Genomic DNA, 57,671 nt, shown 5'->3' on the forward strand with positions numbered 1-57,671 from the left:
AAAGACAACTGGATTATTGGTTCGATCGTTTAGAAATTCAGGGCTGGTGGAATAAAAAAATTCAGGAACTTTCTAAAGGAATGGCGCAAAAAATCCAATTTGTAGTTTGTGTTTTGCATAAGCCAAAATTGCTAATTTTTGATGAGCCATTTTCTGGTTTTGATCCTGTTAATGCAAACATTATCAAGGATGAGATTCTGGCATTAAAAGAACAAGGCTCAACTATTATTTTTTCTACACACCGAATGGAAAGTGTCGAAGAGCTTTGTGATCATATTGCATTGATTCATAAATCAAATAAACTGATTGAAGGAAAAGTAAGCGATGTAAAACGCCAATTTAAAACCAATAGTTTTGAAGTTGGAATTTTGACAAGTAATGTTGAAGGATTAATGTATGATATTACACAAAAGTTTACGGTTTCTCCTGCTAGTTTTAAATCCTTAAATGATGATTTGAAATTGAATATTCAAATTGGAGATGCAGCACCAAATGAATTACTAAATGTACTGACGCAACGAGGACAAGTGACGCATTTCGTTGAAAAAATACCAAGTGTAAACGATATTTTTATTCAAACCGTTACTGAAAACAAAATTTAAAAATTCCAATATAGAAATTCCAAATTCCAAACTTATAAATTGGAATTTGGAATTTAAAATTTGAAAATTAATTATTTATGAGTATCATCTCGTTGATTATAAAAAGAGAATTTATTGCCAAAGTCCGTAATAAATCTTTTGTTGTCATGACTTTTTTAAGTCCGCTTTTGTTTGTGGCTATCGCCGTTTTTATTGGCTACTTAAGCTCAATGAAAGCAGAAACAAAGCGTATTGCCATTCATGATGAAACAGGGCTTTTTGTAACCGATTTTTTAAAAGAAAATAAAAAAGGGGCGGAATTTAAGTACTATGACTTATCTAAAATTGAAGTTAAAGATTTAAAAGACAGTATTACAAAAGAAAATTTCAGCGGACTAATTGTTATTCCAAAAGCAAATTCGGCTAAAGATTTAGAAAGTAAAATCGACTTTATTTCAAATAACAGCCCGAGTATTTCTTTTGTAGAAAATACACAGGATATTATTGGAGCAAAAATTACAAAGCTAAATCTTGAGGAGGCAAAGTTGGATACTTTGGCTATTCAGAAAGCACAGTCAGCGGTTAATATTCATTTGGTGAAAGCTTCAGGCGAAGAAAGTCTGAAAGGCTTAAATGAAATCAAAATTGCAATTGGTGGTGCATTTGGTTATTTAATTATGATGTTTATTATCATTTATGGTAACATGGTAATGCGAAGCGTAATTGAGGAAAAAACGAATAGAATTATCGAAATCATTATTTCATCTGTAAAACCATTTCAGTTAATGATTGGTAAAATTGTAGGAACTTCGTTAGCAGGAATTTTACAATTTATGATTTGGGCTATTATTGGTTTGGGATTAATGTTTGCAGCTTCGGCTTTTTTTGGAGTAAATGTAGGTCCTACGGCCAGGATTTCGCCAGAACTAATGCAATCTGCACAACACGAACTTTCGGGATCGGCTCAAATGTATATTGCAGAATTATGGAATCTGCCAATTGCCAGTATTATTATTGGTTTTGTAGTGTATTTTATTGGAGGCTATTTTCTCTATAGTTCATTTTATGCAGCAATTGGTGCAGCAGTAGATAATCAAACCGATTCACAACAGTTTTTGTTGCCTATTATTATGCCGCTTATTCTAAGTGTCTATATCGGTTTTTTTACAGTTGTAAATGACCCGCACGGAACAGTTGCTGTTGCATTTTCAATGATTCCGTTAACTTCCCCAATTGTAATGCTAATGCGTATTCCGTTTGGTGTACCTTGGTGGCAAATCGCAATTTCGGTATCATTATTGTTTGCTACATTTTTCCTTGTCGTTTGGTTCGCTGCAAAAATTTACCGCGTAGGTATTTTAATGTACGGAAAAAAACCAACCTGGAAGGAGTTATATAAGTGGCTTAAATATTAATTTTTTTTAAGTTGCTAAGATTCTAAGGTACTGAGATGCTAAGTTTTTTTTAGCTTCTTGTAGAAAAACCTCAGAACCTTAGTAACTTAGAACCTCAGAACCTTAAAAAAAATGAGTAAAATACTAATTATTGAAGACGAAGCAGCGATTAGAAGAGTTTTGGTGAAAATATTATCAGAAGAAAATGATTCGTATCAGGTTGATGAAGCTGAAGATGGAGTTGCCGGACTTGAAAAAATAAAAAACAACGACTATGATTTGGTTTTGTGCGATATCAAAATGCCAAAAATGGACGGTGTTGAGGTTTTAGAAGAAGCAAAAAAGATAAAGCCCGAAATTCCTATGGTGATGATTTCCGGTCATGGCGACATGGAAACGGCAATTCACACCATGCGTTTAGGTGCTTTTGATTATATTTCAAAACCGCCAGATTTGAATCGTTTGTTAAATACGGTTCGAAATGCTTTGGATAAGAAACAATTAGTAGTTGAGAACAAAATTTTAAAGAAAAAAGTCAGTAAGAACTACGAAATGATAGGCGACAGCGATTCTATTAATCACATTAAAGTGATGATTGATAAAGTGGCTCCAACCGAAGCGAGAGTTTTGATTACAGGACCAAACGGGACGGGAAAAGAATTGGTAGCACATCAATTGCATGAAAAAAGTGAACGTTCCGGTTTTCCTTTAATAGAAGTAAACTGTGCGGCGATTCCGAGTGAATTGATCGAAAGTGAATTATTCGGACACGTAAAAGGTGCATTTACATCGGCAGTTAAAGATCGTGCCGGAAAGTTTGAAGCGGCCGACAAAGGAACTATTTTTCTGGATGAAATTGGTGATATGAGTCTTTCGGCACAAGCCAAGGTTTTGCGTGCTTTGCAAGAAAGTATGATTACCAGAGTGGGGGCAGATAAAGATATTAAAGTGGATGTTCGTGTTGTGGCGGCAACCAATAAAGATTTAAAAACAGAAATTGCAGAAGGCCGTTTTCGTGAGGATTTATATCATCGTCTGGCTGTAATTTTAATTAAAGTTCCGCCATTAAATGAAAGACGTGATGATATTCCGGCTTTGATTTTGCATTTTGCACAAAAAATAGCTTTAGAACAAGGAAATGCAGTTAAAGTATTTTCGACACAAGCTATAAAATTATTGCAGGAATACGATTGGACAGGAAATATTCGTGAGCTTAGAAATGTGATTGAAAGACTGATCATTTTAGGAGGAAGTGAAATTTCTGAGGGAGACGTAAAGATGTTCGCAAGCAAGTAGATGCTTCGCGCAATAGGCTATAAGCTTTAGGCTTTATGCTATTAAAATTATAAATAATTTTTGCTTGTAGTCTACGGCTAACAGCTTAAAGCACAAAAAAATGAAACTAAAAAAAATAAACGAAAAATTACAGGACGCTTTAATTGAAAATGGTTTAACGGAAGCAAATGTTTTGCAGATGGAAACTTTTTCTACCATAAAAAGTGGTGCCGATTGTATGATTATTTCGCCAAAAGGGAGTGGAAAAACAACTACGATTGTATTGAATGTAATTCAACAATTGGCAGGACAAACAGAAGAGTCTCCACGTGCATTGATTATTGTAGAAGATAAAGCTAAGGTCTTGGAAATGGAAGAGCTTTTTGAGAAGTATGGAAAATATACTAATCTTGAAGTTTATGGTGTGCATGATAAAGGCGATATGGATTATGATAAAAATTATGTTTCTACAGGAATTGATGTTTTAATTGGAACGCCAGCAAAACTGAGCGATATGTTTTCTACAGCTGGTTACAATGTAAACCGTCTTAAAATGTTTATCCTTGATGATGCAGATCCTATTTTGAAACTGCGTCATGAAACCAAGATTATGCGTATATCTAACAGTATTGCAAAAACACAACGAATTATTTTTGCTGAAACATTGACAGAGAGGATTGATATCTTGGCAGAAAAAATGCTTCTGGAACCTTATTTCTTTGATATGGATGAAGAAGGAGAAGAAGAACTTGATGAAGAGGAAGACGACGTTGAGGAGGAATAAAATAGTTCTAGTTTAACGTTTTTTACTAAAAACCGAAACTGTGAATAAAAGGTAAATAATACTATATGGAGATTTTTAAAACAGTTAAATTCTTGGTAATGGCACTTTTGTGTTTTTTTCTGATTATTTATGTTTTAATGATTTCTTATGTTTATTTCAATCAGGTTGAATTAGTTTTTCATAGTTCAAGATTGCCGAAAGATTATAAGTTTGATTATCAGCAAAAATTTGAAGAACTAAATATCAAATCATTTGACGGAACCGTTCTTAATGGATTGTTATTTAAAGCTGAAAATTCTAAAGGACTGGTTTTTTATCTTCATGGAAATGCAGGAACACTTGAAACCTGGGGCAAAATTGCAAAAGTATACACTTCTTTAGGATATGATATTTTTATTTTAGATTACAGAAGTTTCGGGAAAAGCGAAGGTGAAATCGAAAATGAAGAACAATTGTCAAAAGATATTTCGATTGTTTATAAATCAATGTCTAAAAGATATCCGGAAAGTAAAATCATAATTGCCGGATATTCTATTGGCTCTGGATTTGCGGTTAAATTAGCCTTAGACAATAAACCAAAAGCGTTACTGTTACAGGCTCCTTATTATAATTTTTTAGAGCTGTCAGGTTCAAGAGTGCCGATGTTTCCGGACTTTATGAAAAAGTTTAGTTTAGAAACCAATAAATATCTTCCAGAAGTAAAAGTTCCAATTTATATTTTTCACGGAACTGCAGATCAATTAATTCCTTTTGAGAATTCAATACGGTTAAAAAAGCTTTTGAAATCGAATGTTGTTTTTTATCCACTAAAAAATCAGGAACATATTGGAATAAATGAAAATGAAGATTTTCAAAATCAGTTAAAAACAATATTAAATAAATAAAAAGAAGAAGTCATGGGATTAATGAAGGTGTTTTCAGGAAGCGAAGTTTTAGCAATTGCCTTACAGGAAAGATTAGAAGAGGCTGGAGTAGAGACAGTAAAAAAAGATAATATTCAGTCTGCAAGATTAGGTGGTTTTGGCAGTACAGATTTAGCAGTTGAGGTTTTTATTCAGGAAACAGAATTTGCAAAAGCAAATCCGGTTATCGAGAATTTCAGAATGAGTATTTAAAAATAAAAAACGCTCAATTTACAGTTACGGTTTGCAGTTTTATACTGAATGCCAGGACTGCGACAGAAAACGTAGAAAATATGCAGTATAAAATGTTAGTACTCGACATGGATGATACCCTGTTGACGGACGACCACAAAATATCAGATTTAAATAAAAAAGTACTTCTTGAAGCACAGGCAAAAGGAATTTATGTCGTTTTGGCTTCCGGTAGACCAACTTCTGCCATGACAGCTTATGCTAAGGAATTAGAATTAGATTTGAATGACTCCTATATGATTTCTTTTAATGGAGCGATTGTAAGCAGCGTAAAAGATGATGTTGTTTTATTTGAGCAAAAACTGACTGTAGAGCAGATTCATGATCTATATGATTATAGTATCAGGAAAAACACCCACATTATAACTTATCTGGATGATGAGATTATAAGCGAAACAGATTCGGAATTTATCGAAATCGAGAAAGAAATTACCGGAATGGCACATCTTAAAGTTGCCAGTTTTAAAGATACTATAAACAGACCAACGGTAAAATGTATATTGCTGGAAGAACCCTCTTATCTGAAGCAATTAGAAAGTGATTTAAAGGCAACAATGCCACATTTGAGTGTTTCAATGTCAAAGCCCTTCTTCTTGGAAGTAGCTCAAAACGGAATAGATAAAGCAGCTAGTTTGAGATTTTTGGCTCAAAAACTAAATATTCTTCAGGAAGAAATTATTGCGGTTGGAAATGCCGGAAACGATTTAACAATGATTGAATATGCCGGTTTAGGAGTTTGGGTTGATAATGTTACACCAGAATTACGTGATAAAGCAGATTTAATAGTAGCTTCAAATAACTATGACGGAGTTGCCGAAGTGGTGCAAAAATATTTATTAAACTAAAATTTTATGAAAGAACCAATTGAAACAAATCGCTTGATATTGCGTGAAGTACTTTCTACTGACGTTGAAGGAATGTTTGAATTGGATTCAAACCCGAATGTTCATATCTATATCGGAAAAAAACCTGTAGTAGATATTGAAGAAAGCAGAAATTATATTGTAAATCTTCAGCAACAATATAAAGATCATGGAACAGGAAGATGGGCTGTGGTTTTAAAAGAAACGAATGAGTTTATTGGGTGGTCAGGAATAAAATTTATTACTGATGAGATCAACAATCATAAAGACTTTTACGAAATAGGGTATCGCTTTATTGAAAAACACTGGGGCAAGGGCTATGCAACAGAAGCCGGAAAGGCTTTTATTGATTATGCTTTTAATGTAATGAAAGTGGAAGCTTTGTATGCTTACGCTGATGAAGGAAATGATAACTCAAGAAAAATCCTGGAGAAATTGGGTTTACAATATGTAAACACTTTTGAACATGAAGAAGAAATGGAAGTTTGGTATAAACTAAAAAATCCAAACGTGTAGAATCTAAGAAATGTGTTCCAAATCTTTGTAAACTTATCTCATTTGAAATTTGCAAAGATTTGGAAAACAGCTCGTAGTTTTTTAATACTTAAATTTAATTTTAGGTATTGGTATTATTTTTTAGCTACAGAAACGAAATATTTGTTTCCATCACCCATTGTTAATTTTACTCTTTCATCGCAAAGATCGATTGCAAAATTTGCACTTTCATAACAGCTGCAAGTTGTGTTTTTGTCTTTAGACATCTCAGTTTTACAGTTGTTGTTTTTAAAAGTTGCTAACTGAGGAGTGTATAAACTAACTAAATCTGTAGAAGCCGTTACTAACGAAATAATACTTGCCGAATTATTATTTGTAATTCTGTATACAATTCTGTCAGTATAGTTTACTTCGTTTACAGTTACTTTACGGATATAAGTGTAAGCAGTAGATTCTGCACCTGGTTCTTTTACTTCAAATTTAAAACCAACTGCACGTATAGCAATATCAAATTGTGATTGCGAATTTAAGCTCGCCCAGTTTGTTAAAGTACTAATAGATGGAAAAGGATTAGTTGCCGGAGCGGCAGTTTGCGCCTGTGAGCAGAAAGCGGTTAAGAACATTAGGCAGATTGCGGGTAGAAATAATTTCATTTGGAGTTTATATTTTTAATTTTTTGCCTACAATTATGGGTTTCGGCTTGCCCATCTTTTATTATAACAAAGCAACAACATAACGAGGGAAATTCAAAATTGTTGTGGCTATTTTGTTAGTAAAAATGCATATTTTTTTATTATTATTTTTTCAATCTTAAAATTAGATGCTACCAAAAGTCTAATTCAGGATTAAATGTAAGAAAATTTCAGTTTAAATCATAAAAAAATGTATTTAATCGATGAAATGTGTTTTTTATCGATATTTTGTCATTTTATTCTTATCGAATTGATTTCAGTAAATTTGGATGAAAAAATCGGGGATTAAAAATAAATACGATTTTCAGCCTGTTTTTGCTTTTGAAAATTAAGTTAATAGGGCAAATTGTTGAAACGAAGTGGCTTATTGATTTTCTTTTACAAATATTGTTTGTAAATTTGCACCCTTAAATTTTTTGACAACGATTTCATTAATTTAAGACAATTATGGAAAATAGAAAAAAAGTTGCCTTTTATACGCTTGGCTGCAAACTGAACTTTTCAGAAACCTCTACAATCGCGCGAAATTTCAATGACGAAGGTTTTGATCGCGTAGATTTTGAAGAAGTAGCCGATATTTATGTTATTAATACCTGTTCTGTAACAGATAATGCTGATAAACAATTTAAGCAGGTTGTAAAAAAGGCGATGAAACTCAACGATAAAGCTTTTGTTGCTGCTGTTGGATGTTATGCGCAATTAAAACCAGAAGAATTGGCAGCTGTTGATGGTGTTGATTTGGTTTTGGGAGCTACAGAAAAATTTAAAATCACAGATTATATTCACGATTTAAGCAAAAACGACATGGGTGAAGTTCATTCATGCGAAATTGCCGAAGCTGATTTCTATGTTGGAAGTTATTCCATCGGAGACAGAACACGTGCATTCCTGAAAGTGCAGGACGGATGTGATTATAAATGTACTTATTGTACAATTCCGTTGGCAAGAGGAATTTCCAGAAGTGATGCTTTAGAAAATGTACTTAAAAATGCTAAAGACATTTCGGCTCAGAATATCAGAGAAATTGTTTTAACCGGAGTTAATATTGGCGATTACGGAAAAGGTGAATTCGGAAATAAAAAACATGAGCACACTTTTCTTGACTTAGTTCAGGCGTTAGACCAGGTAGAAGGAATTGAGCGTTTAAGAATTTCTTCGATAGAACCAAATTTATTGAAAAATGAAACCATAGAGTTTGTTTCTACAAGCCGCACTTTTGTACCGCATTTTCATATTCCGTTACAATCCGGAAGTAATGATATATTAAAATTAATGAAACGTCGTTACTTGCGGGAAGTTTACACCGATCGTGTAAATAAAATTCGTGAAGTCATGCCTCATGCCTGTATTGGTGTAGATGTAATTGTTGGTTTTCCCGGAGAAACAGATGAGCACTTTTTAGAAACCTATCATTTCTTAAACGAAATGGACATTTCTTATTTGCATGTATTCACCTATTCAGAAAGAGATAATACAGAAGCAGTTGATATGGATGGAGTGGTTCCGGCAAATGTGAGAGCAAAACGCAGTAAAATGCTACGCGGATTATCAGTAAAAAAACGTCGTGCATTTTATGAAAGCCAATTAGGAACCAACAGAACGGTTCTTTTTGAAAGCGAAAATAAAGAAGGATACATTCACGGATTTACAGAAAATTACGTAAAAGTAAAAACACCATGGAATCCGGAATTGGTAAATACACTACAGGAAATCAATTTGACAAAAATCGATGAAGATGGAAGCGTTCGTTTGGAGTTTTTGAACAAATTGACAGAAGCATAAACGTAAAGTTTATCATTCTTCGGAATGATAAAAAAAACAAAAATCCCTTTGCAATAAAGGGATTTTTTGTTTTTATATAACTATTTCAGATTCTCAGCAATCACAAGTTTCAAAGAATTGATATAATCGGTATCAAATTCAATAACTCTTATTTTTTCAGGATTAAAACTTAGTTCTCCGCCAAACTGGCCACGTATATCGATAAAATCCAGAGTTAGCTCTTCATTATTCAGCTCTATTAATTTTCCTAAATAAGCAGATTTAGATGATTTTTTTGCAATTTGAAAAATGCCATACTTTTCAGAGATGAAATTTATAATCGAAGTCAAATCTTTGATGGGTATGATATCTTCAGAATTAATTTTTAGGCCTTTTAGCCGGATTACCTTTTCTGTAAAAGCCAGATCATGATCCCGATTTACTGCTTCGATATTTTTGTTTCTCAAAATGACAAAGCCATCCAAAATAAAATCAACCGGATTATTTCGTAACAAAATCCAATCGTCAGAATAATCAATTAAAAATCCGCTGTAGATTTCTTTTTTATCCGTAAATTCTATTTCGACTAATTGTCTTAAATATTGTTCCATCATAATTGTTTTTAAATTCTAATAATCAAATTCCAATAATCAAATTCCAAATTCCAATTGCTTTGAGATTGGAATTTGGAATTTGATTATTGGAATTTACTTTTTTAAGGATTAGTAGACCAGATACTGCTGTTTTTTACAAAAACTCTTCGGTTTAATTTTAACTGCGAAACGATTAGTTCAGCCATATCTTCAGACTGCATTACTTTTTCAGGATTTCCATCTGTTAAATTTAAATCTTTTGCCATGTCTGTAGCGACAGTACTTGGAGTTAAAGCAGTAACACGAATGTTGTGTTTTCTCATTTCCTGCATCAGAGAATCGGTTAAACCTAAAACAGCAAATTTAGAGGCGCTGTAGGCGCTTGTTAAAGCATTTCCGTTTAATCCTGCAGTTGAGGAAATATTAATAATATCTCCTGTTTGTCTTTCGATCATGTTTGGGATAATGGCACGGGTTGTATAGTATGTTCCCATTAAATTCACCTGAATAATTCTTTCCCAGGCTTCCGGCTCCAATTCTAAGAATTTTCCAAAAGAAGCAATTCCGGCACTATTAATTAAAATATCGATATGTTTGAATTCTGCCAAAGCTTTTTCTGCCGCAGCATTTATGGAGTTAATATCAGATACATCAGCAGCAATAGCCAAAGCTTTTACACCAAGATTTGAAGCTTCATCTGCCAGTTGTTCAATATCTTTTTGAGTTCTGGATACTAAAATAAGGTTAACTCCTTCTTTTGCAAGGGCAATTGCAATAGCTTTTCCTATACCTTTTCCAGCGCCAGTAATAAAGGCGTTTTTATTTTTTAAATCGGTCATGACTTTGTTTTTAGAAATGCAAAAAGCATCATTTTAATTCTTACAAAAATAAGCTTTTGTAAACTAAAATGATGCTTTCAAATGTTTTCTTAATCTAAGTTTAACAACTTTTTGTTATTCTTTCAGAACCATATCAATGCACATTACGGCTCCTAAAATTAATTGTCTCAATGGACTTTCCGGCGCAATAGTTTCTTCAATTTGAAGTACATAATTATCAGCGCTTGTAAAAAGTTCTTTACCCATTCCTGCCCATTTTTTACTTACCTGAGCCAATTGTTTATTTTCGTGCGAAAATTTAAAATCCCAGCCAGTCCATTTTCCTTGTAATGTTGCAACAGGCTTTTCGTTTTTATCCAGAATTTCAAACTTTCCTCCAATAGAAAAGAATTTTTGTTTGAAAGTTCCAATTAGCCTGTCTTTTTCATCCAGAACTTCAACTGTCGATCTGAATATTGCGATTCCTCTTTTTACAGTTATTAATTTTTCTCCGGATGCGGTAGTGATTTCAACATTAAACGGAGTTGCTCTTTTATATTCTGTGAAGCGTAACATTTTGGTAAAAAATCCCAAGTTGTTTTCACGGCAATTCATAATTATTTGATTGGTTTCCGGATTGTAAATATCATAGTTGTTTGACGCTTTAAACATTCCGACATGTTCTTTTACTAAAAATAGATTTTGGCTTAAAATTGGATTCATCCGAGTATATAAATTAGGTTTTTGAATAAAGCCCAAATGTAAAAAAATATTTATTAATTTTAAGGCGCAAAAACTTTAGAATAGCAGTGATTGAGTTATTTTTTAAGCGTAATAACTATAACACCATTTATACTTTTTTCTCCATAAGCCAATTTGGCTTCGTTTCCTTTTAAAACTTTCATTTCTTTAATGTCATTTGGATTGATTTTAGAAAGTTGTTTTGAATTTGTTATTTTTCCATCGATTATATATAAAGGTTCGTTTGCAGAAGATCTTGACGGGGCGCAAATTATGAATTGCTTAGTTGTAGTTTGTTGTTGGATTGTATCTTTTGAAATTGGTTTTTCCTGTGCTATTGACACGAAACCTATATGCATAGTAAGGACTAATGAAATAAGTTTTACACTCTTCATATTAATAAGTTTTAAGATTTAGTTTTGGATTTAACTATATCAAAGTTTTGGAACTTTGATATCGTTTTGCAGACTATTTTTTTAGTGCCGGTTTTCCTGTTTTTGTAGTAATAATAACGACTCCTTTTTTTCCTTTTTCGCCATATTTAGAAGTGGCTTCCAAATCCTGAAGTATCGTGATCGTTTTAATTTCCTGTTCGTTTAAAGGCGCATAAGGACTTGTTGGATTTTTGCCAAATAAATCATTTTCAGAATAATAAATGCCGTCAATAATGTATAAAGGTTCATCTAAGATTACCAGAGAATCTACATTTTCCGGCTGAACATTCGATAGTTCTGCCTGCATCATTTTATCTCGCTTAACATCATCACTATGTGCCATTGCGTTTCCGTTAAGTACAACTAAAGGACTGCTTTTTTTTGCTTTTTGTGATGCTGAAGCAGCATAAGCAACTTTTGCGGACTCTCTTTCTGGATAACCTGAATATCCCATTTGTGGAGAAACTTCTTTTTTTGAAAGTATTTTGTCGCTTTCTTCTTCAACGGGTTCATCTTTAGCTGGTTCAACCGGAGCTGCAATTTCGGCGCTAACGGGTGCATAAGATTCTGTTTGCATATTTAGTGCTGGTTCCTGAATTGCTACACTTTCTTTGTTTTTTGTATGATTGTCTAAAATTTTAACTGCTTCTTCATCAGAAACAATTCCAGATTCAGCTGAAGGGACACTGTTTTTTTGATCTAAAACCGGTTGTGTAGATTTTTCTTTTTCAGTTTCTTGAAGAACTACTTTTTCAGTTTCTGTTGCAACCATTTTGTCTGATTTTAAGAATTGAGAGCCTAAAGAAATTATTAATAAAAGAGAAGCTGCAACGGCAATTTTTTTCCATAATGCAATGGTTTTTTTATCTTCTTTTTTATCGAGTTTTTGTTCTACGCGCGACCAGACTTGTTCCATTCCCGGAAAATCCTTTGGAGCTACATTTTCTGCCGCTTCTTTAAATTTGTCGAATATTTTATCTTGATTGTTCATGACTATTTTGCTTTTTGATAATACAATTTATTAACCAGTTCTTTTAGTTTGGTCTTGGCGGCATTTAATTGTGATTTTGATGTGCCTTCAGAAATATTAAGCATTGCTGCTATTTCTTTGTGTCCAAAACCTTCAATAACAAAAAGGTTAAAAACCGTTTTGCATCCATCCGGAATATGGTTTAATAAATTGAGTAAATCTTCTTCTTCCAGTGCGCTCATTTCCTCTGTAAAAGGCTGCGAAAGCACTTTTACATCATCAAGATACATGTTGAAATTGGTGCTTTTTCTAATAGTTGCTAAACAATGATTTACAGTAATTTTTCTGGCCCAGGCCTCAAAAGCTTTTTCTTCTTTGAGCTGATCCAGTTTTGTAAATATGGTATAGAAAGCATCAGCAAGAGCTTCTTCAATCTCTTCCTCTTTCTTGAGGTATCGTTTGCAAACGCGATACAATTTTGGAGCCATGTGCTCATAAACCTGACGCTGCGCATCGCGGTTCATTTTTTTGCAGTTAGAAATTAGCGTTTCGTTTATCACAATATTGGTCTTTAATTATAAAGAGAGCGAAAAAGATAAAAAGGTTGGGACGGGGGTAAATTTTTTTTTTAGGTTCACAGGTACAAAGGGGCAAAGTTACAAAGGTTTTATGGTAGAGACGCACTGCGGTGCGTCTCTACATTATTATTGTAATCGAAAGCCTTTGTGAAACTTTGCGATAAAATTATAACATAACGCTACGCAAGGTCAAAGTAATGTATCTTATTTAACTGGCAAAGTCAATTTAAAAATCTTCGTTTCTAGAATCTCCGTGTCATTGTCCTCGCAAAGTAAAAATTCAATATTGTTGTTTTCTTTTTTATAGAAAGTCAAGCCTTCGAATTTATTGGTTGAGGTAATTTTTTGCGTAAAATCTATTTTCATCGTTTTAAGGTCGATTCTTCCTATGAAACTTCCCAGGATTTCGCCGTCATCATAAGTTGATTTGGTGTTTTCGGTTGTAGAAAGAAAATAAATTTTATCTTCAACTAAAATCGCGTCCGTAAAACTGGAACGAATACCTTTTATTTTTGGAAGTTTATAATTGGTTGCAACCAATGCAAATTCTTCTCCTAAACTTTTGGCATGGATAGTAAAAATGGTGTTTTTATTTGAAATCCCATTTCCGCGATTGAATAAATACCAGTTTTCGCCATCGAAAATAGCGCCTTCCAGATTGAAATCTTCCGGTTTTATTTCGCCAAAACTTTGCATTAAACCATACAAATCGACCAAATTGTTTTTTTGTAAAATGTTTTTATTCTTCAAATCAAATTCGATCATTTTATTTCGATTTTCGGTCGAACCGGAACCAAAAACATAAAGCGTGTCATTATGATGCGTAATAGATTCAAAATCGGGTTTTAATTTTTTTGGAATGTTTTGCGTCGGATTATCAATTAAAGCGTGTTGATTTAATTGCTTGTTCTGAATATTGTATTCGTACAGAAATCCGCTGTTGTCGCCAATAATGTAAAGTGCGTTATTATTATAAAATAATCCTGATGCCGAACCGATTCCGATGATTTGAAATAATATTTCTAAGGTGAATTTTTCCATGAATGTTTTATTTTGTACTCTTTGTTATCTTGACTTTATCTTTTTAAATGTATTATTTTTTTCTGCTTCTGAGACTGTTTTTTCGAGAATATCCATAATTAGGTTGCTTTTTAATCTATTATTATGCTTATAATTAATGTTTACAATTCCGTCATCATTTTGTTCCTTCATCTGAAAAGAGTTGAATTCTTTTTTAATCATTGAGCCTTTAATAATCATTTTGAAATTTTGAACCGGAGAATGATCAATTAATAAAGCACATTTTACTTCTTTAAAATTTTTATATGGAAAATATTCAAATTGCTTAAATTTTTCCTTTTTTATGATGTTTTGATTAGAAAAGTAAATCTCCCAAAAATCATCTTGTAGAATATTAACTTCTGAATATTCCGAACAGGTACTAATTTTTGTTAGATAAGTTTTTTTGTTTCTTTTCCAAAAAATATAAATGGATTGATTTCTTTGATTATCATCACAAATTTCATTGCTATTGGAGTCAAAAAGCATTCTACAACCAACACAATAACTTTCATAAATGCAAATTGTATCTATTTTTTGGCTTTGAAGTTTTTTAATGTAGTTTGAAACTAAACTGTCAATTTTAATTTCGGAATTACTTTGTGCATTTCCTATAAATGTTACACAAAAGAGAAATGAAAATATAATTCTTTTCGTCATTATTGATTTTGAAATATTGAATAAGTTCTTTTAAAAATGATACCCTAGCCCTGATAGCAATGAAAATACTTTATAAAGAAATTGCGTTTTTTCCTGACAGAACAAGGCACCACCAGAAGCTCTTGGTGTGTTTTAGAAAAATACAATTTATTGAAAAAGTATTGCAATGAATAGCGGGAATATGCTTCGTAAAATTACTACATTTATAATTCAAAATTTGAAAAATATGAAATCAATAGACCCGAAAGATTTTAAAGTAGTAGATAAAATTAAGTTAAGTAAGATTCCAACTTTACTCAATATCGATGCCGACGACGATGAAAAAGAAGAAAAACTGGATAAGGTTCAGGCAAAATTGAGTGATTTGCAGGATGTGATGTATGCACACAATAAATATGGAGTTTTAATTTGTCTTCAGGGAATGGATACTTCGGGAAAAGACAGTTTGATTAGGGAAGTTTTTAAAGAATTTAATCCGCGTGGGGTTGTGGTGCACAGTTTTAAAACACCAAATTCAACTGAGCTGGAACATGATTATTTATGGAGACATTATATTGCGTTGCCGGAAAAAGGAAAGTTTGCAATTTTTAACAGAACACATTATGAAAACGTTTTGGTGACGCGTGTTCATCCTGAATATATTTTGGCAGAGAATTTACCGGATATAAAATCGATAGATGATATTACATCAGAGTTTTGGGAAAACAGAATTAAACAAATTAATAATTTCGAAAAACATATTGCTCAAAACGGGACAATTGTAATGAAGTTTTTTCTGCATTTGAGTAAAGAAGAACAACGCCAGCGTTTATTACGCCGTTTAGAAGAAGAAAAACATCACTGGAAATTTTCTCCGGGTGATTTAAAAGAACGTGAACATTGGGATGAATATCAAAAATATTATGAAGAAGCGATAAACGAAACTTCAAAAGAACATGCGCCCTGGTATGTCGTTCCTGCCGATGATAAAGAAATGGCCCGTTATATTGTAGCCAAAATTATCTGGGAAGAAATGCAAAAGCATACCGATATAAAGGAACCGGAACTTGATGATAAAATAAAAGCCAATTTTGAGGTCTATAAACAGCAATTAAAAAAGGAGTCTTAAAGTAAGACTCTTTTTTTTGCTCCAATGTTAATGTAAGTTTATGAGTATTTTGTATTACTAATTTATTGTTAATTTTTTTGTGCTTAATGAAGTAATTGTGCTAAAAGTCTTGTTTTTTTGATAATATCCAAGTCATTTTAAGTTAAAGTGATAGCGTTTACTTTGTCAAAAAAATAAAAACCAATATTTAGCTACATGAAACGAGTTATTTTACCTTTAATTATGCTGGGTTCGTTAATTACATCTTGTAATAACGACTCAAAAGACGACGCTGTAACCACGAGCGTTGTGTTAAAAGATCAATCTGTTACCCCAAGTTTACTAAAAGCGAAACCAGGTTTCGAAAATTTGAAAATTTATTCTCTTTTTAGTTCAGATGACGTTTTTATTGAAACTCCAAAGTTTGTTTTTGGAGGATCTGCAGATGGTTCAGGTTTGTTAAAAAATGCTGATGGTACGTTTACTTTTTTGGTTAACAATGAAGATAACTTTGCTGTTTCGAGAATTACATTTGACAAAACATTTAAGCCTACAAAAGGAGAATATTTGTTAAACTCAAGCGGAGGAACCTGGAGATTATGCGGTGCTACAATGGCAACACAAGCAGAACATGGTTTTGGACCGGTTTATTTAACATGTGGAGAATCTGGTGAAGAATCTCGTACGCATGCTTTAGATCCTTATGCAAGCGCTGGCGGAGCATCTGTATCTAAAGAATTATCTGGATTTGGACGTTTAAGTGCTGAGAACGCATTGCCATTACGTTCTACTGCTTACAAAGGAAAAACAGTAGTAGTAATTGGTGATGATGATTCAGGAACTTATGGAGGTCAGGTTTTTATGTATGTATCTAATACTATAGGTGATTTAACCGGAGGTTCTTTATACATGCTAAAAAGAAATGATGACAACCAAAGAGAAAAAGATATGGAAGTAAGTAAAACTTATCCGGTATCTTTTGTAAAAATTGATAACCATACTACACTTACAGGAGCTCAGATTAATGCTGCGGTAAATACGCTGAAAGCAATTAAGTTTGGTCGTGTTGAGGATTTGGATTACCGTAAAGGAGGAAACGCTGCAGATCGTGAATTGTATTTTAACGTAACTGGACAAAATACTACAGGTACAAATGCAGATGGTTCAAGAACTAAATATGGTAGAGTTTACAGATTAAATCTTGATGCTGCTGACCCATTAAAAGGAACTTTAGAAGTTGTTCTTGACGGTGATAACCGTAGCGGAATTGCAGGTAAATTCCAGAATCCGGATAACATTTGTGTAACTAAAAATTACGTTTATGTTGAGGAAGATGCTAACGGTTACGGAGACGAAACTCATGATGCTTATATTTATCAATATAATATCGCTACAAAAGATTTGAAAGTTGTAGTAGAACTAGATCACCGTCGTACAGCAGCTGACGCGGCAAAATATAACGTAGGTGGTATGTCTAAATTTGGTGACTGGGAGTATGGTGCTTTAATAGATGTATCTGATCAATTAGGTATTGATGATACTTTTATGCTAAGTGTTCAGCCACATAGCTGGACTGGCGACAAGTATTTAAGTCCGGACGGAGGTACAAATCGTCCTAAAGAAAATCAGGCAAGTCAAATTTTAGTTCTAAAAGGTTTACCAAGATAAAATTTTAAGTCCTTATAAAACAGTTATCCACTATTTCAATTTGAGGTAGTGGTTTCTGTTTTTCTAAACATTCCTCTTTTAATCGTTATTACATCATGAAAAAAATATACTGTTTGTTGTTTTTGATAGTTTTTGTTGCCTGTCAGAAAAAAAGCAAACATCAGGAAGTAAATGAATTGTTTCAGGCAGATATTACTTCATTAATTGAAAAAGTTGCCAAATTAAAATATTCGGTGCAGGAAGATTCAACCGAATCCCAAATTCAGAAACAATTTTTGGAAGCACATAAAAATTACAAAAAGGTCGAAATGATCAGTGAATATTATTCGCCTTCAGTTTCTAAATCTATTAACGGACCCGCAATACCGGAGTTTGAAGAAAATGATAAAGTAACTGTTGCGCCGGAAGGATTTCAGGTTATTGAAGAACTGGTTTTTCCGAAGTATGACAAAAAAAATAAAAAAGAATTAATTCAGGAACTGGGAGTTTTATCGGCAAATTTAATTCGATTAGAAAAAGTTTCAAACACAAATGAATTAACCGATGCTCATGTTTTTGACGCCATGAGACTGGAAGTTTACAGAATTATTACTTTAGGAATCACCGGTTTTGATTCGCCGGTTGTACTCAACTCTCTTCCCGAAGCATTGACATCTTTAGAAAGTATCGAAAAATATTATCATGTTTATCTTAAAGATCAATCTGTATCTAATGCTAAGCAAGTAGTTCAGCTTTTAGAAAATGGGAAAAAGTACTTAAAATCGAATACCAATTTTAATGCTTTTGATCGCGCTTATTTTATTAAAGAAATTTTAAATCCGTTAAGTAAAGGACTTTTTAAAACACAATCAGAATTAGGAATTCCTTTAATGAAAGAGCAAAGAGGCTTAAAAGTTACAGCACAAACTTTATTTGACCAGGATGCTTTTGATCCTGAAGCTTTCTCCGGTTTTCCGGATTACAAAACAACACCAGAAAAAATTGCTCTGGGTAAAAAGTTATTCAATGATCCTGTTTTATCAGGAAACAATACGCGTTCGTGCGCTTCGTGCCATCATGAAGACAAGGCTTTTACAGATGGTCTGGAGAGAGCAGTTGCACTAGACGGAAAATCAATGATTCAGCGGAATACACCAACGCTTACTAATATTGCTTTTCAACGTGTGTTTTTTGCAGATTCAAGAGTGAGTTATCTAGAAGATCAGGCGGTTGCAGTTATTAAAAACGAAAACGAAATGCATGGATCTCTGGAGAAATCAGCTTTGGCAATTCAGAAAAATGCAGCATATGTAAAAGAATTTCAGAAAGCTTTTCCAAAAGGAGAAATAAACGAATTTGCAATCAAAAATGCTTTGGCATCTTATATACGTTCGTTAAGTCAATACGATTCTAAATTTGACCGCTTTATGCAAAATAAAACCACATTTACTGTCGATGAAAAAGCAGGGTTTAATTTATTTGCCGGAAAAGGAAAATGTGCCACCTGCCATTTTATTCCGCTTACCAATGGAACAGTTCCGCCAAATTTTGACAGATCAGAAAGCGAAATTCTGGGTGTTCCGGATAAAAATAAAAAACTGGATGGAGATCTGGGGAAATTTGTGATTACACAAGCAGCCATTCATAAACATTCGTTTAAAACGCCAACAATTAGGAACATTGAACTTACAGCTCCATATATGCATAATGGCGTTTATAAAACTTTAGAAGAAGTTATCGATTTCTATAATGAAGGTGGAGGTTTAGGCAAAGGATTTGATGTTCCGAACCAAACTTTACCGGAAGACAAATTGAATTTATCAGATCTCGAGAAAAAACAGCTTATTGCTTTTATGAAAACTTTGACGGATAAGAAGTATTCGGAGAAAAGAGAATAGAATAAAGAGAATAGAATAAAGAGAATAGAATAAAGAGAATAGAATAAAGAGGATAGAGTAAAGAGGATAGAGTAAAGAAATTTAGCTTTGTGGTTTGATTTTACTGCAAAGCACGCAAAGATTTTTATTTTTAAGATTTTATAAAAACGCAAAGTTCGCAAAGCTATTTCTACACAAAGCTTTGCGAATTTTGTATTTTTTGAACAGTTGGAAACGTCGCGCACTTTGCGAAAACTTTGTGTTCTTTGCAGTTAAATTTTCCACTTACAGATTTCTAAAAATTAATTCGTGCTAATTTGTGAAATTCGTGGCTAACAAAAAAAAATCCGTTGGTCAAAATAATAATGTAGTTCATCAAACTAATTTTAATAGCGGTTTTTGTTTGTGCTCCTTTGCATCAAATTAATAAAAACTATTATCATGAACATGTACAAATTAGTATTGTTGACTACAATTTTCTTATTAGGATTAATTTCTTCTAAAATTAATGCTCAATCTCCGCTTCCAATTCATTTGGGAATAAAAGGAGGTTCTAATTATTCTGAATTGCCAGTTTCAGAAGGTTTCAGCTCAGAATATGCGGCTGGCTATTTTGGGGGGGTAATGGCTCGATTTGATTTTAAACGATTCTATATTCAGAATGAAATTCTGTACAGCGAGAAATCTTCTAAGATTGAAAAGACTACTACAGCAGCATCTAAAAATGCAAAATGGAAAAGTATCGATGTACCTTTGGTTATTGGTTATAAAGTGGTTGATTTTTCTACATTAAATGTTCGGGTTTTTGCCGGAGGAGTTTATTCGTATGTTCTGGATGAAAACTTTTCATCATTGAATCAGTTAAAAAATGCCTACAACACATTTGACAAATCTAATATTGGATATCAGGTTGGGGCAGGTGTTGAGTTTTGGAAGTTTACTGTTGATTTTACTTATCAAGGCGGATTAAATAATGTGAGTAAAAATTTTAATTCTAAACCAAACTCGTTTAACATTGGTGTTGGATATTTTTTCCTGTAACGCTATATTTTATTCATTTATCCTATATGCAGCAAAGAATCTTTTTGGTTCTTTGCTGTTTCTTTAAAAATTATAGGGCTATTTTTGAAGTTAAATTTTCTCAATAAATTATTTTTAGATGATTGCAATCAATAAAAATAGACACTGGATGTTTTTAGTCTTTTTTTGGAGTCTGCTAGGTATGACAATCTGGGCGCAGATGATCGAAGATTACGATTTTTTCACGGCCACGATTCAGGCAGTTTTAGTTTTGATTTGTTCTGCCATTTTAGCTCATATTTTGAGTGATGTTATATTGCCCAAAGCGCTAAAACAAAATAAAATGAACTGGTTTGCGGTACAAAGCGTTATTGTTGTACTGCTTTTGGCATTTTGTCTGTCATTGATTTATATTGTTTTTTCAGATTCGGTTTTGAGAAGCAAGATATATCCTGAAGAAGCAGATGCGGATTCTCTTCATTTTTTGTGGGCGCGATTTTACGGCAACATTCCATCAGCGATTTTAATTTGCGGTACTGCTTGCGGACTTCGGTTTTATCAGGAACATAATGTTATCGAAAGAAATCACGCGCAATTGCAGCAAGTTCACCTTGAAGCACAAATCAAGATTTTGCAGGATCAGATTAATCCGCATTTGATGTTTAATATCCTGAATCATATTCATATTCTAATGCAGAGCAATGTACAGTTGGCGTCTGTTTTGTTGGTTCAGTTTTCGGATATTTTGAGGTATCAACTGTACGAATGTAACAAAGAATACGTGCCGCTGTATCTCGAGATTAAATACTTGAAAGATTTAATTGCTGTTGAAGAAACCCGCTGGGGAAATGAATTAGAAGTAAAAAGCAAATGGAATATCGAAGACGGACAGCTTCAAATCGTACCATTGCTTTTAGTTCCTTTAATAGAAAATGCCTTTAAACATGTTTCCCGACTTCCAAACAAAAAAGGATATGTGCATTTATCGTGCGAGCAGCTAAACCATCAATTGAATTTTAGAATCGAAAACTCGTATACAGAACAATATAAAATTCCGTCTAAAAGCCAGGGGTTAGGACTTGAAAACGTCAAAAAAAGATTGGCAATTCAGTATCCGGAAAAACATCAATTCAATATCAATAAAACCGATTCTGATTTTACGGTCATCGTGACTTTAGATTTAAAATGATTTTTTGGACAAAGATTATATAGATTTTTTGCCACGACCCGAGCGATAGCGAACAGGCAAAGCAATTCACGAATTTTTAATCTGCAAAATCTTAAGACATAATGCTTAGTGATCTTTGCATCCTTTTTAAGAGTTAAAAACTTTGCGAACTTTGCGTATCCCGATAGCTATCGGGATTGCGCTCTTTGCGGTTAAATTTTTAGCCACAGATTATCAGATTAAAAGGATTTCAAAAAAAAATCTGCTAAATCTGCAGGAAACAAAAAAACATTAAACCTGAAATAAAAAAATACGAACATGAAATGTCTCATTATCGACGATGAACCTATAGCAAGAAACGGAATCGCAGATTTCGTTTCTAAAATTGATTTTCTTGAAGTTGCAGGTACTTGTGCTTCGGCTTTAGAAGCCACTTCTTATCTTCAGGAAAAGCAAATCGATTTGATGTTTTTAGATATCAATATGCCTTATCTATCCGGATTAGAGTTTTTGGAATCATTAGATAATCCACCATTGGTGATTTTTACTACGGCTTATTCAGAACACGCTTTAGATGGATATCGCTTACAGGTAGTAGATTATTTATTAAAACCTATTACTTTTCAGCGTTTTTATCAGGCTACGTTAAAAGCGAGGCAATGGTATCAAATGATGAGTTCTCCAAAACAAAGTCAGTTGGATCCTTTCTTATATGTGCGTCAGGAAGAAGGATTTCAGAAAATTTCCTGGATAGATATTCTGTATATCGAAGGAATGCAAAATTATGCAAAGCTTCATTTTAAGGATAAAGTTCTGATTATTCATCAAACTATGATTTCATTAGAGGAAACACTTCCCACAGAAATCTTTTTTAGAATTCATAAATCATTTCTGGTAAATGTTACGCATATAGATTCTGTTTCCGGCGGACGCTTATTTATTAAAGGACAAGAACTACCTATTTCAAGAACTCGCAGAGAAGTATTATTGAAAGAGGTAGTCTATAAAAACTTATTAAGCAGATAGCTCTAGAATTTCCATTTTAGAGCTAGTGCTCCATAAAAGGTAGTGGTGAATTTTGGATCTGGAATATCTTTTTCTTTAAAAATATCTTTAATTTTTCGGTTAGTAGTCGAGAAACTTCGAAGAAGAGTAGTTCCTCCTGTTGGTTCTAAAATCCAGTGTTTTCCTAGTTTTACCTGAGGTCTTAAACCTGCAATTATTTGTTGATAACCAAGTAAGGTCGATTTATTTCCAATTTTGGTTTCGGCTGTCATTCCGCTTAACTCGGCTACTGCTTTTAGATCAAAATGATCAGACATTCGGTAACCTAATTCTACACCTTCAGGAAAAGTAATTTTAAAATGTAAAGCCCCTTTTGATTCCCAATTAAAGTAAATTCCGGGAAGAACCATTGGTACACCAAAACTATTGGTCAGAACGGGGCCTACACCCAAAGCCAGATTAGGATTAAATTGTTTGATAAAAAGAACACCTCCCTGCATCAGGACATCATCTTTATTAATTTCCACCATATCTGTATAAACACCAACAGAAGCCATTATTAATAAAGACCAGGAAGGAGAAATAGAACGTAAATGTTTGACCCCGATTTGTGTGTTCAGTAATTCATTAGGAAATCCGCCCTGAAATTCTATTGGAAGGGATTCAATCTCATAATTTCTGTTTTCCATTTTGGCATAACTTCCATTAAAAAATACCGACCAAAGCTTTGGGTGGTCGTATTGATCCATCTTTAAAGAAAGCGGTACTTCAAAAGCGATTTGTGCTCTTTTAAAATTGCTTTCGGCATTTGTTTTAGTACTGTCCATTGGTCGGATATACTTTGAAAAAGGAACATAATCGACTTTAAATTCTCCCGAAATTCCCGTTTGTGATTGTGCAGCAACAGTAACCAGTAAAAAAAGGAAAAGCTGCGATAAATAAATGACTGTTTTGTTCATGATTGAATTAAATTTTCTGCGAATTACAGTGTTCTAAACCAATCCTGAAAAATCATTTGACTAATAGCACTTTTGTTTTGACCAACGGTATAAAATACAAAACCCGACAGATTACGCGATCTGTCGGGCTTGTTACCAAAAACAAAAAAATAAATTAAACCTTAATTTTTATAAGTCAAAACCATAAGCAACACGCAATGCTACCTGATTGGTTTTGAAATCATGATAATCTTCGTAACGTACACTTAAATCAATATATTTATTAGCGTATCCAATTCCGGGAGCCCATAAAAAAGTTGTTTTGTCATAACCGTTTGTTACAGCAAAACCGGCACCCACTTCTCCTAAAACATAAAACTGGTCTTCCCAGACAAAGGCTTTAAAACCGGCTTTTGCAGGAATAAATCCCAGATCTTTTACTTCAACACCATTTTGATCTTTCATAAACAAGTTAGTAAAACCTGTTGTTAAGGTCAATGATGTTTTCTTAGACAAATCATATTGTAAACGAACATCTCCTCCAAGTGACCATCTGTAATCATTGTCGGTTGGGATTCCTCCGTTTAAACCAAATCCTAATCTAAAACCCTGATCATAATTTTTGACTTCGCTGTCCTGAGCAAAAGTCGTGTTGGCGTATAAAAAAGCGAAAGCAGCAAGGCAGATCATTTGTAATTTTTTCATGGCAAATATTTTGAATTATTAATACTGTAAAAGTAATTTGGACGGTATATGACCTTGTTATATAATTTTTAAAAATCGTTACATAATATTAGGGCGTGCTTATTTTTGTCTTAAAATTGGTATATATTTTTATTAATGAGATAGAATTCGTCGCTTCTGATTATCTTTGCCGACTAAAAGGAATAAAAGTGAATTTAAAGCAATACACCAAAGAGTTTTCATATAATTTCAGACTGGCCTATCCCGTAATTTTAGGAATGGTTGGGCATACCTTAATTGGTATTGTAGATAATATCATGGTGGGGAAATTAGGTAGTACCGAATTGGCAGCAGTTTCATTAGGAAACAGCATGATTTTTATCGCCATGTCATTAGGAATTGGTTTTTCTACTGCAATTACTCCAATCGTTGCAGAAGGCGATGCTGAGAAAAATGATACCAAAATCAGAACGGCGTTTCATCACGGATTGTTTTTATGTACAATTTTGGGATTAGCTCTTTTTGGAGTTATTGTTCTGGCAAAGCCAATAATGGAAATGCTGGATCAGCCGGCTGATGTAATTGCACTTGCAAAACCTTATCTGGACTGGGTAGCTTTTTCGTTGATTCCTTTAATAATGTATCAGGGATACAAACAGTTTGCTGATGGTTTATCATTAACAAAATACTCGATGTATGCTATGGTTATGGCAAATGTACTGCACGTTGGTATTAATTATATGTTGATTTATGGTGTTTGGATTTTTCCAAAAATGGGAATTATCGGAGCAGCATTAGGAACTGTGATCTCGAGAATCTTTTTAGTAATGTTCATGCATATTATGCTCTCAAGAAGAGATGACTTAAAACGCTTTTTTAAGAGTTTCAGTTTTGACGAAATCAAGAAAGAAACCATAAAGAAAATAATTGCAATTGGTTTCCCTTCTGCAATGCAAATGCTTTTTGAAGTGGTATTGTTTACAGCATCAATCTGGCTTTGCGGAAATATTGGAAAAACCAGTCAGGCAGCCAATCAAATTGCTTTGAGTCTGGCTTCGATGACTTTTATGTTTGCAATGGGACTAAGTGTAACATCAATGATCAGGGTGAGTAATCAAAGAGGACTGAATGATTTTAAAAATTTGGTCGTTGTGGCTCGTTCTATTTTCCTGCTTGCCATTATTTTAGAAACCGTTTTTGCGATTCTGTTTATAGCTTTCCATGAATATTTACCTCATATTTTCCTGAATATGGAGAATACCGGACAAATCCTGGATAATGAAGAAGTAATAAGTATCGCATCAAAATTACTTTTAATAGCAGCCGTTTTTCAAATTTCTGATGGGATTCAGGTGGTTGTTCTTGGTGCTTTGCGTGGTTTACAGGATGTAAAAATTCCTATGTATATCACTTTTGTGGCCTATTGGGTTATTGGTTTTCCAATTTCGTACTATTTAGGAGAATATACAGAATGGAAAGCAGAAGGAGTATGGATTGGACTTTTGGCAGGATTAACTTCGGCGGCAATTTTTCTGTACATTCGCTTTCATTTCCTGACAAAGAAATTAATCATTAATTCAGAGTCAAATAATTAAATTTGAGAATAAAATAAGCTTTAAATTTCCGGGAAAAATAACTATTCCGATAGTTATCGGGAATGGCTAAATAATAATTATAAAAAATAAATAAAATGGAATTACCTAAATTTTTACTTGGAGACAATACCGATTTTCCAGATGATATCTTTATCATTCACCTTGATTACCCAAGATTTATCATCAATTTAAAAGATGATGAGGTAGAATTTTTGGAAGAAGCTGAAGATCTTGATGAAGCTGAATTAAATGCAGAAATGGAAGGTCTTATTATTAAGGCAAATGATTTTTATGACCGTGAAATAAATCGATACGAAGAGTAAAGACGAAAGAGTAAAGATGAAAGGGTAGAGGCGCAGTGTAGTGAGTCTTTAATGTTTTCTGGATTTTTTTCATGCTGATTTAATTTTAAAATTTGTTATGCAAAATTTTGCACATATCTGCTTAAATCTTTTAAATCTGCGTGAAACAAAAACTTCGAGACTCTGTGACTTGCGACTTAGTATCTTCCCATATTCTCAATTAAAAATTAATGTAAATCATCTAATGAAAAAATTAAGTTTTTTAAAACCCATTTTTAATTTCATAGCAATAGGATTGCTGATTACAACTTTAAGCCGATTATTTTTATTTTTTATTTTTAAAGATAGAGTAGTCGAGACACCAAATTTCTGGTATATTTTTCCAATCGGTCTTAGAATGGATTTAATATTACTTTGTTATTTGTCTTTTTTGCCAGCAGTTTTAATTACTTTTTTACCTGATAAATGGCTTAAATTCACCAATAATTTTTTGGTAATTTATAGCTTTTTGTTTCTGTTTCTGATTCTTTTTGTAGAATTAGCTTCTCCTGATTTTGTAAAACAATACGATACACGTCCGAATAAGATTTTCTTAGATTACTTAATCTATCCAAAAGAAGTTGTTGGGATGCTTTTAAAAAGTTATCTGACTTCTATAATTGTGACATTCCTTATTTTGGGAGTTGTATTATATTTTGCTTTCAAAAAAGGGAAAAAGTTTTTTCATACTACAAGTACAGCGTATAAATTTAAATTAATGGTATTTCCATTAGTTGCTTTTTTATTGTTTTTCGGAGCACGTTCAAGTCTTACTTCAAAACGACCAATTAATGCCAGTAATGCTGTGTTTTCTACAGATCAGTTAACCAATACATTAGGGTTAAACTCATTTTATACTGTTGCCTTTGCTGCTTATTCGATTAAAAACGAAGGAAATACAAAAATGTACGGAAAAATGGATGAAGCTGAAGCAATCGCTCGTGTGAAGAAATATATGATTGCCGGACCAAATGACTTTACAGATGCAGATATTCCGTTTCTTCATGTACAGCAGCCAGATTCTGTTTTAAAGAAACCATATAATCTGGTGATCTTTCTTCAGGAAAGTTTAGGAGCTGAATATGTTGGAATTTTAGGAGGAAAACCATTAACTCCGGAATTTGATAAATTATCTAAAGAAGGAACACTGTTTACTAATTTATACTGCACAGGAACACGTAGTGTGCGCGGAATCGAAGCTGTTGTTACAGGATTTTTACCTTCGCCATCTGAAAGTGTGGTTAAACTAGGTAACTCACAACAAGGATTTTTTACCCTTGCCGATGCCTTAAAGCAAAAAGGGTATGACACTAGTTTTATTTACGGTGGAATGGCCAATTTTGATAATATGGCTTCTTTTTTTAACGGAAATGGTTTTAGTGATATTATCGATCAGGAAGATTTTGAATCTGATGGAAATAAATATGCTTTCAAAGGAACCTGGGGGTATTCAGATGAAGATTTGGTTACTAAAGCAAATAATTATTTCAAGTCAAAAGGAGATAAACCTTTCTTCTCTCTAATGTTCTCGACTTCAAATCATGAACCTTTTGAATATCCTGCAGGAAGAATTAAACCATATGATAAGACGCCGGCAACAGTAAATAACGCAATGAAATATGCCGATTTCTCCATTGGAAAATTCTTTGAAATGGCTAAGAAAGAGCCTTACTTTAAGAATACAATTTTCATTGTTATTGCTGATCACAATACTAGAACATATGGTAAAAATTTAGTTCCGATAAATAAATTTCATATTCCGGCATTTATTATGGGGCCTGGTGTTCCAAAAGGTGCTGTTTATAACAGATTGGCAAGTCAAATAGATATTCCGCCAACATTATTAGGGTATTTAGGAATTCCTTTTGAAACACCAATGGTGGGTAGAAACTTAACAAAACTAGATCAAAAAGTACAAGGAAGATCGATTATGCAGTTTAATGATATTAATGCATTTAGAGTAGAAAACCAGGTTGTAATTATGCAGCCAAATTTGAAACCACTGCAATTCGAAATCAAAAATGATACTACTTTGATTCCTGTAAAACTAAACGAAGAGTTAGCAAAAGATGCTTTAGCGCATGTAATTACAGCAGGGAATTTGTATAAACAGAGTAAATATAAGCTTAGAAGTAAGTAAAGATACTAAGGTTCTAAGTTGCTGAGATTCTAAGTAAAGTTTTGCGAAAAAACCTTAGAACCTTAGCGTCTTAGAATCTTTTCTCAAAATATAATTTTAATAAATCAGAAGCAGCTGCAAAAGGTGATATTTCATCATTTTGCACTGCTTTTTTGTTTTGTTCCAGTTGCGAAATGATTTCAGGGTGATTATAAAAATTGAGTTTCAGTTGTTCGTTAATGGTTTCCATCATCCAGAAATGATTTTGCTCACTTCTCTTTTCCTGAAAAAAACCGGTATTATTAGTCATTTCTACATAATCAGAAATAGTGTTCCATATATCTGAAATTCCTTCTTTAGTAATGGCGCTGCAAGTAGTAACTTTTGGCTGCCAGTTTGATTTTTTCGGAGGGAATAAATGCAGAGCTCTGTTAAATTCTAATTTCGCCTGATTTGCCTTTTTAATATTATCACCATCGGCTTTGTTGATCACAATTGCGTCTGCCATTTCCATAATACCACGTTTGATTCCCTGAAGTTCATCACCAGCACCGGAAATTTTCAGTAGTAAAAAAAAGTCAACCATACTGTGTACGGCAGTTTCACTTTGACCAACACCAACAGTTTCAATAATAATAGTGTCAAATCCTGCAGCTTCGCATAAAATAATAGCTTCGCGTGTTTTACGGGCAACTCCGCCCAAAGTATCTCCGGAGGCACTTGGTCTGATAAAGGCATTTTCATCTTTTACCAATTCTTCCATTCGGGTTTTATCACCCAGAATGCTTCCATGAGAAAGTGAACTGCTTGGATCAACTGCCAGCACAGCTACTTTCTTGCCCAATTGTGTGAGATAACTTCCAAAGGCTTCAATAAAAGTACTTTTTCCAACACCGGGAACACCTGTAATTCCTATTCGGATTGATCTGTTGGCGTGAGGCAAACTGCCATTAATTACTTCATTTGCTTTTGTAGCATGTTCCGGATTTGTACTTTCTACCAAAGTTATGGCGCGGCTTAGAGCTGTTCTGTTTCCACTCAAAATTCCATCAATTAATTCTGTCGAAGAAGGTTGTTGTCTTCGGTTCTTTTTAATTTGATGGATAGCAGAAACATTGGTAATTTCCGGAGGTGAAATTCCTGCTTTTTCTTGTAAACTGCCTGAGTGTTTTTTTGAACTTGACAAAATATACTTTTTGGTACTGTAAAAGTACAGAAAACAAAAACAGTTTCAAAAAGTAAGTTTGCCACGAATTATATGTATTTACACTAATTTGTTACGTTTTTTTTGTCATCCTGAGCGAAGTCGAAGGACACGCAAGTAACTCGACAAAGATTGTTTAACTGCAAAGAGACCCGACAGGTTTTTAAAACCTGTCGGGTCTGAGTAGTATTGCAGAATTATTTTGTGTGTCCTTCGACTTCGCTCAGGAAGACATAAAAGACTCAAAAAAATCGTAAAAATTCGTGGCAACAAAACTCAGCATCTTAGAACCTTAGTTCCTTAGAGTCTTTAAAAATAAATTAATAAGCTGCTGTAAAACGAACTTGATGGTGTTTTGGATTTTCAGCTTCGTCGGCAATAACAACTGCTAAATCTTCTACAGAAAGAATACTTCTTTGATCGTCATTAAAAACAGGATTTTCTAAACCTAAACGGTATTTTCCTGTTCTTCCTGTTGTAATACCCTGATGCATCTCGAAAGCCGGACTAAAAAATGCCCAGTCTAAATCTTTTTCATCTTTAATAATATTCAAATAATCTCTTGCTGCAGTTGCGCCGGCATGATATTCTTTTGGGAAATCAGGAGTGTCAACTGCTTGTAAATTTGGAGCTACAAATAAACTTCCAGCACCACCAATTGTAATAAAACGTTTCACGCCTGATTTTGTCACCGCTTCCTGAATCGCTTTTGATCCTGCAATAAAATCATCATAAATGTTTGGATTTGCCCAACCTGAATTGTAGGCGTTAATTACAACATCATTTCCTTTTAGAATTTCTGCTAAAGCATCTACATTAAAAATGTCAGCTTTTTTCCAAGTCGCATTTGTGGTTTCTTTTGGATTTCTTGCGATTGCAGTAATTTCATGTTTTCTGTCTGCCACTTCATTTAAGATTGCTGAGCCAACAAAACCAGTTGCTCCAATAATTGCGATTTTCATAATATATAAATTTATTTAGTAATAAAAAATGTTACAGTTTTGTGTAAAAAAATAGCTTTAGAATTGATTAGAGAAATCTTCAAGAGAAATTCCTTCTAATTGTAAACTAACTTTTTGATTCATATCAGCATATAAAGAACTTAAATTCTGATTGATCTTTTTTCCAACCGGGCAATCCGGATTAGGCTGATTTTTTGCATAACCTAAATTTATGGATTCAAAAGTCATTTCAAATATTTCTTTCAATGTAATTTTAGAAGGATCAACAGATAGTTTTGTTCCGCCATTTTTACCTTCTTTGCTTTCTACAATATGATTTGCTTTTAGATTAGCAATTTCTTTCCTTACCAACACCGGATTTAAATTGATGCTTCCCGCAATAAATTCAGATGATAAAAAATCATTTGGGAATTTAGTGAGTAAAGTCAAAATGTGAATCGTTATGGCAAACTTACCTGAAATCATACTGTAATAAAATATGTTACAAATATAAAGCGTTTTTTGAAATAAAAAAAAGTTTTAACTAAAAATTAATTGCAGTAACTAAAAGCATAAAATGAAACTAAAGAAAAAATGATACACATCATTAATACAAATGATGTGCATTTTCCTGATTGACTATTTTGATTTTTGATTGATTTCTTATGGCAGAAAAATATACCCACGCTATAAAAAGAAGCTGCATTGGTATTCTAAGCCATAAGTATGATAGGCCTTTGCCTGTATAGTCGGCAGCTTGTAAATTGATATTATGTCTTGCAGCAAAAATGTTAGCTGGAAGAAGCAGGATAAAAAATAAAATAAGTAGTTTTCCTGTAAGGATTTTAGTTTTAGGCAGAAGTAGTCCAATTGCAGCAATTAACTCTATGATTCCTGTAGTGATCACAATAGCATTTGCCCAAGGCAAAAAAGAGATCATCATTGCCATTCCTTTAGTAAAAGTAAAATGGCCTATAGCCGTAAATATTAGCATAAGTGCCATGGCTACTCTGCCGGCAAATGATAGTTCAAGTCGTTTGGTTGTTAACCAAATAATAAGAAGCGTTGCGGTAAAAACTCCAAAGAGCACAATTAAGGTTTCCATATCTTTTTGTTTTATTATACAAAGTTGCACAGTAAAGAAACCTAAAACAATGAACCTGGGTTAATAAATGCGTTTTCTGATCCGGCTTAAAGCTTGTGGAGTAATACCAATGTAAGAGGCAAGGTATTTTTGTGGAATCTTTTGTATTAGCTGAGGTTGCTCTGTGAATAAATTTAGATATCGTTGTTCTGCAGAATCGTTTAGCAAAGACAATTCTCTCTTTGATTTTTTAAGAAATAAATCTTCGCTTGCCAGTCGGCCAATGGTATTTCCAACTTTAGTTTGGGCATAAATGTCCTGAAGATCACTATAAGAAATACGCCAAAGTACGGTATCTGCAAGAGCTTCGATAGTGTAGTTTACGGGTAATCTTGTAATAAATGAATCATATCCGCTTGCAAATTCGCCATCAAATACAAAAGTAAATGTAAGGTCTTTATTCTCAGAAGGAACATAATATCTAACGATTCCTTTCTCTATAAAGGAAAGGTAATTTTCTATATGACCGGTTTGGAGGATTGATGCTTTCTTTGAAAATTCCTGACGAATGAGTTTTGATGAAAAGGTGTTCCAGTCTTCATCAGAAAGTTTAGCCATTCGTTCGAAATTATCCCTTATTTGCTGCATAGATTTTTAGAATTACATATTAAAAGTAACAAAAAACTTAAAGAAGCGCTATAATTTGTTCAGCCCATCAATTTATAAATACCTATTTTTGTGTTTAAGCCTTGATATGAACAACTTTATTATAATATTCTTCTTTTTATTTTTAGGATTGCTGCTGCAAAGAGTAAAGCAATTTCCAACGCATATTTATAAGAGTATCAATAAAATTGTCATTTATATTTGTCTTCCTGCAATTACTTTATATCATATTCCTAAAATTAAATGGAACAATGAATTATTGTTTCCAATAGGAGCGGGGTGGATTAGTTTTTTTCTGGCTTTCGGCTTTTTTCATTTTTTAGGGAGAAGACTTGGATGGTCCAATAAACTCATTGGTTGTTTGGTGTTGACAGCCGGATTAAGTAATTCATCATTTCTTGGATATCCGATTATTGAAGCTTTGTTCGGAAAAAAAGGTTTAGAAACTGCCGTTTTGGTAGATCAGCCCGGAACCTTTGTTGTTGTTTCGACTTTGGGAGTTTTTGTTGCCGCCTTCTATTCTAAAGGTAGTCCGGATGCGATTAGTATTTTTAAAAAGATCATTTCTTTTCCACCTTTCCTGACATTTGTTGTGGCTTGTTTAATGAATGTTTCTCAATTTGATTTGGCTTTAAATGTTCAGTCAGTTTTATTAAAACTAGGCAGCTTAGTAACGCCTTTAGCACTATTTTCGGTGGGGTTGCAATTGACTTTTGACCGAAACAGCCGACACTGGAAATTTTTGCAATTGGGACTTTTCGTAAGACTTATTATGACGCCCCTGATCATTTTTGTTTTATATGTCTTTATTTTCAACCAACATTCTGAAGCTATAAAAATTACTATTATCGAAATCGCAATGGCGCCTATGATTACAGGTGCAATTCTGGCTTCGACGTATGGTTTAAAACCAAAATTAAGCAGTATGATGATTGGTTTTGGAATTCCAATTTCGTTTTTAACACTTGCTATTTGGTACTTTATTGTGAGTTTTATTTAAATTAAAATACTAATTATATAGAGGAAATAGAATTTTAACTTTTTTTAAGAAAATGAATGTTTTCCTTATCCATTTTTTAGTTAATTTTAGATGAACTAAAAAAACATAATTATGTCAACATTAAGATTAGGCGATATAGCTCCGGATTTTCAGGCAGAAACCACACAAGGAAAAGTTAGTTTTCATGAATGGCTAGGAGATTCATGGGGTGTTTTATTTTCGCATCCAGCAGATTTTACTCCCGTTTGTACTACTGAATTAGGAACTGTAGCGAACTATGTTCCTGAATTTACAAAAAGAAATACTAAGGTTATTGCTTTGAGTGTAGATGGTTTACAATCGCACTTAGATTGGATTAAGGACATCAACGAAACTCAAAATACAACTGTTAATTTTCCAATTATTGCTGATGAGGATAAAAAAGTAGCGAATTTATATGATATGCTTCATCCAAATGCGAGCGATAAATTTACAGTTCGTTCTGTTTTTGTAATTGGTGCCGATAAAAAAATAAAACTAACCTTGACTTATCCAGCTTCTACAGGAAGAAATTTTGACGAATTGCTTCGTGTTATTGATAGTTTGCAATTGACAGCCAATTATAGTGTTGCTACTCCTGCAAACTGGAAAGATGGTGAAGATGTAGTAATTGCGCCAGCAATTCCGGATAGTGATATTCCGGCTAAATTCCCTAAAGGGCATAATCCTATAAAACCATATTTGCGTATGACACCGCAACCAAATAAGTAATTAAAAAGAAAGCCACAGAAATTTTATTAATCTGTGGCTGTTTTTTTTATTATATGTGATTAAATCTTAAAATGCAACAGGTGTACTTTTTTGCATTAATTCGTTCATTCGTTTTTTATCACCTACAACCCAGATAATATCATTTTTTTCTAAAATGATATTAGATTCAGGATTCAGGATTCGATTACCGTTTCTTTCAATTCCTACAACAAGCCCGCCGGTTCTGCCTCTAAACTGACCGATACTTTTTTGAATAAAATCTTCTTTAGAAATCTCCAATTGACGAAGTACGATATCCGATTCTTCACTATTGTTTGGAGCTTCAATTTCGTTCTTTAAGTAAGTAGTAAACTGTGCAATCTGCTCATCAGTACCAATAACGCATATTTCGTCACCAGGAAACAAGCGTTCATTTTTAGTTGGAATTGGAATTGTAACTTCTCCACGTCGAATAAAAGCAATATTTATTCCCATATTTTCTCTAATTCGCAATTCCTCAAGCGTTTTACCCGCAAGGTTTGATTCTTTTCCAATATCAAAAATAGACATGTGACCGTCCCAGGGCATTAAATTGGCATAACGTCTATCTATTTTTTTGTTTTCGCGATCGTTTAAGTTCTTTAAAAAGTGATTTTCAATTTTGTGATATTGTTCGTTTAACTTTTTAGGAAAAATTTGATAGGCTCCAATTGCAATAATCAGCGCAATAAAAGCCACCAAAGGCGAAAAGAAAATATTCAGTAAGAATCCAATAAAAAACAAACCAAGGCTCATTCTTATTAGAATCAACATTAGAAGTGCGCCACGATATTTACGCTCTTCCCATAAAGAATCGACTTCCTCTACTTTTACACGACGTAGTGATAAGGCCCATAAAAAAGGAGCGATTACTACTAAAGTTATTAATGCTGCTAATGTATTTCCGAATCTTGTATCTGCGACTAATGGGGCAACAAATCGCGATGATAGTAAAATGATTGCCGTAATGATTATAGTATGAAGTATAATTTGTGTTATTGAAGCCCTCAAGACAATTTGCCAGGTACTGACCGATTTTATGGCTTGGGCATTCACACTATATCGGTTAATGTTTTTAACCCATCTTTTTGGCATTTTTGATTCTAAAAACAAAGCAAAAGATTCCGAATACTTAATTAAGAATGGAGTTGTAAATGTTGTAATTGCCGAAACTGCTACAATTATAGGATATAAGAAATCGCTGGTAACTTTAAGCGTCATTCCGAGTGTGGCAATAATAAAAGAGAACTCCCCAATTTGTGCCAGACTCATTCCGGTTTGGACTGATTGTTTCAATGGCTGACCAGATAATAAAGCTCCAAATGCGGAACTAAACGCTTTTCCGAAAATAGTCACCAAAGTGATAATCAAAACCGGAAGAGCGAAATCTACCAATGTTACGGGATTAATTAACATTCCCACTGATACAAAGAAAACGGCACCAAATAAGTCTTTTACGGGCTGTATTAAATGTTCTATTTTTTCAGCCTGTGTAGTTTCGGCGATTATTGAACCCATTATAAAGGCTCCTAATGCTGGCGAGAACCCAACATTTGCCGCAAACATTACCATCATTAGACATAATGCAAGCGAAATAATGAGCAGCATTTCATCACTTAATAAATGTTTTGCCTTTTTTAAAAATGTTGGAATAATGAAGATACCTCCCAGAAACCAAATGATTAAAAAGAAAACCAGTTTTAAAACAGATTGCAGTAATGCAGCGCCGGAAACCTGATCGCTAACCGCAATTGTCGATAATAACACAAGCATTAAAATGGCGACAATATCTTCGACGATAAGAGCTCCAAATACAATCCCGACGAACTTTTTTCCTTTAACTCCCAATTCATCAAATGCTCTGATAATAATAGTTGTTGAGGAAATTGACAGCGTTGCACCAAGAAAAATACTGTCCATTTTTCCCCAGCCCATCCATTGACCGACCATATAGCCTATTAAGGTCATAAACATAATCTGGGTTATCGCGGTTACAGAGGATGTTCCGCCTACTTTCATTAGTTTCTTAAAACTAAATTCGAGCCCCAGACTAAAAAGCAAAAAGATAACTCCAATTTCAGCCCAGACTTCTACGCTTTTCATATCCGTAATTGATGGAAAAAAGTCAAAGTGATTTCCAGCCAGAAAGCCTGCAATAAGATACCCTAAAACCAAGGGCTGTTTCATTTTTTTAAAAATAAGTACAGCAATTCCGGCGGTCATCAGGATTAATCCCAAGTCGCTGATTAAGGGTTGTAAATGGTGTGTAGTTTCGGCAGCGGCGCTTAAGGCAATCATAGAGTGGTATCGTTTTCAGGAGCAAAACCCAGCTTTCAATTCCAAATGAAATCCACTAAACTGCTCCGCGTTAAATAAAAAAAGCTATCTCGATAAAGATAGCTTTTTTTGGGAAAATATTTTAGGTTTTTTTTAAATACCTGTGTAATTGCTAGGTGTTATTTGCATTAATTCGGCTCTTACAGCATCAGAAACTTCCAAAGTTGCAATGAAATTATGAATTGCATTTTTGTCAATAGCTTCATTTGTTCTGGTTAAACCTTTAAGCGCTTCATATGGATTTGGATAAGCTTCGCGACGTAAAATAGTCTGAATAGCTTCTGCTACTACTGCCCAGTTTTTTTCTAAATCTTCAGCAAATTTGCTTTCATTTAAAAGTAATTTGTTTAAACCTTTCAAGGTAGCTTCAAAAGCAATAATTGTATGTCCAACCGGAACTCCAATATTTCTTAAAACTGTACTGTCTGTTAAATCACGCTGTAATCTTGAAATAGGAAGTTTTGCAGATAAATGTTCGAAAATAGCATTTGCAATTCCTAGATTTCCTTCAGAATTTTCAAAATCAATTGGGTTTACTTTGTGTGGCATTGCAGAAGAACCAATTTCTCCGGCTTTGATTTTTTGTTTAAAATAATCCATTGAAACATAGGTCCAGATATCACGATCTAAATCGATAATGATATTGTTGATTCTTTTTAAACCATCAAAAAATGCGGCAAAATGATCGTAATGCTCAATTTGTGTTGTTGGGAATGAATGTTGTAGACCTAAATCAGTTTCAACAAATTTAGTTCCAAACTGTTTCCAGTCAATTTGTGGGTAAGCTACGTGATGCGCATTAAAGTTTCCGGTTGCACCACCAAATTTGGCAGCAAAAGGAACATTAAATAACAAACGCATTTGTTCTTCAAGACGTTCTACAAATACCAGAATCTCTTTTCCTAAACGAGTAGGAGAAGCTGGTTGGCCATGTGTACGTGCCAGCATTGGAATGTTTGCCCATTCAACACTTAATTCTTTTAATTTTGAGATTAAAGTAATCAGTGATGGCATATAAACCTGCTCAAAAGCATCTTTTGTAGATAGCGGAATAGCAGTGTTGTTAATATCCTGAGATGTTAATCCGAAGTGAATGAACTCTTTGTGTTGAGATAAACCTAATTTTTCGAAAGCATCTTTTATAAAGTATTCTACCGCTTTTACATCGTGGTTGGTTACTTTTTCTGTTTCTTTAATCCAAAGAGCATCTTCAGTCGAAAAGTTTTTGTAGATGTTTCTTAGGCTTTCAAATAAACTTGAATCGATACCTTTTAATTGAGGTAATGGAATTTCGCATAACGCGATAAAGTATTCCACTTCAACCAATACACGGTATTTTATTAAAGCTTCTTCAGAAAAGAAAGGCGCTAAATTTTGGGTTTTATTTCTATATCTTCCGTCAATTGGTGATATAGCATTCAATTCGTTTAGAGTAGTCATTGTTATGTTGTTTTTCGAAAGGTGCAAATATAAGTGATTGTTAAAACTTCTGAAAGTTACTGAAGCTTTATTATGGCCAAACTTGCAATTTAAATAATGGTTTTGAATATTTTATCCCAAATGGTGAAGTAAAAACCAAAATTCTGAGATTCGTTTTTATGATGGTCATTATGGAATTTAGTAGTCGAAATCCATTTTGTAAAATAGTTTTTGTACCAAAAAGCAGGAAATACATCGGTCTTTAAATGACCAAATATTCCGTATGATAAATTTAAAATAAGATAGATGATAATACTTAAAAAATTAAACTCTAAAATGGTAATTAAAAATAACCATATAAAACCAAAGCCTAAGGTTTCTACAGGATGTAATACATACAGACTATAAACATTGGTTTCGATGTGTGTATGATGAAGTTTATGAATGGGGTACATCCATTTTAAATGATGAACCAAATAATGAAAAATGAACATTAGAAGATCCATTAAGAGTATCAATATCAGGGTGTCAAGAAACATAGCATACCATGATCCTGAGAAATCTACTTTCATTATTCCGTAACGATACAATTCAAAGCCGGTAATAGTGATGAATGTATTGCATAATAGGGTAGAAAGAACCCATTTTTGATCTGTTTTCTTTAATACGGTATTTTCAGGCTCAATTATTTTTCCAATTAAAACAGAAATATAGATCAAAATTAAGTTTTCGATCAAAAAGAAAATAGCGAGTAAAGGCAGATTAAACTGGGATAATTGCTGTAACCAATTTTCAAAAATCATAGCGCATTTTCTAAAACCAGGAGACGTTCTCTTAAATCGGCAACACCTTCTGAAGCAAATTTTGCGATTGTTTCTACTTTATTACTAATATTTGGTATTGCAATTGGTTTTGGGTCAATATAAAAAACAGGTGTAATACTATAAGTATACGAAATTAATCCTGCGGCTGGATAAACTTGCAATGAAGTACCAATTACAGCAAAGTAATCTGCTTCTTCAACAATAGAAATGGCCTCTTCGAGCGCAGGAACGTCTTCACCAAACCAAACAATATGTGGTCGCAATTGATGTCCGTTTTCATCCAGATCACCGGTAAATAAATCATCTGTCCAGTCTAAAATCAGGTCGCGATTTTTGGTGCTTCTTACTTTTAATAATTCTCCATGTAAATGCAAAACATTTGAACTTCCGGCTCTTTCGTGCAAATCGTCAACATTTTGAGTTATAATATACACGTCGAAATCTTTTTCTAATTCAGCCAGAATAAGATGTCCTAAATTGGGTTTAACCTCTTTTAGTTGTTGGCGTCTTTTATTGTAAAAATCAAGAACCAATTCCTGATTTTTATGCCAGCCTTCGGGAGTTGCTACTTCCATAACATCATGTCCTTCCCATAAACCATCACTGTCACGAAAAGTTTTTATTCCGCTTTCAGCACTTATTCCGGCTCCGGTCAAAACAACAAGCTTCTTTTTCATATTCTATTTTAATTAAAAGATAAAAATAGTGATTTTAAAACCTGTTTTAATTAAAATCTGAGATTGATTGCACGAAAAAATAAAGCGTATTTCTACGTATTGTCCGGACTTGGGGAATTATTTAGTTTTAATGTGGCATAAAATGAAAAGAAATTTGAAATGATTTTAATACAGTTTACAGGATTATCAGGTTCGGGAAAAACTACATTGGCAGAGCATGTTAGTGAGATGTTAGTGGAAAATGGTTATCAGGTAAAAATTGTCGACGGCGATGTTTATCGACAAACTGTTTGTAAAGATTTAGGTTTCTCAAAAGATGACCGTTGTGAAAATGTAAGACGTCTTTTTAATATAAGTCAGGATTTTGTTCAGTCTAAAATTATCGTTTTAATGTCGGTTATAAACCCATACGAAGAGGTAAGAAAGGAAATTGGTCAGTATAAATTTGTTCGGACTGTATTTGTTGATTGTTCAATCGATAATCTGATAAAAAGAGATCCAAAAGGATTGTATAAGAAAGCCTTATTACCAGATGATGACATTAATAAAATTAAAAATTTTACCGGAATAAGTGCTGTTTATGAAACTCCTTCGAAAGTTGATTTAGTATTAAAAACAGACTTTGAAGAGGTATCGGTTTCAACACAAAAGTTGTATCATTTTATCGTTACCAATTTATCCGATTTATAAATAAAGCTAACCTTTAAACATATGAATCCTTCTTCCTGCCAGCTTCCGATTTCATTTTCAATAGAAAAGTTGCAAAAAGATCTTGCAATCTGCGAGACTAATTTATGGACACCTCATTTTAATACGTATCGATACGAAGGGGACTGGACAAGTGTTTCCTTAAGATCGCAATCAGGAGAAGTTAATGATATTTTGTCTTTTCCAAATGCAACCTATAAGAATACTAATTTATTGGAGAGCTGTACCTATTTTAAAGAAATCATGGACTGGTTTCAATGTGAAAAAGAGGCAGTGCGTCTATTAAAACTGGGCCCTGAAAGTAAAATCAAGGAACATGTTGATAACGACACTTCTTATGAAGATGGATTTTTCAGAATTCATGTACCAATAATTACAAATGATGAAGTATTTTTTTATGTCGATAAAAAGTTGGTTCCTATGAAAATGGGAGAATGTTGGTACGCTAATTTCCAGCTTCTGCATAGTGTTGAAAATAAGAGCCGGGAAGCTCGCATTCATCTTACTTTAGATTGTATACGCAATGAGTGGTCAGATGAATTGTTTTCGAAAATGGGTTTTAATATCAATTCTTCTTCAAAACCAAATCTGTTTTCTGATGAAGTGAAACAGCAAATTATTGCAGAACTTTCCAGAAATCCTTCAGAAATTAATGCTAAACTAATTGCAGATCTGCAGTCAAATTGAAATTAATAAATATGGAAAATATAGCGCATTCACTTTTAAACTGGATTCCAATTAAATTAATTGAAAAGGATAATGAAATTTATTTTGAATGGATTTATCTGGGAGATTTAAATTATAATGAGCCTTTTTTTGACGAAACGATTGCTAAATGCAGAAAGCTGCCTTACAATTCTAATTGGTTTAAAACAGTAAGCACTTTAGAAAATCTTATTGATTGGTCTAAAGAATTGGTTGCTGTCGAAGTAAAATCATTGGTTTTTCATGTGTCCAGATGCGGGTCTACCATGTTGAGTCAGTCTCTGGCGACTTCAGCTGAAAATATTGTGATTTCTGAAGCTCCCATTATCGATCAGATTCTAAGAAGTTATTCTTTTGATTTAGAAAAAAAGACCATTTTGTTAAAATCGGTAATTGCTTTGTTAGGACAAAAAAGATTCCCGGAACAAAAGAATTTAATTGTAAAACTCGATGCCTGGCATATATTTAATGCCCCTTATTTACGATCAGTTTTTCCTGAAACTCCTTTTGCTTTGCTTTATAGAAATCCGGCAGAAGTTTTAAGGTCACACCAAAAAATGACAGGAATGCATATGGTGCCTAATTTATTAGAGCCTGGTATTTTTGGCATAACTTCAAAAGAAATTAGTGAAATAAGTTTTCATCAATATGGAGCATTGGTGTTGGAGAAATACTATCAGGGATTCTTAGATTTTAATGCTTTAGATAAAAATGTGATAATACTCAACTATAATGAGGGAATGAGAGATGTGGTGGAAAGATTTATATCTTTTATCAATGTTGAGTATTCAAATAATGAACTCAATCAAATTTATGATCGTTTAAAAAAGCATTCAAAAAATGAAGCGAATATTTTTAACGGAGATTCCTATAAAGATGATGTTTTATTGGCAGATCTTAGTAAAGCTTTTTTATTGCACGAGAAATTGAACAATTGTTTTGTTGAAGATTTAGCCCGTTGAAAATAGTTGCAAATTTTTTTCTGTTTTATTTATGATGTATTTTTGCTGCAAACACAAATAAAATGATTGATTTAGATTACCTCGCTTTTCTTGAAAATATATTAACTGATAATCGAAAGGAAAGATTTTATACTGTTTTGGCAAACCGTACCAAACATTTTACAGTTGCAGTAGAAGATGTTTTTCAGATGCATAATACAAGTGCCGTAATGCGCAGCTGTGAGGTTTTTGGAATTCAGGAACTGAATGTAATCGAGCAACGTTACGGAAAACGTATTGATAAAGAAATTGCCATGGGAGCTCAAAAGTGGGTTGACATCCATCAATATGATTCGATTACCAATTGTGTTTCTACTTTAAAGAATCAAGGCTACCAAATCATTGCTACAACACCACACGAAAATGATTGCCTGCTGGAGGATTTTGATATTACTAAACCAAGCGCTTTATTTTTCGGGACTGAACGTGATGGACTCTCTCAGGAAATATTAGAAAAAGCCGATGGTTTTCTTAAAATACCAATGGTTGGTTTTACAGAGAGTTTAAATATTTCTGTTTCGGCTGCGATCATCATTCAAAATCTTACGAACAGATTACGTAATTCTGATATCAATTGGCAATTGTCTGAGGAAGAAATTTTAGAAAAACGTTTAGCCTGGGCCAGAAATTCTATAAAAGATATCAAACGAATAGAAGCTCGCTACTATCAGGAAAATCCAAGATAAGTTTTTAGAGGTTCTAAGGTGCTAAGGGACTAAGATTCTGAGGAAAGAAAACTTAGTGTCTTAGAACCTTAGTCCCTTAGCACCTTTTATCTATTTTTTCAAAAAAAGAATAAAACCTAACACACTGACAATTAAAATGGACAGCGCTGCTAAAACCGTTGTCAAATCCCGAATGTTTTTTCCAGCCCAGTCCATAAATAAGAATTTATGAAAAATGGCAAAAGAATAACCTTCAACTTTGTCTGCATTATTAATTACAGCAGCAAGTCTTGAAGTTGATGTCTCGATAAAGTATGTTGTTTTTTCGGGTGTATCATAAGCCAGTTTTATTACCGGAAGTCTTTTGTTGACAAAACCATATTCTCTGCTTTCAAAATCGGTTAGAACTTTTGATTCTAACAATTTTACATTTTCCAGAGAAGGCTGAGAATCATCTTCAGAAGAAGTAGCCATTTCACAGCAGGAAGCTTTTGGTGCTCCGTCGGTAAAATAATAGGCTAAAAATTCAGCATATTCCAAATCCAGATTTGGTGTAATTTTATTTGTTGTCGCATTAATGTAAACTACTTCAGATTTTGGATCGTCTTTTTTGTTCCATTTAGAATCAGATTTTGGCTTCTTGAATCTTCCAGTTTCTTTTTCAAGTAATTGACAGCGATAATATGTGGTATCGTTTAGTGTAATAATACTCATGTTTTGAAAACGATCCCAGTCTAAAATCAAATTATTATTTGCAGTTGGAATTTCTTTTGTCACAAAAGTAGGTTCGTAAACCATTTGTGATAAGGTATATGGCGTCCATTTTGTGGTAGCATGATACGCACCACTAAAAGCGAAAGTTAGCGTAAAAAGTGAAACCCAGATTCCAATTTGTCGATGGTATTTTCTAAGTCCTTTTTTAGGTTGCAAATTATCTGTTTTTTTGAATTGTTTCCAAAGCAAACCATAAATCAAAATACCGCTCAAGGCAGAAAACCCAATAATAGACAACAGGAAAATCATCGTAATAATTCGGATACTGTTGTTGGAAATGGCGTCTATAAAAGACCAATTATGAAACGTATCGAAGAACCAGATAAAAGCTTGTCTGGAAGTTGGGTTATAAGTTGCCAGTTTGCCCGATGAAGTTTCTACATAGATCTGCATAGCATCCGGACGGTCAAAACTTAGTTTGTAAACGGGCAAATAACGGTTTACGTATTTGTATTGCGAGGTAAATTCAGTTACCACTTCGCTGTTTTTTACAGTGCTTTTTTGATCATCTAAGAAGTAGCGAGAAAGCCACTCGGCATATTTTTGATCTCCGTTTTGGAGTTTTTTAGCAGTTGAAGTATCAAAATACCATAATTCTCCCAGAATTGTTTTTACCTGATAATAGGTGGCATTATTAAAAGTGACAATTCTGAAATTTTTGAACTGTGATATTTCATTTTTCTGCAAAACTTCCTGAATAGAATAATGCAGTTGACTTTTGTTAATAACTGGCTGTTCAATTTTATCATGAGCAATTTCGGGTTTGAAAAAATGCGCCATAAAAGGATGCATTAAACCAGAAAAGGTCCAGAAAATTACAGGAACAATAGTCACTAAACCAATAACACGATGCCACTTGTACATGTGCTGTTTGATTTTTTTTACGATTTTTGAATCTTTCTTTTTAGAAGAGTTTTTCTTTGCTTCTTTACTCATACTTGAGTTGTTTTGATTTGTTTTTTTGTTTTTTGCCACAGATTAAAAAGATTATAATGATTTTTTATTCCTAGAAGATTAAAGAAAATCGGTTTGTTACTTAATGAACCTTACTTTAAAATCCTTTTAATCTGTGTAATCTGTGGCAGATAATTTTTATTTTTTTAATGAAAAATTGTACTGAATTCCAAATACAAAGGTTCGTGGCGCTGCTGCTGTGTACGTTGGCTGTGCGTTTACCGTATTGGCTCTCGAAACATTGTAAGCGTATAATTTATCAGTTAAGTTCATTACGTTTCCATATACTTCAATTCCTTTCCATTGATAACCAACCCTCGCGTTGAAGATGTTGTAACCATCATATTTTACAGTATTAATCTGATCCTGATAATAACTGCCTACAAGCTGCCATTCTACTGATGTTCTTAAATTAGGAAGCCAGTTAGGATAATAACTCACTTCTGAATTCCCTGACCATTTTGGCGCTGCCGGCATTTCTTTTCCGTTCAGGTTCTGAATAGGATCTGATGGTTTGTCTGAAAGTTTAAAATCTATGTAAGTATGTTGCGCGTAAGTACCACCAACACGTATATTGAATTGTTTAGAAGGTCTGTACGAACCGCCAAACTCGATTCCTTTATGACGGGTTTCACCAGCAGAACGGTAATCTGTTGAATTATCAGGAAGTTTAATATTTAATAATTCATTTTTGCCTTCCATGTAGTAGAAAGCATAATCGAAGTTTAGTTTATTTTCTAAGAAAGAAAACCATCCGCCAACTTCGTAATTATAGAAAGTTGCAGGCTCAAGATTATAATAGAAAGCTGCAGGAACACCTGTTGTACCGCCAGTTCCGGGTTTGGTTCTAAAGATTGAAGTAATACCTGGAGGAGCAAAACCTTGTGAGTAGTTCCCATAAAATCCTGCAAATTCTACAGGATTATAATTTACTCCTGCCTTAAAAGTGGCTTTATCATACACTTTGCTTCCTGAAGAAAGATCAAGTGCATTATCATAATTAACCTTCATATTGTCGTAACGACCACCAAGAGTAACGACTAATTTTTCAATTGGATTAAAGCTTATTTGTGCATAACCTGCTGTATTGAAAATATCTGCTGTGTAATCGGCCAGTTTAGCATCTGGGCGTTCGGCAATAATCTCATAAGAATCTACCGTTTGTTTTCCAGGAGTTCCAGGATTTAAGTTGGCTTTTAAATCAATTACATACGACCAATAAGTTACAGGAGAATAATCGTATAATGCGCCTGCGACAATTTTAGTATTCAGAAAATCAAATTTTTGAGTATGTTGCCCAATAGCTCCATAACTTTTAAAGTTGTTTGAGTTGACTTCACCTTTTGCTGTTGTTGGGTTTACAGTTGGACTCCATTTAATTCCGTAAGATGGATTTTGCCCCAATTTGTTGTCACGCAAATAGGCTGTTATATAACTACTGGAATTACTGTTCCAATCATGTTCCAGTGTTAATCGGGTTCTTAAGGCATCAGATTTTCTATAAGTAAAATTAGAAGTGCTTTTGTAGGTTCTGTTGTTAAAAGCCTCTTCGTTTACAGTACCACTCATATCTGAATAATATTTTCCATACATGGTATTGCTGATCAGCCGGGTAGAAGGAGAGATGTTATAATCAATTCTGGCATTCAGATTGTCTTTGTTGTAATCAGAATAGGTCATCCATCCGTTTTCCTGTAAACTTGAAATTCCGGCAATATGAAAACCTACTTTTCCAATTGTTGCACCGCCAGCTGCCTGAAATCTTCTGTAACCGTAATTGTCGGCCTGAACTCCAAATTTAAATTCCGGATCAACAGGAGGTTTTAATGAAATTAAATTTATAGTTCCGCCTACAGCTTCAGGGCCATATAAAGAAGATACCGGACCTTTTACAACTTCAATGCTCTGCAAATTATATTGGTTTATCTCTAATAAGGCATTGTGATTAAAAATTCCCATTGGGCGAATTGGTAATCCGTCTTCCAGATATAAGTAATAGGCATTAGTTGTCATAGGCTGACGAATAGACATCATATGCTGCTCGTTTCCTAAATTGACCATTAATACACCAGGTGTTTTGTTTATGATTTCGTAAACCGCAGTTGCTTTAGTTTCGTTAATTGTTTTGGCGGTTAATTTACTAATGGCGACAGGCGTTTCTTTTCTTAAAGTTGCTGTACGATTTGCTGTAATGAAAACATTTTCAAGTTCCTGTGATTTTGTTGTATCCTGCGTTGTTTTGTTTTGCGCAAAAACACATTGCCCTATGATGAATAGGGTAAAGTATATTTTTTTCATTTTAAATTATATAAATTTTGAAATGCAACCAGTTTTCTTAGGCTTTAAGCCAAAGAATGATTTTTCAGTTTTGGCATAAAGCCAGTCTAAAATTTATATAAGATAGGATGGAGGTCGAAAAGTTGAGGTAGAAACAGCAATAGGTTTTTTATCGAATGAAGCAAAAATTTTTGCTTTTGATTCGATCAGTGCTGCTAGTTTGAAATTGTTTAGAGTTGAATTCTGAATGTAAACTACTTCTGCTTTTTCTTTCAGATTGTTTTGCATTCTTTTTTCATTATCTGCGTATTTTTTTAAACTTTTTTGAAGTTCACAACGTCCATTACAGCTATTAAAAACCATTTTTCGCTGCACACAGATTGTTTTAGAAATTTCTTCCTGATTTAATTTGAATGAGGTATAAACAAAGAAACTGCCAAAAGAAGGAACTAATAGCATGCAGGAAAGAAATATGACGAAAAATCGTTTCAAAATCTGTTTCGTTGTTTATGGGAGCAAAAATACATTTTATTCGTTTTAGAATGAATTTATTCAATCATTTTTCTAAAAAAAATATTCGGGTCTTACAAACTGGAAGTTTTCTAAAAAGATAAACCCGACAGATTTTAAAATCTGTCGGGTTTAATATGTAATTTGAAATAATAAAATTATTCTTAAACAAGAACCCAGGTACCAGCAGCTAATAAACTCTCAGCTTTTTTGTACTTCATTGTTTCTGTTTTACCTGTTGCAACTTCCTGAACCGTAACGGTGTCATTTCTATTGATTTTTGGCATCTCTCTAACGATAGTTTCTGTAACCTGACGTTGTTGCGTTTCTCCGGCTTCACGGTTGATATCTTCACTGTTTACAATTTCGTCTTTTGTTAATTGTAAATTTTCTTTTTGACGAACTTCTCTTGCTTCGTGGATTTCAGAGCTAACGTTTTGAGCAGGCAAATCACCTTTGAACAAGAATGAAATAACTTCTTTATTAACATTGTCTAACATTCCTCTGAACAAATTAAAAGCTTCTAATTTGTAGATAAGCAATGGATCTTTTTGTTCGTGAACAGCCAATTGAACAGATTGTTTCAATTCGTCCATTTTGCGTAAATGTTTTTTCCATGCTTCATCAACAATTGATAAGGTGATGTTTTTCTCAAAATCAGCAATTAACTGAGCTCCTTGGCTTTCGTATGCTTTCTTTAAGTCTGTAACAACATTCAAAGTTTTGATTCCATCTGTAAAAGGAACTACAATTCTTTCGAAATGATTGTTTGGCTCTTCAAAAACTCCTCTAATGATTGGGAAAGCTTCTCTTGCACTTCTTTCTGTTTTTTCAGTATAGAACGCTAAAGCTTCTTTGTATACTTTTCCTGTAACTTCAATATCAGTTAATTTTGCGAAATCTGCTTCTGAAATTGGAGATGTAATTCCGAAATAACGAATTAAATCAAATTCAAAATCTTTAAAATCATTTGCAATTTTAGTTTGACTTACGATTAATTCGCAAGTATCATAAAGCATATTGGCAATATCTAATTTCAAACGCTCACCAAATAATGCATGACGACGACGTTTGTAAACTACTTCACGTTGAGAGTTCATTACGTCATCATATTCTAATAAACGTTTACGAACACCAAAGTTGTTTTCTTCTACTTTTTTCTGAGCACGTTCGATAGATTTAGTCATCATAGAATGCTGAATAACTTCACCTTCCTGTAATCCCATTCTGTCCATTACTTTAGCAACTCTTTCAGAACCAAATAAACGCATTAGGTTATCTTCAAGAGAAACATAAAATTGAGAACTTCCCGGATCTCCCTGACGTCCTGCACGACCACGTAACTGTCTGTCTACACGACGAGAATCATGACGCTCTGTACCTACGATTGCTAAACCACCAGCAGCTTTTACTTCTGGAGATAATTTAATATCGGTACCACGACCAGCCATGTTTGTTGCAATAGTTACAACTCCGGCTTTACCGGCTTCTTCTACAATTTGCGCCTCTTGTTTGTGCATTTTAGCATTCAAGACGTTATGCGTAACGCCTCTCATTTTTAACATTCGGCTTAATAATTCTGAAATCTCTACAGAAGTTGTCCCAATCAATACAGGTCTTCCTGCGTTTGATAATTCAGTAACATCTTCGATTACAGCGTTGAATTTTTCACGTGTAGTTTTGTAGATATAATCTTCTTTGTCTTGTCTTGCGATTGGACGGTTTGTTGGAATTTCAACAACGTCTAATTTGTAAATCTGCCATAACTCTCCAGCTTCTGTAACAGCTGTACCTGTCATACCACCCAATTTGCTGTACATTCTGAAATAATTCTGTAATGTAACTGTAGCAAAAGTTTGTGTAGCAGCTTCGATTTTTACATTTTCTTTAGCTTCGATTGCCTGGTGTAAACCGTCAGAATAACGACGGCCATCCATGATACGACCTGTTTGCTCATCGACAATCATAATTTTGTTGTCCATGATCACATATTCTACATCTTTTTCAAATAAAGCGTAAGCTTTTAAAAGTTGTGTTAAGGTGTGAATACGCTCACTTTTTACACCAAAGTCCTGGAATAATCTTTCTTTAGCCTCAGCTTCAGCATCTTTATCCAGTTTTTGTTTTTCGATTGCAGCTATTTCTGTTCCGATATCCGGTAAAACGAAGAAATCAGAATCAGTATCTCCAGAAAGGTATTTAATACCATTGTCTGTCAATTCTACCTGATTGTTTTTTTCTTCAATCACAAAATACAAAGCTTCGTCAACTTTGTGCATCTCACGATTGTTATCCTGCATGTATTGATTTTCAGTTTTTTGAAGTAATTGTTTAATTCCTTCTTCACTTAAAAATTTAATTAATGCTTTATTTTTAGGTAAACTTCTGTAAGCTCTTAATAATAAGAATCCGCCTTCTTTAGTATTTCCTTCTTTGATTAATTTTTTAGCTTCTGCCAAGAAACCATTTGCTAACTGACGTTGTTGAGATACTAAGTTTTCGATTTTTGGTTTCAGTTCATTAAATTCATGACGATCTCCCTGAGGAACCGGACCAGAAATAATAAGTGGAGTTCTTGCATCATCAATTAATACAGAATCGACCTCATCGACAATGGCATAATTGTGTTTTCTTTGCACTAAATCGCCTGGCGAATGTGCCATGTTATCTCTTAAGTAGTCAAAACCAAATTCGTTGTTGGTTCCGTAAGTGATATCTGCGTCGTATGCTTTTTTTCTTTGTTCTGTACTTGGTTGGTGATTATCAATACAATCAACAGTTAAACCGTGGAACTCAAACAATGGAGCTTTCCATGTACTATCACGTTTTGCCAGATAGTCATTCACAGTTACTAAGTGAACACCATTTCCTGTCAAAGCATTTAAGTAAAGAGGAAGAGTTGCAACCAATGTTTTACCTTCACCCGTTTGCATTTCGGCAACTTTACCTTCGTGCAATACCATACCACCAATTAACTGAACATCATAATGAATCATGTCCCAAGTGATATCTTTTCCGGCAGCATTCCATTTGTTAGCCCAAACTGCTTTTTCACCATCAATTGTGATATATGCTTTTGTTGCTGAAAATTCACGATCTTTTGGAGTTGCAGTAACTTCGATATGTGAGTTTTCTTTAAAACGGCGAGCTGTTTCTTTTACTACAGAAAATGCTTCAGGAAGAATTTCCAATAAAGTTTTTTCTGAGATTTCGTAAGCTTCTTTTTCAAGAGAATCAATTGCATCATAAAGATCTTCTCTTTTGTCGATGTCTTCGATGTTTTCTACTTCTGCTTTAAGCGAAGCAATTTTAGCATCCTTATCAGCTCTGGCTTCTTTTATTCTATCTTTAAAATATACGGTTCTTGCTCTTAATTCGTCATGAGACAAACTCATTAAGCTAGTTTCGAATGTTTTAATTTTGTTTAAATAAGGTTGTAAAGCTTTGACATCTTTCTGTGATTTATCACCGACAAAGACTTTAATGATACTGTTTATGAAACTCATGATTTATTGTATTTCTTTATTATATATATGTATTTGAACCAAAAAAAAAGTCTCTGTGATGAGACTTTTTCCTTTGGTTTATTTTTTAATATTCATCCTCATTCCAAAGATAATCTTCGTCTGTTGGATAATCAGGCCAAATTTCTTCCATTGATTCATATATCTCGCCTTCATCTTCGATAGACTGAAGGTTTTCTACTACTTCTAATGGAGCACCAGCTCTAATAGCGTAGTCAATAAGTTCATCTTTGTTAGCAGGCCATGGCGCATCACTTAAATAAGATGCTAATTCTAATGTCCAATACATCTGTTATCTGTTTAGTTTGTGCAAAAATAAATTTTTTACTGAAAAAGACAAGTAAATTTTGATTTATTTTAATAAAATTTAAGAACGTCTTCTTTAAATTCCAAAAATTAAATTCCAAATTCCAAAAAAGGAGCCTGAAATTGCCAATATTAGGAACTTTATATATTGTTTAAATTCGCAGAATTTTTAAATTATTTCTTTAGAATTTGGTTCCGATAGCTATCGGAATTAAAAATCGGAGTTTAAGAAAGTTTATTTTCTGGGTATCCATTTTACTTCTTCTGCTTTTAAGTCAGACGACAACTTCCGTGCCAAGACAAAAAGGTAGTCAGAAAGTCGGTTTAAGTACTTGATTGCTATTTCGGGAACGTGTTCATTATGGCTTAAATGTACTGCCAAACGCTCTGCGCGACGACAAATACAGCGTGCTATATGACAATGTGACACGGTTGGATGGCCTCCGGGTAAAACAAAATGAGTCATTGGTGGAAGGCTTTCTTCCATTTTGTCTATTTCGTTTTCTAATAATTCAATATCCGAATCAATTATTCCTAAGTTTTTTAAACGAAGTTCTCCGTTTTTTAAAACTTCTTTTTCCTGTGGAGTTGCCAAAATGGCACCAACAGTAAAAAGACGATCCTGAATTTCGATTAAAATGGTTTTATAATGAGAATCCATTTCCTGATCACGAATTAATCCGATATAAGAGTTTAGTTCGTCAACAGTTCCATAACTGTCAATTCTGATGTCATCTTTAGGAACACGTGTGCCGCCAAAAAGAGCTGTGGTTCCTTTGTCGCCTGTTTTTGTATATACTTTCATTTTTTTTAAGATGCTAAGGTTCTGAGATGCTAAGTTTTTTAAGATTAAAGCAATATGTGATCCGGTTTTGTAGTATCACTTTCAATTAATCCATCTCTTAAACGAATTACGCGATGTGCGTAAGCTGCAATATCCTCTTCGTGAGTTACTAGAATTACAGTATTTCCCTGAGCATGAATATCTCCAAACAGTTTCATGATTTCTACAGAAGTTTTACTGTCTAAGTTTCCGGTTGGTTCATCGGCTAAAATAATTGAAGGTTTATTTACCAATGCTCTCGCAATGGCAACACGCTGGCGCTGCCCTCCTGATAACTGATTGGGCTGATGATCCATTCTGTCTGCCAGATTTACTTGCTTTAAAACTTCTGTTGCACGAACAACACGTTCTGATTTTGGATGCCCTGCATAAATCATTGGCAAGGCCACATTATCTAAAGCAGTTGTTCTTGGCAGAAGATTAAAAGTCTGAAATACGAAACCAATCTCTTTGTTTCTAATTCCGGCCAATTCATCATCACGCATTTGGCTTACATCTTTTCCATTTAAAACATAACGTCCGGAAGTTGGAGTGTCCAAACAACCTAGTAAGTTCATTAAAGTAGATTTTCCGGATCCTGATGGACCCATTAAAGCAACATATTCGCCTTTTTGTATTTCTAAATTTATTCCTTTTAAAACATATACGATTTCATTACCCAGAACAAAATTTCGTTTAATGTCGGTTATTTTAATTAATGGTTCAGCCATTTCATCTTACAATTTTGGATTTAAAAGTACAAAACACTTTTCAATAAGTAGTTGATTATTGGTTTTTGTTACAAAAATCTCTTTTGTTTCTAATGTGTGCCGGGATAAGCAGATCAATATGGTTTTTAAGCAAAAAGCTGTTACGTTATTCTGTTTAAATTTTGCATAATTATCATTGTTTTTTGTGTTTTACAGATTTAATATGTTTTTAGTTTTAAAAATGTGATAATAATGTAATTTATTACTTTGAGTAATAGGTAAATTTGTTTATCTATTAATTAATAATCAAGATTATGAAAAATATAAAAATAGCAATAGGAGTTTCTTTAATCGTATTTAGTTTTACTTCGTGTAAAGATGAAAAACAGGAAAAGGCTCAGAGAATAGTCGATTCTTATGTAACCTACGTTGATTCTGTCAAAAATGTGGCTGCTGACGATTTGAAAGAGAATTGGAAAACAGTGGAATCTGAATATGATAAAAGAGCTCAGGAAGCTGAATTGGCTTTGGCAGATATTAAAGATAATTCGGTCGCGACCGAAAAAATAAATACAAGTAAAGTTAAGTACGAGGAATTTAGAAAAGAAATGACCGCCGTTTTTGCCCCACCAGCTCCAAGTCCGAAACAACAATTAAGAAATGCTTTATTTGGAGAAGGAAAAATAGGAGATGATATGAGTTTTAGCTGGGTAAATGCTCAGAATATTCATAGTGTTTATCAACAATTTGTACATACAGTCGAAAATAATAAAGATCGTTATTCAAGGGAAGACTGGGATGAAATAAAAGTATTGTATGAAGCATTAGACAGCCGAAAAAATACTGTTGAAAAAGAAGGTTTGACTGCTGAAGACAATAGAAAAATTGCTGGTTTGAAAATTAAATTTGCGCCTATGTATACAGTAAACAGAATGGGAGCAAAGGCTGAGGAAAATGCAGCAGCTAAGAAATAAATGAGTTATTTTGGATTAAATGAAAAAGGCGATCATTTACTGATCGCCTTTTTTATGTTTTAATGGTGAGATAATCCTGAAATTTATTTGCTAATTAGTTTTTCAAGCTTTGCCATCATTTCATCTTTCTCTTTTAGCATACGCTCATACAGTGCAATTTTTTCTTCATGCAATTGAATAATCTTTTCAATTGGATTGTAGTTATTAATTACTAATCCAGTTGCACTATCATTGCTGTTAAATGTATTTGCAATAACATTTACTGCCTGTTCCTCGTCAAAGTTCTGAAAAGCTTCAACAGGAATTTTCAATGAATTAGAGATTTGTTTAAGCAGATTGTCTTCAATTATGTCTTTTTGTTCCAGCATAGAAATTTTTTTCTGGTTCCAGTCTTCTCCCAAATCATAAGCCAGTGCTTCCTGTTTGATGCCAAGCATCTCTCTGAAGCGTTTTACATTTCTTCCCTGATGAATTTTCTGTTCCATAATGAATGTCTTTTTTCCGAAGGTTCAAAGATAAAGCTATCTGCACTAAAAAGTGTGAATTTCAAAGATAAAAAAACATCTCAGAAAATAGCTGTTTTGTCAGATATTATATCAAATTTAGAATAGTTTATTTTAATAATAGAATTCAGTTTGCTTAAGTGTTCGGGTGAAAAGCCGCGTAATTACTTTGTTTGGAAGTATTTTTGAAAAGCAGAAAAGAATCGAAGGCTATGAATGATTGAAAATGGGAAAAAAATAAAGAAACTAAAAAATAGATTTCAAAATATCTATATTTAAATAACAATGACAATCAGAAATGATTGTCTTTTTTTTGTGCTTTTTTTTGATAATGATTGAAATAAAAAATATTTTAGTACCAAAGAACAATCCCTATGAATTTTTTATTTAATCTCAATCCTGTTACTAACCTTTTGATCATAACAATTGTAACAGTATTACTTTTTCGGCTCTGCTATTTTCTGGATGGGTTTTCTAAATTTCCAATTTCAAATCTAATTGCAATTTTTGCATTAATGTTTATTGCGGTTTTTATGTCTCTGAAAACTTTAAGTGAAGTTTATCATTTTAGAAAATTAAAAGAAGGTTACAGTTTAACAGAAGGGAAAATTACGTATTTTAAACCTGATCGGGGACGAAAAAAGAAAGGTGAAGTGAACTACGAATATATGGTAAGAAACGAATTGATATTGAACAATGTGACAGGAAATGATTTTGTCAAGTTTCCCAAGATAAAACTTGATACAACTATAACTTATTTAGTGATTTATGAGCAAAAATCGCCTGAAAATAGTTTCTTACTATTTAATTATCCGATAAAAAAGAATGAGGATATGCAGAATTATCAAAAGTTGTTTGCTAAAGAAATACCAAAAGATGCCTTTAATTATTAGCTTCTAATCACAAAATGCTCTTTTTCCTGTTCATATCTAAAGAAGACAAATCCCCATTGAAAAGTATCAATAGTAACTTTTACTTTTGGATGATTTTTGATAATTTCCCAGGCTTCTTCCATTTCTAAAGACCAATGAATATCATCAAAAATCCAAACAGAATCATTATTAACTGTTTGCAATAAAACTTCAAAATATTTTAAGGTTGCTTTTTTAGAATGATTTCCGTCAAAATAGATAAGATCAAAGATTGTATTGTGCAGGTTTTCAGAAATCAGAAAAGATTCAAATTCTGAAATTACATTTTCAACATTGTTGCAATCAAATCGATTTAAATGTTCTTTGGCAATATTTGCTGTTTGAGGACAGCCTTCTACTGTATATACTTTTGCTTTTGGATTGCCCAATGCCAGAGCAGCAGTAGCTAATCCTAAAGAAGTTCCAATTTCAAGAACGTTTTTTGGTTCAAAATAGGAAGTTACCCGATATAATAATTCGGCTCTTTTAGGTGAAATACCAGCTGTTGCAGCGATTTTTGAAATCTGTCGTATGTTGGATTTAAAAACTTTTGAGCCGGCTCCAAAATCAGTTACTTCAATAAAATTTTTATTAGCAAGTAATGATTTTCGGTAATTATTCAGAACAATATAGGCAGATTTTGGTTTTTTGTCGTAAAAACATTTTGTTAATAGACTAAAAACAAAAGGGGAATGTACTCCGTGTTCATTTTTAGAATTCCAGAGGAATTTGATGTATGATTTTATTTGGAAGAACATTGTTTTGTTTTTAGTCTACTCTCAATTTTTACCTTAATATAATTTCCGGATTATTTGTCTACAGAAATTAGGTTTATATCAAAAACAAGTACAGAACCTCCAGGAATACCTCTTTGTGTGTAAGGTCCATATCCTAAATGTGATGGTACTAATAAAACTCCGCTTCCACCTTCTTTGAAAAAAGGAATTCCTTCTTTCCAGCCTGTAATTACTTCACTTAAGTTAAAACTAATTGGTTCAGTTCTTTTGTCAAAAACAGTTCCACTTGTGTAATAACCTTTGTAAGTAACCGTAACTCTGGAGCTTGACGTTGGTTGTTTGCCGGTTCCAGCCTCGTTTATAATGTAATATAAACCAGAAGCAGTTTTTTGAGCTGTTAGTTTGTTTTTAGCGAGATAATCAACTATTTCTTTATCGTTTTCCTTAGTATAATCTGTTTTTTGTTCCTGAAGATTATCATTTCCAGAACAAGAAATAAAAAGAGTCATTGCTATTAAAGCAGTTAAAATGTATTTCATGTGGTATTATTTTTAGAATCGCAAATATAGAAAAATTAGTTTTCGGTCTTATATATTTAACTTTTGGTTAAAAAAAGGGACTAAGCTCTAAAAAAAATTATCCCTCAATTTTAGCCGAAAGCTCAAACCATCTTTCTTCTTTCTGATCTATTTTATTAATGATGTTTTGAAGTTCATTAGCTTTTTTCTCAATATCAGCATCTGCGACTTTTCCTTCAGAGAATAATTGTTCGATTTTAGTTTTTTCGATTTCTAAATCTTTGATTTCTCTTTCGATTTTTTGATATTCTTTTTGCTCGTTAAAGCTTAAATTTCCTGTTGGATTGTTTTGTTTCCAGTCTTTCTTTTCGGCCTTGTTTTCTTCTTTTTGAGCAACGTCGGCACTGTCTTCATAAGCGCGGAAATCAGAATAGTTTCCTGGGAAATTTTCGATTTCACCCTGCCCTCTAAAAATAAATAAGTGATCGACAATTTTATCCATAAAATAACGGTCGTGGGATACTACCAATAAACACCCCGGATAATCTAATAGAAAACTTTCCAATACGTTAAGCGTTACAATATCTAAATCGTTTGTTGGCTCATCGAGAATTAAAAAGTTCGGATTCTGAATTAAAACAGTACATAAATACAAACGTTTTAATTCTCCACCGCTTAATTTTTCGACATAATCGTATTGTTTTTTAGCATCAAAAAGAAAGCGCTCTAATAACTGAGAAGCTGAAATAATTTTCCCTTTTGCAAGCGGAATGTATTCTCCGTACTCTTTAATAATATCAATAACACGCTGACCCGGTTTTGGATTAATTCCGGATTGTGTGTAATAACCAATTTTGATTGTATCTCCTTTTACAACTCGGCCGCTGTCTGGCGGAATTGTTCCTGTAAGCAGATTTAAGAAAGTAGATTTTCCGGTTCCGTTTTTTCCAATAATCCCGATTCTTTCGCCACGCTGAAAATCAAAACTAAAGTTATTCAGAATAACACGGTCTTTGAATTTTTTAGAAAGTTTATGAAGCTCAATAATTTTGCTTCCCATTCTTTCCATATTAATTTCAAGTTCCACCTTATTTTCTTTTCGTCGGCTTTGTGCTTTTTCTTTAATTACATAAAAGTCATCCTGACGTGATTTAGATTTGGTTGTTCTCGCTTTTGGCTGGCGACGCATCCATTCTAATTCTTTTACAAATAAGTTTTTTGCTTTGTCAACACTAGCATTTTCAGAAGTGATTCTTTCTTCTTTTTTCTCTAAATAATAAGAGTAATTTCCTTTGTATTGATATAATTTTCCGTTGTCTAATTCAATAATTTCATTACAAACACGCTCCAAGAAGAAACGGTCGTGCGTTACCATAAACAACGTGATGTTTTCTTTAGCAAAATAACTTTCAAGCCATTCGATCATTTCCAAATCCAGATGGTTGGTTGGCTCATCAAGAATTAATAAATCAGGGCGATTGATTAATATGATCGCCAATGAAAGACGCTTTTTTTGACCTCCCGAAAGATTTTTTACTTTAAGTTTAAAATCTTCTAATTTCAGTTTAAATAAAATTTGCTTGTATTGTGTTTCAAAATCCCAAGCGTTATGTTGATCCATTCCGTCAAAAGCTTTTTGATACGCTTCTTCGTCATTTGGGTTTTCAAGCGCTTTTTCGTAAGCTTCTATTATTTTAAGCGTTTCATTGTCTGAAGCGAAAATGCTTTCTTCGATCGTAAGCTCATCTTGTAGATTATTGTTTTGCGAAAGAAATGCCATTCGGATTCCTTTTCTCAACACAACTTGTCCTGTGTCAG

Annotated in this window: 57 protein-coding genes (2 of these 57 only partly in view); 26 read left to right on the top strand and 31 right to left on the bottom strand. The window is 33.4% G+C overall.

Going from position 1 to position 57,671, the window contains the following annotated elements; translation table 11 throughout:
• From OLM51_RS07660 to OLM51_RS07695, 8 genes are all read left to right on the top strand, one after another.
• A protein-coding gene (locus OLM51_RS07660) for an ABC transporter ATP-binding protein (RefSeq protein ID WP_264553732.1) crosses the window boundary here: on the top strand, positions 1–602 show its 3' portion. The gene continues 328 nt to the left of window position 1, outside the view; 602 of the gene's 930 nt are visible here — the last part of the coding sequence; its start codon lies off the left edge, out of view; it ends in the stop codon at positions 600–602.
• 77 nt (positions 603–679) lie between these two features.
• Complete coding sequence (locus tag OLM51_RS07665; protein ID WP_264553733.1) at positions 680–1,996, top strand: ABC transporter permease; 1,317 nt, start codon at positions 680–682, stop codon at positions 1,994–1,996.
• Positions 1,997–2,107: 111 nt separating this feature from the next.
• Positions 2,108–3,271 carry a sigma-54-dependent transcriptional regulator gene (locus OLM51_RS07670; RefSeq protein WP_264553734.1) on the top strand — a complete coding sequence of 388 codons (1,164 nt, stop codon included), beginning with the start codon at positions 2,108–2,110 and terminating at the stop codon, positions 3,269–3,271.
• A gap of 100 nt (positions 3,272–3,371) precedes the next feature.
• A complete protein-coding gene (locus OLM51_RS07675; RefSeq protein WP_264553735.1) occupies positions 3,372–4,034 on the top strand; it encodes a DEAD/DEAH box helicase in 663 nt (220 codons plus the stop codon).
• 65 nt (positions 4,035–4,099) lie between these two features.
• Positions 4,100–4,918, top strand: coding sequence for an alpha/beta hydrolase (locus OLM51_RS07680; protein WP_264553736.1), 819 nt, complete (start codon positions 4,100–4,102; stop codon positions 4,916–4,918).
• Between the two features lie 12 nt (positions 4,919–4,930).
• Positions 4,931–5,149, top strand: coding sequence for a DUF2007 domain-containing protein (locus tag OLM51_RS07685; protein ID WP_264553737.1), 219 nt, complete (start codon positions 4,931–4,933; stop codon positions 5,147–5,149).
• A gap of 92 nt (positions 5,150–5,241) precedes the next feature.
• On the top strand, positions 5,242–6,033 hold the full coding sequence (locus OLM51_RS07690) for a Cof-type HAD-IIB family hydrolase (protein WP_264553738.1): 792 nt from the start codon (positions 5,242–5,244) through the stop codon (positions 6,031–6,033).
• A gap of 6 nt (positions 6,034–6,039) precedes the next feature.
• Complete coding sequence (locus OLM51_RS07695) at positions 6,040–6,567, top strand: GNAT family N-acetyltransferase (RefSeq protein WP_264553739.1); 528 nt, start codon at positions 6,040–6,042, stop codon at positions 6,565–6,567.
• A gap of 113 nt (positions 6,568–6,680) precedes the next feature.
• On the opposite strand, the gene OLM51_RS07700 is transcribed toward OLM51_RS07695, so the two are convergent.
• Positions 6,681–7,199, bottom strand: a complete 519-nt coding sequence (locus tag OLM51_RS07700; RefSeq protein ID WP_264553740.1) for a hypothetical protein — start codon at positions 7,197–7,199, stop codon at positions 6,681–6,683.
• Between the two features lie 486 nt (positions 7,200–7,685).
• On the opposite strand from OLM51_RS07700, the gene mtaB reads away from it, so the two are divergent.
• Complete coding sequence (mtaB, locus tag OLM51_RS07705; RefSeq protein ID WP_264553741.1) at positions 7,686–9,020, top strand: tRNA (N(6)-L-threonylcarbamoyladenosine(37)-C(2))-methylthiotransferase MtaB; 1,335 nt, start codon at positions 7,686–7,688, stop codon at positions 9,018–9,020.
• An 80-nt stretch (positions 9,021–9,100) separates the two neighbouring features.
• On the opposite strand, the gene OLM51_RS07710 is transcribed toward mtaB, so the two are convergent.
• The 8 genes from OLM51_RS07710 to OLM51_RS07745 form a co-directional block, all read right to left on the bottom strand.
• The gene (locus OLM51_RS07710) at positions 9,101–9,610 is read right to left on the bottom strand and encodes a hypothetical protein (RefSeq protein WP_264553742.1); all 510 of its coding nucleotides are present in this window, start codon (positions 9,608–9,610) and stop codon (positions 9,101–9,103) included.
• 104 nt (positions 9,611–9,714) lie between these two features.
• Positions 9,715–10,431, bottom strand: a complete 717-nt coding sequence (locus tag OLM51_RS07715) for a 3-ketoacyl-ACP reductase (RefSeq protein WP_264553743.1) — start codon at positions 10,429–10,431, stop codon at positions 9,715–9,717.
• A gap of 114 nt (positions 10,432–10,545) precedes the next feature.
• On the bottom strand, positions 10,546–11,133 hold the full coding sequence (locus OLM51_RS07720) for an LURP-one-related/scramblase family protein (RefSeq protein ID WP_264553744.1): 588 nt from the start codon (positions 11,131–11,133) through the stop codon (positions 10,546–10,548).
• Between the two features lie 95 nt (positions 11,134–11,228).
• Positions 11,229–11,546: a TonB-dependent receptor plug domain-containing protein gene (locus OLM51_RS07725; RefSeq protein WP_264553745.1), complete on the bottom strand. Its 318-nt coding sequence runs from the start codon at positions 11,544–11,546 to the stop codon at positions 11,229–11,231.
• Between the two features lie 73 nt (positions 11,547–11,619).
• Positions 11,620–12,576 carry a hypothetical protein gene (locus OLM51_RS07730; protein ID WP_264553746.1) on the bottom strand — a complete coding sequence of 319 codons (957 nt, stop codon included), beginning with the start codon at positions 12,574–12,576 and terminating at the stop codon, positions 11,620–11,622.
• A 2-nt stretch (positions 12,577–12,578) separates the two neighbouring features.
• Positions 12,579–13,079, bottom strand: coding sequence for an RNA polymerase sigma factor (locus tag OLM51_RS07735; RefSeq protein WP_264553747.1), 501 nt, complete (start codon positions 13,077–13,079; stop codon positions 12,579–12,581).
• Positions 13,080–13,337: 258 nt separating this feature from the next.
• Complete coding sequence (locus OLM51_RS07740) at positions 13,338–14,174, bottom strand: DUF6929 family protein (RefSeq protein WP_264553748.1); 837 nt, start codon at positions 14,172–14,174, stop codon at positions 13,338–13,340.
• 24 nt (positions 14,175–14,198) lie between these two features.
• Positions 14,199–14,852 (bottom strand): hypothetical protein, encoded by a 654-nt coding sequence (locus OLM51_RS07745; RefSeq protein WP_264553749.1) that lies wholly within the window; start codon positions 14,850–14,852, stop codon positions 14,199–14,201.
• A gap of 226 nt (positions 14,853–15,078) precedes the next feature.
• Here OLM51_RS07745 and OLM51_RS07750 point away from each other — a divergent pair, with 226 nt between their 5' ends.
• The 6 genes from OLM51_RS07750 to OLM51_RS07775 all read left to right on the top strand — a co-directional run bounded on the left by OLM51_RS07750 (position 15,079) and on the right by OLM51_RS07775 (position 22,677).
• A complete protein-coding gene (locus OLM51_RS07750; RefSeq protein WP_264553750.1) occupies positions 15,079–15,960 on the top strand; it encodes a PPK2 family polyphosphate kinase in 882 nt (293 codons plus the stop codon).
• Positions 15,961–16,155: 195 nt separating this feature from the next.
• Positions 16,156–17,607 (top strand): alkaline phosphatase PhoX, encoded by a 1,452-nt coding sequence (locus OLM51_RS07755; protein WP_264553751.1) that lies wholly within the window; start codon positions 16,156–16,158, stop codon positions 17,605–17,607.
• Between the two features lie 95 nt (positions 17,608–17,702).
• Entirely contained in the window at positions 17,703–19,484 is a 1,782-nt protein-coding gene (locus OLM51_RS07760; protein WP_264553752.1) for a cytochrome-c peroxidase, read from the top strand.
• Between the two features lie 420 nt (positions 19,485–19,904).
• Positions 19,905–20,504, top strand: a complete 600-nt coding sequence (locus tag OLM51_RS07765) for a porin family protein (protein WP_264553753.1) — start codon at positions 19,905–19,907, stop codon at positions 20,502–20,504.
• A 118-nt stretch (positions 20,505–20,622) separates the two neighbouring features.
• The gene (locus OLM51_RS07770) at positions 20,623–21,672 is read left to right on the top strand and encodes a sensor histidine kinase (RefSeq protein WP_264553754.1); all 1,050 of its coding nucleotides are present in this window, start codon (positions 20,623–20,625) and stop codon (positions 21,670–21,672) included.
• 297 nt (positions 21,673–21,969) lie between these two features.
• Positions 21,970–22,677: a LytR/AlgR family response regulator transcription factor gene (locus OLM51_RS07775; RefSeq protein ID WP_264553755.1), complete on the top strand. Its 708-nt coding sequence runs from the start codon at positions 21,970–21,972 to the stop codon at positions 22,675–22,677.
• 2 nt (positions 22,678–22,679) lie between these two features.
• Here OLM51_RS07775 and OLM51_RS07780 read toward each other — a convergent pair whose 3' ends face one another.
• A complete protein-coding gene (locus OLM51_RS07780; protein ID WP_264553756.1) occupies positions 22,680–23,615 on the bottom strand; it encodes a DUF6268 family outer membrane beta-barrel protein in 936 nt (311 codons plus the stop codon).
• Between the two features lie 168 nt (positions 23,616–23,783).
• Complete coding sequence (locus tag OLM51_RS07785) at positions 23,784–24,299, bottom strand: hypothetical protein (RefSeq protein WP_264553757.1); 516 nt, start codon at positions 24,297–24,299, stop codon at positions 23,784–23,786.
• Positions 24,300–24,487: 188 nt separating this feature from the next.
• Here OLM51_RS07785 and OLM51_RS07790 point away from each other — a divergent pair, with 188 nt between their 5' ends.
• The 3 genes from OLM51_RS07790 (at position 24,488) to OLM51_RS07800 (ending at position 28,354) form a co-directional block, all read left to right on the top strand.
• Positions 24,488–25,873 carry an MATE family efflux transporter gene (locus OLM51_RS07790; RefSeq protein ID WP_264553758.1) on the top strand — a complete coding sequence of 462 codons (1,386 nt, stop codon included), beginning with the start codon at positions 24,488–24,490 and terminating at the stop codon, positions 25,871–25,873.
• Positions 25,874–25,968: 95 nt separating this feature from the next.
• On the top strand, positions 25,969–26,196 hold the full coding sequence (locus tag OLM51_RS07795; protein ID WP_213257844.1) for a hypothetical protein: 228 nt from the start codon (positions 25,969–25,971) through the stop codon (positions 26,194–26,196).
• A 376-nt stretch (positions 26,197–26,572) separates the two neighbouring features.
• Positions 26,573–28,354 (top strand): LTA synthase family protein, encoded by a 1,782-nt coding sequence (locus tag OLM51_RS07800; RefSeq protein WP_264553759.1) that lies wholly within the window; start codon positions 26,573–26,575, stop codon positions 28,352–28,354.
• A gap of 70 nt (positions 28,355–28,424) precedes the next feature.
• On the opposite strand, the gene meaB is transcribed toward OLM51_RS07800, so the two are convergent.
• The 5 genes from meaB to OLM51_RS07825 all read right to left on the bottom strand — a co-directional run bounded on the left by meaB (position 28,425) and on the right by OLM51_RS07825 (position 32,210).
• Positions 28,425–29,519, bottom strand: a complete 1,095-nt coding sequence (meaB, locus tag OLM51_RS07805) for a methylmalonyl Co-A mutase-associated GTPase MeaB (protein WP_264553760.1) — start codon at positions 29,517–29,519, stop codon at positions 28,425–28,427.
• A 338-nt stretch (positions 29,520–29,857) separates the two neighbouring features.
• Complete coding sequence (locus OLM51_RS07810) at positions 29,858–30,499, bottom strand: NAD(P)-dependent oxidoreductase (RefSeq protein ID WP_264553761.1); 642 nt, start codon at positions 30,497–30,499, stop codon at positions 29,858–29,860.
• Positions 30,500–30,556: 57 nt separating this feature from the next.
• Positions 30,557–30,964, bottom strand: coding sequence for an Rrf2 family transcriptional regulator (locus OLM51_RS07815; RefSeq protein ID WP_264553762.1), 408 nt, complete (start codon positions 30,962–30,964; stop codon positions 30,557–30,559).
• A gap of 121 nt (positions 30,965–31,085) precedes the next feature.
• Positions 31,086–31,583 carry a hypothetical protein gene (locus tag OLM51_RS07820; protein WP_264553763.1) on the bottom strand — a complete coding sequence of 166 codons (498 nt, stop codon included), beginning with the start codon at positions 31,581–31,583 and terminating at the stop codon, positions 31,086–31,088.
• 60 nt (positions 31,584–31,643) lie between these two features.
• Positions 31,644–32,210, bottom strand: a complete 567-nt coding sequence (locus OLM51_RS07825) for a Crp/Fnr family transcriptional regulator (protein WP_264553764.1) — start codon at positions 32,208–32,210, stop codon at positions 31,644–31,646.
• A 106-nt stretch (positions 32,211–32,316) separates the two neighbouring features.
• On the opposite strand from OLM51_RS07825, the gene OLM51_RS07830 reads away from it, so the two are divergent.
• Together OLM51_RS07830 and OLM51_RS07835 are read left to right on the top strand one after the other, a co-directional pair.
• Positions 32,317–33,228, top strand: coding sequence for an AEC family transporter (locus OLM51_RS07830; protein WP_264553765.1), 912 nt, complete (start codon positions 32,317–32,319; stop codon positions 33,226–33,228).
• A gap of 111 nt (positions 33,229–33,339) precedes the next feature.
• Positions 33,340–33,978 (top strand): peroxiredoxin, encoded by a 639-nt coding sequence (locus OLM51_RS07835; RefSeq protein ID WP_264553766.1) that lies wholly within the window; start codon positions 33,340–33,342, stop codon positions 33,976–33,978.
• A 66-nt stretch (positions 33,979–34,044) separates the two neighbouring features.
• On the opposite strand, the gene OLM51_RS07840 is transcribed toward OLM51_RS07835, so the two are convergent.
• The 4 genes from OLM51_RS07840 to OLM51_RS07855 all read right to left on the bottom strand — a co-directional run bounded on the left by OLM51_RS07840 (position 34,045) and on the right by OLM51_RS07855 (position 39,253).
• Positions 34,045–36,294, bottom strand: coding sequence for a cation:proton antiporter (locus tag OLM51_RS07840; protein WP_264553767.1), 2,250 nt, complete (start codon positions 36,292–36,294; stop codon positions 34,045–34,047).
• Between the two features lie 132 nt (positions 36,295–36,426).
• On the bottom strand, positions 36,427–37,773 hold the full coding sequence (purB, locus tag OLM51_RS07845) for an adenylosuccinate lyase (protein ID WP_264553768.1): 1,347 nt from the start codon (positions 37,771–37,773) through the stop codon (positions 36,427–36,429).
• An 89-nt stretch (positions 37,774–37,862) separates the two neighbouring features.
• Positions 37,863–38,555 carry a sterol desaturase family protein gene (locus tag OLM51_RS07850; protein ID WP_264553769.1) on the bottom strand — a complete coding sequence of 231 codons (693 nt, stop codon included), beginning with the start codon at positions 38,553–38,555 and terminating at the stop codon, positions 37,863–37,865.
• Positions 38,552–39,253: an SIR2 family NAD-dependent protein deacylase gene (locus tag OLM51_RS07855; RefSeq protein ID WP_264553770.1), complete on the bottom strand. Its 702-nt coding sequence runs from the start codon at positions 39,251–39,253 to the stop codon at positions 38,552–38,554. The genes OLM51_RS07850 and OLM51_RS07855 overlap by 4 nt, the downstream gene beginning before the upstream one ends.
• Positions 39,254–39,412: 159 nt before the next feature.
• On the opposite strand from OLM51_RS07855, the gene cysC reads away from it, so the two are divergent.
• The 4 genes from cysC to OLM51_RS07875 all read left to right on the top strand — a co-directional run bounded on the left by cysC (position 39,413) and on the right by OLM51_RS07875 (position 42,353).
• Positions 39,413–39,943 (top strand): adenylyl-sulfate kinase, encoded by a 531-nt coding sequence (cysC, locus tag OLM51_RS07860; RefSeq protein ID WP_264553771.1) that lies wholly within the window; start codon positions 39,413–39,415, stop codon positions 39,941–39,943.
• Between the two features lie 21 nt (positions 39,944–39,964).
• Complete coding sequence (locus OLM51_RS07865) at positions 39,965–40,648, top strand: aspartyl/asparaginyl beta-hydroxylase domain-containing protein (RefSeq protein WP_264553772.1); 684 nt, start codon at positions 39,965–39,967, stop codon at positions 40,646–40,648.
• An 11-nt stretch (positions 40,649–40,659) separates the two neighbouring features.
• A complete protein-coding gene (locus tag OLM51_RS07870; protein WP_264553773.1) occupies positions 40,660–41,628 on the top strand; it encodes a sulfotransferase in 969 nt (322 codons plus the stop codon).
• 62 nt (positions 41,629–41,690) lie between these two features.
• Positions 41,691–42,353, top strand: coding sequence for a TrmH family RNA methyltransferase (locus OLM51_RS07875; protein WP_264553774.1), 663 nt, complete (start codon positions 41,691–41,693; stop codon positions 42,351–42,353).
• A 90-nt stretch (positions 42,354–42,443) separates the two neighbouring features.
• On the opposite strand, the gene OLM51_RS07880 is transcribed toward OLM51_RS07875, so the two are convergent.
• The 7 genes from OLM51_RS07880 to OLM51_RS07910 all read right to left on the bottom strand — a co-directional run bounded on the left by OLM51_RS07880 (position 42,444) and on the right by OLM51_RS07910 (position 52,231).
• Positions 42,444–44,042, bottom strand: a complete 1,599-nt coding sequence (locus tag OLM51_RS07880) for a PepSY-associated TM helix domain-containing protein (protein WP_264553775.1) — start codon at positions 44,040–44,042, stop codon at positions 42,444–42,446.
• Between the two features lie 156 nt (positions 44,043–44,198).
• A complete protein-coding gene (locus OLM51_RS07885) occupies positions 44,199–46,358 on the bottom strand; it encodes a TonB-dependent receptor (RefSeq protein ID WP_264553776.1) in 2,160 nt (719 codons plus the stop codon).
• Between the two features lie 93 nt (positions 46,359–46,451).
• Entirely contained in the window at positions 46,452–46,796 is a 345-nt protein-coding gene (locus OLM51_RS07890; protein ID WP_264553777.1) for a hypothetical protein, read from the bottom strand.
• Between the two features lie 215 nt (positions 46,797–47,011).
• Complete coding sequence (secA, locus tag OLM51_RS07895) at positions 47,012–50,353, bottom strand: preprotein translocase subunit SecA (RefSeq protein WP_264553778.1); 3,342 nt, start codon at positions 50,351–50,353, stop codon at positions 47,012–47,014.
• An 85-nt stretch (positions 50,354–50,438) separates the two neighbouring features.
• Positions 50,439–50,660 carry a DUF2795 domain-containing protein gene (locus tag OLM51_RS07900; protein WP_007138072.1) on the bottom strand — a complete coding sequence of 74 codons (222 nt, stop codon included), beginning with the start codon at positions 50,658–50,660 and terminating at the stop codon, positions 50,439–50,441.
• Between the two features lie 252 nt (positions 50,661–50,912).
• Complete coding sequence (locus OLM51_RS07905; protein ID WP_264553779.1) at positions 50,913–51,482, bottom strand: cob(I)yrinic acid a,c-diamide adenosyltransferase; 570 nt, start codon at positions 51,480–51,482, stop codon at positions 50,913–50,915.
• Positions 51,483–51,526: 44 nt separating this feature from the next.
• A complete protein-coding gene (locus tag OLM51_RS07910; RefSeq protein WP_264553780.1) occupies positions 51,527–52,231 on the bottom strand; it encodes an ABC transporter ATP-binding protein in 705 nt (234 codons plus the stop codon).
• Positions 52,232–52,524: 293 nt separating this feature from the next.
• Here OLM51_RS07910 and OLM51_RS07915 point away from each other — a divergent pair, with 293 nt between their 5' ends.
• Complete coding sequence (locus OLM51_RS07915; RefSeq protein WP_264553781.1) at positions 52,525–53,184, top strand: DUF6565 domain-containing protein; 660 nt, start codon at positions 52,525–52,527, stop codon at positions 53,182–53,184.
• A gap of 83 nt (positions 53,185–53,267) precedes the next feature.
• Here OLM51_RS07915 and OLM51_RS07920 read toward each other — a convergent pair whose 3' ends face one another.
• Positions 53,268–53,669: an XRE family transcriptional regulator gene (locus tag OLM51_RS07920; protein ID WP_264553782.1), complete on the bottom strand. Its 402-nt coding sequence runs from the start codon at positions 53,667–53,669 to the stop codon at positions 53,268–53,270.
• 392 nt (positions 53,670–54,061) lie between these two features.
• On the opposite strand from OLM51_RS07920, the gene OLM51_RS07925 reads away from it, so the two are divergent.
• Positions 54,062–54,580 carry a hypothetical protein gene (locus tag OLM51_RS07925; RefSeq protein ID WP_264553783.1) on the top strand — a complete coding sequence of 173 codons (519 nt, stop codon included), beginning with the start codon at positions 54,062–54,064 and terminating at the stop codon, positions 54,578–54,580.
• Here the strand turns inward: OLM51_RS07925 and OLM51_RS07930 are convergent.
• The 3 genes from OLM51_RS07930 to OLM51_RS07940 form a co-directional block, all read right to left on the bottom strand.
• On the bottom strand, positions 54,577–55,356 hold the full coding sequence (locus tag OLM51_RS07930; protein WP_264553784.1) for an O-methyltransferase: 780 nt from the start codon (positions 55,354–55,356) through the stop codon (positions 54,577–54,579). The two genes, OLM51_RS07925 and OLM51_RS07930, sit on opposite strands and share 4 nt — an antisense overlap.
• 50 nt (positions 55,357–55,406) lie before the next feature.
• Complete coding sequence (locus tag OLM51_RS07935; RefSeq protein ID WP_264553785.1) at positions 55,407–55,874, bottom strand: FKBP-type peptidyl-prolyl cis-trans isomerase; 468 nt, start codon at positions 55,872–55,874, stop codon at positions 55,407–55,409.
• 97 nt (positions 55,875–55,971) lie between these two features.
• A protein-coding gene (locus tag OLM51_RS07940) for an ABC-F family ATP-binding cassette domain-containing protein (RefSeq protein WP_264553786.1) crosses the window boundary here: on the bottom strand, positions 55,972–57,671 show its 3' portion. Its footprint extends 163 nt past the window's final position; the window shows 1,700 of its 1,863 coding nt (coding positions 164–1,863); its start codon lies beyond the right edge, outside the window; its stop codon occupies positions 55,972–55,974.

The organism is Flavobacterium sp. N2038, from assembly GCF_025947185.1.
Lineage (GTDB): Bacteria > Bacteroidota > Bacteroidia > Flavobacteriales > Flavobacteriaceae > Flavobacterium.

Coding starts and splice junctions, on each gene's coding strand:
- OLM51_RS07665 (WP_264553733.1), top strand. CDS start 680: ATGAGTATCATCTCGTTGATTATAAAAAGAGAATTTATTGCCAAAGTC.
- OLM51_RS07670 (WP_264553734.1), top strand. CDS start 2,108: ATGAGTAAAATACTAATTATTGAAGACGAAGCAGCGATTAGAAGAGTT.
- OLM51_RS07675 (WP_264553735.1), top strand. CDS start 3,372: ATGAAACTAAAAAAAATAAACGAAAAATTACAGGACGCTTTAATTGAA.
- OLM51_RS07680 (WP_264553736.1), top strand. CDS start 4,100: ATGGAGATTTTTAAAACAGTTAAATTCTTGGTAATGGCACTTTTGTGT.
- OLM51_RS07685 (WP_264553737.1), top strand. CDS start 4,931: ATGGGATTAATGAAGGTGTTTTCAGGAAGCGAAGTTTTAGCAATTGCC.
- OLM51_RS07690 (WP_264553738.1), top strand. CDS start 5,242: ATGTTAGTACTCGACATGGATGATACCCTGTTGACGGACGACCACAAA.
- OLM51_RS07695 (WP_264553739.1), top strand. CDS start 6,040: ATGAAAGAACCAATTGAAACAAATCGCTTGATATTGCGTGAAGTACTT.
- OLM51_RS07700 (WP_264553740.1), bottom strand. CDS start 7,199: ATGAAATTATTTCTACCCGCAATCTGCCTAATGTTCTTAACCGCTTTC.
- mtaB (WP_264553741.1), top strand. CDS start 7,686: ATGGAAAATAGAAAAAAAGTTGCCTTTTATACGCTTGGCTGCAAACTG.
- OLM51_RS07710 (WP_264553742.1), bottom strand. CDS start 9,610: ATGGAACAATATTTAAGACAATTAGTCGAAATAGAATTTACGGATAAA.
- OLM51_RS07715 (WP_264553743.1), bottom strand. CDS start 10,431: ATGACCGATTTAAAAAATAAAAACGCCTTTATTACTGGCGCTGGAAAA.
- OLM51_RS07720 (WP_264553744.1), bottom strand. CDS start 11,133: ATGAATCCAATTTTAAGCCAAAATCTATTTTTAGTAAAAGAACATGTC.
- OLM51_RS07725 (WP_264553745.1), bottom strand. CDS start 11,546: ATGAAGAGTGTAAAACTTATTTCATTAGTCCTTACTATGCATATAGGT.
- OLM51_RS07730 (WP_264553746.1), bottom strand. CDS start 12,576: ATGAACAATCAAGATAAAATATTCGACAAATTTAAAGAAGCGGCAGAA.
- OLM51_RS07735 (WP_264553747.1), bottom strand. CDS start 13,079: ATGAACCGCGATGCGCAGCGTCAGGTTTATGAGCACATGGCTCCAAAA.
- OLM51_RS07740 (WP_264553748.1), bottom strand. CDS start 14,174: ATGGAAAAATTCACCTTAGAAATATTATTTCAAATCATCGGAATCGGT.
- OLM51_RS07745 (WP_264553749.1), bottom strand. CDS start 14,852: ATGACGAAAAGAATTATATTTTCATTTCTCTTTTGTGTAACATTTATA.
- OLM51_RS07750 (WP_264553750.1), top strand. CDS start 15,079: ATGAAATCAATAGACCCGAAAGATTTTAAAGTAGTAGATAAAATTAAG.
- OLM51_RS07755 (WP_264553751.1), top strand. CDS start 16,156: ATGAAACGAGTTATTTTACCTTTAATTATGCTGGGTTCGTTAATTACA.
- OLM51_RS07760 (WP_264553752.1), top strand. CDS start 17,703: ATGAAAAAAATATACTGTTTGTTGTTTTTGATAGTTTTTGTTGCCTGT.
- OLM51_RS07765 (WP_264553753.1), top strand. CDS start 19,905: ATGAACATGTACAAATTAGTATTGTTGACTACAATTTTCTTATTAGGA.
- OLM51_RS07770 (WP_264553754.1), top strand. CDS start 20,623: ATGATTGCAATCAATAAAAATAGACACTGGATGTTTTTAGTCTTTTTT.
- OLM51_RS07775 (WP_264553755.1), top strand. CDS start 21,970: ATGAAATGTCTCATTATCGACGATGAACCTATAGCAAGAAACGGAATC.
- OLM51_RS07780 (WP_264553756.1), bottom strand. CDS start 23,615: ATGAACAAAACAGTCATTTATTTATCGCAGCTTTTCCTTTTTTTACTG.
- OLM51_RS07785 (WP_264553757.1), bottom strand. CDS start 24,299: ATGAAAAAATTACAAATGATCTGCCTTGCTGCTTTCGCTTTTTTATAC.
- OLM51_RS07795 (WP_213257844.1), top strand. CDS start 25,969: ATGGAATTACCTAAATTTTTACTTGGAGACAATACCGATTTTCCAGAT.
- OLM51_RS07800 (WP_264553759.1), top strand. CDS start 26,573: ATGGATTTAATATTACTTTGTTATTTGTCTTTTTTGCCAGCAGTTTTA.
- OLM51_RS07810 (WP_264553761.1), bottom strand. CDS start 30,499: ATGAAAATCGCAATTATTGGAGCAACTGGTTTTGTTGGCTCAGCAATC.
- OLM51_RS07815 (WP_264553762.1), bottom strand. CDS start 30,964: ATGATTTCAGGTAAGTTTGCCATAACGATTCACATTTTGACTTTACTC.
- OLM51_RS07820 (WP_264553763.1), bottom strand. CDS start 31,583: ATGGAAACCTTAATTGTGCTCTTTGGAGTTTTTACCGCAACGCTTCTT.
- OLM51_RS07825 (WP_264553764.1), bottom strand. CDS start 32,210: ATGCAGCAAATAAGGGATAATTTCGAACGAATGGCTAAACTTTCTGAT.
- OLM51_RS07830 (WP_264553765.1), top strand. CDS start 32,317: ATGAACAACTTTATTATAATATTCTTCTTTTTATTTTTAGGATTGCTG.
- OLM51_RS07835 (WP_264553766.1), top strand. CDS start 33,340: ATGTCAACATTAAGATTAGGCGATATAGCTCCGGATTTTCAGGCAGAA.
- OLM51_RS07840 (WP_264553767.1), bottom strand. CDS start 36,294: ATGATTGCCTTAAGCGCCGCTGCCGAAACTACACACCATTTACAACCC.
- purB (WP_264553768.1), bottom strand. CDS start 37,773: ATGACTACTCTAAACGAATTGAATGCTATATCACCAATTGACGGAAGA.
- OLM51_RS07850 (WP_264553769.1), bottom strand. CDS start 38,555: ATGATTTTTGAAAATTGGTTACAGCAATTATCCCAGTTTAATCTGCCT.
- OLM51_RS07855 (WP_264553770.1), bottom strand. CDS start 39,253: ATGAAAAAGAAGCTTGTTGTTTTGACCGGAGCCGGAATAAGTGCTGAA.
- cysC (WP_264553771.1), top strand. CDS start 39,413: ATGATTTTAATACAGTTTACAGGATTATCAGGTTCGGGAAAAACTACA.
- OLM51_RS07865 (WP_264553772.1), top strand. CDS start 39,965: ATGAATCCTTCTTCCTGCCAGCTTCCGATTTCATTTTCAATAGAAAAG.
- OLM51_RS07870 (WP_264553773.1), top strand. CDS start 40,660: ATGGAAAATATAGCGCATTCACTTTTAAACTGGATTCCAATTAAATTA.
- OLM51_RS07875 (WP_264553774.1), top strand. CDS start 41,691: ATGATTGATTTAGATTACCTCGCTTTTCTTGAAAATATATTAACTGAT.
- OLM51_RS07880 (WP_264553775.1), bottom strand. CDS start 44,042: ATGAGTAAAGAAGCAAAGAAAAACTCTTCTAAAAAGAAAGATTCAAAA.
- OLM51_RS07885 (WP_264553776.1), bottom strand. CDS start 46,358: ATGAAAAAAATATACTTTACCCTATTCATCATAGGGCAATGTGTTTTT.
- OLM51_RS07890 (WP_264553777.1), bottom strand. CDS start 46,796: ATGCTATTAGTTCCTTCTTTTGGCAGTTTCTTTGTTTATACCTCATTC.
- secA (WP_264553778.1), bottom strand. CDS start 50,353: ATGAGTTTCATAAACAGTATCATTAAAGTCTTTGTCGGTGATAAATCA.
- OLM51_RS07900 (WP_007138072.1), bottom strand. CDS start 50,660: ATGTATTGGACATTAGAATTAGCATCTTATTTAAGTGATGCGCCATGG.
- OLM51_RS07905 (WP_264553779.1), bottom strand. CDS start 51,482: ATGAAAGTATATACAAAAACAGGCGACAAAGGAACCACAGCTCTTTTT.
- OLM51_RS07910 (WP_264553780.1), bottom strand. CDS start 52,231: ATGGCTGAACCATTAATTAAAATAACCGACATTAAACGAAATTTTGTT.
- OLM51_RS07915 (WP_264553781.1), top strand. CDS start 52,525: ATGAAAAATATAAAAATAGCAATAGGAGTTTCTTTAATCGTATTTAGT.
- OLM51_RS07920 (WP_264553782.1), bottom strand. CDS start 53,669: ATGGAACAGAAAATTCATCAGGGAAGAAATGTAAAACGCTTCAGAGAG.
- OLM51_RS07925 (WP_264553783.1), top strand. CDS start 54,062: ATGAATTTTTTATTTAATCTCAATCCTGTTACTAACCTTTTGATCATA.
- OLM51_RS07930 (WP_264553784.1), bottom strand. CDS start 55,356: ATGTTCTTCCAAATAAAATCATACATCAAATTCCTCTGGAATTCTAAA.
- OLM51_RS07935 (WP_264553785.1), bottom strand. CDS start 55,874: ATGAAATACATTTTAACTGCTTTAATAGCAATGACTCTTTTTATTTCT.